Source organism: Nonomuraea sp. B5E05, from assembly GCF_039880665.1.
Classification (GTDB): Bacteria; Actinomycetota; Actinomycetes; order Streptosporangiales; family Streptosporangiaceae; genus Nonomuraea.
Window position 1 is genome coordinate 113,309 of sequence record NZ_JBDPMJ010000011.1, and the last position, 55,683, is coordinate 168,991.

General features: G+C 71.1%; 54 protein-coding genes (1 of these 54 running past the window's edge). 30 read left to right on the top strand and 24 right to left on the bottom strand.

Annotation, left to right across the window (positions count from 1 at the left end):
• On the top strand, positions 1-2,036 hold the 3' portion of the coding sequence (locus ABGB01_RS21765) for a transglycosylase domain-containing protein (RefSeq protein WP_347775373.1). Its footprint begins 25 nt before the window's first position; 2,036 of the gene's 2,061 nt are visible here — the last part of the coding sequence; the start codon falls outside the window, past its left edge; the stop codon is at positions 2,034-2,036.
• 41 nt (positions 2,037-2,077) lie between these two features.
• On the opposite strand, the gene ABGB01_RS21770 is transcribed toward ABGB01_RS21765, so the two are convergent.
• Positions 2,078-4,066 carry a thioredoxin domain-containing protein gene (locus tag ABGB01_RS21770; protein WP_347775374.1) on the bottom strand — a complete coding sequence of 663 codons (1,989 nt, stop codon included), beginning with the start codon at positions 4,064-4,066 and terminating at the stop codon, positions 2,078-2,080.
• 115 nt (positions 4,067-4,181) lie between these two features.
• Here ABGB01_RS21770 and ABGB01_RS21775 point away from each other — a divergent pair, with 115 nt between their 5' ends.
• Positions 4,182-5,339, top strand: a complete 1,158-nt coding sequence (locus tag ABGB01_RS21775) for a hypothetical protein (protein ID WP_347775545.1) — start codon at positions 4,182-4,184, stop codon at positions 5,337-5,339.
• A gap of 3 nt (positions 5,340-5,342) precedes the next feature.
• On the opposite strand, the gene ABGB01_RS21780 is transcribed toward ABGB01_RS21775, so the two are convergent.
• Genes ABGB01_RS21780 through mca form a run of 3 tightly spaced genes read right to left on the bottom strand, consistent with a single transcriptional unit; the run spans position 5,343 to position 6,711 of the window.
• Complete coding sequence (locus ABGB01_RS21780) at positions 5,343-5,627, bottom strand: GNAT family N-acetyltransferase (RefSeq protein ID WP_347775375.1); 285 nt, start codon at positions 5,625-5,627, stop codon at positions 5,343-5,345.
• Positions 5,628-5,792 carry a hypothetical protein gene (locus ABGB01_RS21785; protein ID WP_347775376.1) on the bottom strand — a complete coding sequence of 55 codons (165 nt, stop codon included), beginning with the start codon at positions 5,790-5,792 and terminating at the stop codon, positions 5,628-5,630.
• 34 nt (positions 5,793-5,826) lie between these two features.
• Complete coding sequence (gene mca, locus ABGB01_RS21790; RefSeq protein WP_347775377.1) at positions 5,827-6,711, bottom strand: mycothiol conjugate amidase Mca; 885 nt, start codon at positions 6,709-6,711, stop codon at positions 5,827-5,829.
• Positions 6,712-6,842: 131 nt separating this feature from the next.
• Here mca and ABGB01_RS21795 point away from each other — a divergent pair, with 131 nt between their 5' ends.
• The 12 genes from ABGB01_RS21795 to ABGB01_RS21850 all read left to right on the top strand — a co-directional run bounded on the left by ABGB01_RS21795 (position 6,843) and on the right by ABGB01_RS21850 (position 17,839).
• On the top strand, positions 6,843-7,262 hold the full coding sequence (locus ABGB01_RS21795) for a DUF4307 domain-containing protein (protein WP_347623315.1): 420 nt from the start codon (positions 6,843-6,845) through the stop codon (positions 7,260-7,262).
• Between the two features lie 108 nt (positions 7,263-7,370).
• Positions 7,371-7,871: a transcription elongation factor GreA gene (gene greA, locus ABGB01_RS21800; protein ID WP_132328896.1), complete on the top strand. Its 501-nt coding sequence runs from the start codon at positions 7,371-7,373 to the stop codon at positions 7,869-7,871.
• Positions 7,872-7,993: 122 nt separating this feature from the next.
• Positions 7,994-9,145, top strand: a complete 1,152-nt coding sequence (locus ABGB01_RS21805) for a C40 family peptidase (protein ID WP_347775378.1) — start codon at positions 7,994-7,996, stop codon at positions 9,143-9,145.
• A gap of 71 nt (positions 9,146-9,216) precedes the next feature.
• The gene (locus tag ABGB01_RS21810; RefSeq protein ID WP_347775379.1) at positions 9,217-9,738 is read left to right on the top strand and encodes a hypothetical protein; all 522 of its coding nucleotides are present in this window, start codon (positions 9,217-9,219) and stop codon (positions 9,736-9,738) included.
• Between the two features lie 248 nt (positions 9,739-9,986).
• Positions 9,987-11,786, top strand: coding sequence for a phosphoenolpyruvate carboxykinase (GTP) (locus ABGB01_RS21815; protein WP_347775380.1), 1,800 nt, complete (start codon positions 9,987-9,989; stop codon positions 11,784-11,786).
• A 72-nt stretch (positions 11,787-11,858) separates the two neighbouring features.
• Positions 11,859-12,824 carry a TIGR04222 domain-containing membrane protein gene (locus ABGB01_RS21820; RefSeq protein WP_347775381.1) on the top strand — a complete coding sequence of 322 codons (966 nt, stop codon included), beginning with the start codon at positions 11,859-11,861 and terminating at the stop codon, positions 12,822-12,824.
• Between the two features lie 93 nt (positions 12,825-12,917).
• Positions 12,918-13,523, top strand: coding sequence for a TIGR04222 domain-containing membrane protein (locus ABGB01_RS21825; protein ID WP_347775382.1), 606 nt, complete (start codon positions 12,918-12,920; stop codon positions 13,521-13,523).
• Positions 13,524-13,676: 153 nt separating this feature from the next.
• Positions 13,677-14,492 (top strand): DUF692 domain-containing protein, encoded by an 816-nt coding sequence (locus ABGB01_RS21830; protein ID WP_347775383.1) that lies wholly within the window; start codon positions 13,677-13,679, stop codon positions 14,490-14,492.
• Positions 14,489-14,911 carry a hypothetical protein gene (locus tag ABGB01_RS21835; RefSeq protein ID WP_347775384.1) on the top strand — a complete coding sequence of 141 codons (423 nt, stop codon included), beginning with the start codon at positions 14,489-14,491 and terminating at the stop codon, positions 14,909-14,911. Before ABGB01_RS21830 ends, ABGB01_RS21835 begins: the two co-directional genes overlap by 4 nt.
• A 52-nt stretch (positions 14,912-14,963) precedes the next feature.
• Positions 14,964-15,509 carry a hypothetical protein gene (locus ABGB01_RS21840; RefSeq protein ID WP_347775385.1) on the top strand — a complete coding sequence of 182 codons (546 nt, stop codon included), beginning with the start codon at positions 14,964-14,966 and terminating at the stop codon, positions 15,507-15,509.
• 41 nt (positions 15,510-15,550) lie between these two features.
• Positions 15,551-16,312: an isoprenyl transferase gene (locus ABGB01_RS21845; RefSeq protein ID WP_132512265.1), complete on the top strand. Its 762-nt coding sequence runs from the start codon at positions 15,551-15,553 to the stop codon at positions 16,310-16,312.
• Between the two features lie 207 nt (positions 16,313-16,519).
• A complete protein-coding gene (locus ABGB01_RS21850) occupies positions 16,520-17,839 on the top strand; it encodes a PhoH family protein (protein WP_347623305.1) in 1,320 nt (439 codons plus the stop codon).
• On the opposite strand, the gene ABGB01_RS21855 is transcribed toward ABGB01_RS21850, so the two are convergent.
• The 3 genes from ABGB01_RS21855 to ABGB01_RS21865 are packed head-to-tail and all read right to left on the bottom strand — an operon-like array spanning position 17,840 to position 20,423.
• A complete protein-coding gene (locus ABGB01_RS21855; RefSeq protein WP_347775386.1) occupies positions 17,840-18,343 on the bottom strand; it encodes a hypothetical protein in 504 nt (167 codons plus the stop codon).
• The gene (locus tag ABGB01_RS21860; protein WP_347775387.1) at positions 18,340-19,752 is read right to left on the bottom strand and encodes a HAMP domain-containing sensor histidine kinase; all 1,413 of its coding nucleotides are present in this window, start codon (positions 19,750-19,752) and stop codon (positions 18,340-18,342) included. Before ABGB01_RS21860 ends, ABGB01_RS21855 begins: the two co-directional genes overlap by 4 nt.
• Positions 19,749-20,423 carry a response regulator transcription factor gene (locus ABGB01_RS21865; RefSeq protein ID WP_347775388.1) on the bottom strand — a complete coding sequence of 225 codons (675 nt, stop codon included), beginning with the start codon at positions 20,421-20,423 and terminating at the stop codon, positions 19,749-19,751. Before ABGB01_RS21865 ends, ABGB01_RS21860 begins: the two co-directional genes overlap by 4 nt.
• Positions 20,424-20,667: 244 nt before the next feature.
• Between ABGB01_RS21865 and ABGB01_RS21870 the strand changes: the two genes are divergently transcribed.
• Positions 20,668-21,384, top strand: a complete 717-nt coding sequence (locus ABGB01_RS21870) for a lytic transglycosylase domain-containing protein (protein WP_347775389.1) — start codon at positions 20,668-20,670, stop codon at positions 21,382-21,384.
• Between the two features lie 70 nt (positions 21,385-21,454).
• Positions 21,455-23,452 carry a glycosyltransferase family A protein gene (locus ABGB01_RS21875; RefSeq protein ID WP_347775390.1) on the top strand — a complete coding sequence of 666 codons (1,998 nt, stop codon included), beginning with the start codon at positions 21,455-21,457 and terminating at the stop codon, positions 23,450-23,452.
• Here ABGB01_RS21875 and ABGB01_RS21880 read toward each other — a convergent pair.
• The 3 genes from ABGB01_RS21880 to ABGB01_RS21890 form a co-directional block, all read right to left on the bottom strand.
• Entirely contained in the window at positions 23,442-24,728 is a 1,287-nt protein-coding gene (locus ABGB01_RS21880; protein WP_347775391.1) for an MFS transporter, read from the bottom strand. The two genes, ABGB01_RS21875 and ABGB01_RS21880, sit on opposite strands and share 11 nt — an antisense overlap.
• A gap of 64 nt (positions 24,729-24,792) precedes the next feature.
• Positions 24,793-26,652, bottom strand: a complete 1,860-nt coding sequence (locus ABGB01_RS21885) for a GAF domain-containing protein (RefSeq protein ID WP_347775392.1) — start codon at positions 26,650-26,652, stop codon at positions 24,793-24,795.
• Positions 26,649-27,401, bottom strand: a complete 753-nt coding sequence (locus ABGB01_RS21890; RefSeq protein ID WP_347775393.1) for a 3-hydroxybutyrate dehydrogenase — start codon at positions 27,399-27,401, stop codon at positions 26,649-26,651. Before ABGB01_RS21890 ends, ABGB01_RS21885 begins: the two co-directional genes overlap by 4 nt.
• Before the next feature lie 241 nt (positions 27,402-27,642).
• On the opposite strand from ABGB01_RS21890, the gene trpD reads away from it, so the two are divergent.
• Positions 27,643-28,737: an anthranilate phosphoribosyltransferase gene (gene trpD / locus ABGB01_RS21895; protein ID WP_347775394.1), complete on the top strand. Its 1,095-nt coding sequence runs from the start codon at positions 27,643-27,645 to the stop codon at positions 28,735-28,737.
• Here the strand turns inward: trpD and ABGB01_RS21900 are convergent.
• From ABGB01_RS21900 to ABGB01_RS21910, 3 genes are read right to left on the bottom strand one after another with little or no spacing between them, the layout of a single operon-like run.
• Complete coding sequence (locus ABGB01_RS21900) at positions 28,734-30,119, bottom strand: class II fumarate hydratase (protein ID WP_347775395.1); 1,386 nt, start codon at positions 30,117-30,119, stop codon at positions 28,734-28,736. The genes trpD and ABGB01_RS21900 overlap by 4 nt on opposite strands.
• 49 nt (positions 30,120-30,168) lie before the next feature.
• Entirely contained in the window at positions 30,169-32,496 is a 2,328-nt protein-coding gene (locus ABGB01_RS21905) for a serine/threonine-protein kinase (RefSeq protein ID WP_347775396.1), read from the bottom strand.
• Positions 32,497-32,531: 35 nt separating this feature from the next.
• Entirely contained in the window at positions 32,532-33,641 is a 1,110-nt protein-coding gene (locus tag ABGB01_RS21910) for a serine/threonine-protein kinase (RefSeq protein WP_347775397.1), read from the bottom strand.
• Positions 33,642-34,453: 812 nt separating this feature from the next.
• On the opposite strand from ABGB01_RS21910, the gene ABGB01_RS21915 reads away from it, so the two are divergent.
• Complete coding sequence (locus tag ABGB01_RS21915; protein WP_347775398.1) at positions 34,454-34,642, top strand: DUF5999 family protein; 189 nt, start codon at positions 34,454-34,456, stop codon at positions 34,640-34,642.
• Between the two features lie 140 nt (positions 34,643-34,782).
• Here ABGB01_RS21915 and ABGB01_RS21920 read toward each other — a convergent pair whose 3' ends face one another.
• Together ABGB01_RS21920 and ABGB01_RS21925 are read right to left on the bottom strand one after the other, a co-directional pair.
• Positions 34,783-36,435, bottom strand: coding sequence for a fumarate hydratase (locus ABGB01_RS21920; protein WP_347775399.1), 1,653 nt, complete (start codon positions 36,433-36,435; stop codon positions 34,783-34,785).
• Positions 36,436-36,486: 51 nt separating this feature from the next.
• On the bottom strand, positions 36,487-37,362 hold the full coding sequence (locus ABGB01_RS21925; protein WP_347775400.1) for a DMT family transporter: 876 nt from the start codon (positions 37,360-37,362) through the stop codon (positions 36,487-36,489).
• A gap of 68 nt (positions 37,363-37,430) precedes the next feature.
• Between ABGB01_RS21925 and ABGB01_RS21930 the strand changes: the two genes are divergently transcribed.
• The 3 genes from ABGB01_RS21930 to ABGB01_RS21940 are packed head-to-tail and all read left to right on the top strand — an operon-like array spanning position 37,431 to position 40,635.
• Positions 37,431-38,843 (top strand): PLP-dependent aminotransferase family protein, encoded by a 1,413-nt coding sequence (locus tag ABGB01_RS21930; protein ID WP_347775401.1) that lies wholly within the window; start codon positions 37,431-37,433, stop codon positions 38,841-38,843.
• Positions 38,844-38,893: 50 nt separating this feature from the next.
• A complete protein-coding gene (locus ABGB01_RS21935; RefSeq protein ID WP_347775402.1) occupies positions 38,894-39,832 on the top strand; it encodes a Gfo/Idh/MocA family oxidoreductase in 939 nt (312 codons plus the stop codon).
• On the top strand, positions 39,829-40,635 hold the full coding sequence (locus tag ABGB01_RS21940) for a TIM barrel protein (RefSeq protein ID WP_347775403.1): 807 nt from the start codon (positions 39,829-39,831) through the stop codon (positions 40,633-40,635). The genes ABGB01_RS21935 and ABGB01_RS21940 overlap by 4 nt, the downstream gene beginning before the upstream one ends.
• Here ABGB01_RS21940 and ABGB01_RS21945 read toward each other — a convergent pair.
• Positions 40,605-41,786 (bottom strand): MFS transporter, encoded by a 1,182-nt coding sequence (locus tag ABGB01_RS21945; RefSeq protein WP_347775404.1) that lies wholly within the window; start codon positions 41,784-41,786, stop codon positions 40,605-40,607. The two genes, ABGB01_RS21940 and ABGB01_RS21945, sit on opposite strands and share 31 nt — an antisense overlap.
• 25 nt (positions 41,787-41,811) lie before the next feature.
• The gene (locus ABGB01_RS21950; RefSeq protein WP_347775405.1) at positions 41,812-42,498 is read right to left on the bottom strand and encodes a DUF998 domain-containing protein; all 687 of its coding nucleotides are present in this window, start codon (positions 42,496-42,498) and stop codon (positions 41,812-41,814) included.
• Positions 42,499-42,713: 215 nt separating this feature from the next.
• Here ABGB01_RS21950 and ABGB01_RS21955 point away from each other — a divergent pair, with 215 nt between their 5' ends.
• A complete protein-coding gene (locus ABGB01_RS21955; RefSeq protein WP_347775406.1) occupies positions 42,714-43,364 on the top strand; it encodes a DUF1707 domain-containing protein in 651 nt (216 codons plus the stop codon).
• A gap of 30 nt (positions 43,365-43,394) precedes the next feature.
• On the opposite strand, the gene glpX is transcribed toward ABGB01_RS21955, so the two are convergent.
• Complete coding sequence (gene glpX, locus ABGB01_RS21960; protein WP_347775407.1) at positions 43,395-44,429, bottom strand: class II fructose-bisphosphatase; 1,035 nt, start codon at positions 44,427-44,429, stop codon at positions 43,395-43,397.
• 229 nt (positions 44,430-44,658) lie between these two features.
• Between glpX and ABGB01_RS21965 the strand changes: the two genes are divergently transcribed.
• The 3 genes from ABGB01_RS21965 to ABGB01_RS21975 all read left to right on the top strand — a co-directional run bounded on the left by ABGB01_RS21965 (position 44,659) and on the right by ABGB01_RS21975 (position 46,135).
• Positions 44,659-45,267 carry a TetR/AcrR family transcriptional regulator gene (locus ABGB01_RS21965; protein ID WP_347775408.1) on the top strand — a complete coding sequence of 203 codons (609 nt, stop codon included), beginning with the start codon at positions 44,659-44,661 and terminating at the stop codon, positions 45,265-45,267.
• Positions 45,268-45,278: 11 nt separating this feature from the next.
• Complete coding sequence (locus ABGB01_RS21970) at positions 45,279-45,809, top strand: DUF4245 domain-containing protein (protein WP_347775409.1); 531 nt, start codon at positions 45,279-45,281, stop codon at positions 45,807-45,809.
• Positions 45,810-45,898: 89 nt separating this feature from the next.
• Positions 45,899-46,135, top strand: coding sequence for an exodeoxyribonuclease VII small subunit (locus ABGB01_RS21975; RefSeq protein ID WP_132512172.1), 237 nt, complete (start codon positions 45,899-45,901; stop codon positions 46,133-46,135).
• A gap of 156 nt (positions 46,136-46,291) precedes the next feature.
• Here ABGB01_RS21975 and ABGB01_RS21980 read toward each other — a convergent pair whose 3' ends face one another.
• Positions 46,292-46,702, bottom strand: coding sequence for a nitroreductase family deazaflavin-dependent oxidoreductase (locus ABGB01_RS21980; protein WP_347775410.1), 411 nt, complete (start codon positions 46,700-46,702; stop codon positions 46,292-46,294).
• A gap of 83 nt (positions 46,703-46,785) precedes the next feature.
• Here ABGB01_RS21980 and ABGB01_RS21985 point away from each other — a divergent pair, with 83 nt between their 5' ends.
• Positions 46,786-47,418, top strand: coding sequence for a TetR/AcrR family transcriptional regulator (locus tag ABGB01_RS21985; protein WP_347775411.1), 633 nt, complete (start codon positions 46,786-46,788; stop codon positions 47,416-47,418).
• Here the strand turns inward: ABGB01_RS21985 and ABGB01_RS21990 are convergent.
• The 3 genes from ABGB01_RS21990 to ABGB01_RS22000 are packed head-to-tail and all read right to left on the bottom strand — an operon-like array spanning position 47,385 to position 49,873.
• Entirely contained in the window at positions 47,385-47,642 is a 258-nt protein-coding gene (locus tag ABGB01_RS21990; protein ID WP_347775412.1) for an MBL fold metallo-hydrolase, read from the bottom strand. The genes ABGB01_RS21985 and ABGB01_RS21990 overlap by 34 nt on opposite strands.
• On the bottom strand, positions 47,639-48,865 hold the full coding sequence (gene xseA / locus ABGB01_RS21995) for an exodeoxyribonuclease VII large subunit (RefSeq protein WP_347775413.1): 1,227 nt from the start codon (positions 48,863-48,865) through the stop codon (positions 47,639-47,641). The genes ABGB01_RS21990 and xseA overlap by 4 nt, the downstream gene beginning before the upstream one ends.
• A gap of 48 nt (positions 48,866-48,913) precedes the next feature.
• The gene (locus ABGB01_RS22000) at positions 48,914-49,873 is read right to left on the bottom strand and encodes a hypothetical protein (protein WP_347775414.1); all 960 of its coding nucleotides are present in this window, start codon (positions 49,871-49,873) and stop codon (positions 48,914-48,916) included.
• Between the two features lie 101 nt (positions 49,874-49,974).
• Here ABGB01_RS22000 and ABGB01_RS22005 point away from each other — a divergent pair, with 101 nt between their 5' ends.
• Positions 49,975-50,940 (top strand): 4-hydroxy-3-methylbut-2-enyl diphosphate reductase, encoded by a 966-nt coding sequence (locus ABGB01_RS22005; protein ID WP_347775415.1) that lies wholly within the window; start codon positions 49,975-49,977, stop codon positions 50,938-50,940.
• Positions 50,941-51,055: 115 nt separating this feature from the next.
• Here the strand turns inward: ABGB01_RS22005 and ABGB01_RS22010 are convergent, their stop codons facing one another.
• Together ABGB01_RS22010 and rmuC are read right to left on the bottom strand one after the other, a co-directional pair.
• On the bottom strand, positions 51,056-51,565 hold the full coding sequence (locus tag ABGB01_RS22010; protein WP_347775416.1) for a DUF6542 domain-containing protein: 510 nt from the start codon (positions 51,563-51,565) through the stop codon (positions 51,056-51,058).
• 14 nt (positions 51,566-51,579) lie between these two features.
• Positions 51,580-52,860: a DNA recombination protein RmuC gene (gene rmuC / locus ABGB01_RS22015; RefSeq protein WP_347646462.1), complete on the bottom strand. Its 1,281-nt coding sequence runs from the start codon at positions 52,858-52,860 to the stop codon at positions 51,580-51,582.
• Between the two features lie 87 nt (positions 52,861-52,947).
• On the opposite strand from rmuC, the gene ABGB01_RS22020 reads away from it, so the two are divergent.
• The 3 genes from ABGB01_RS22020 (at position 52,948) to ABGB01_RS22030 (ending at position 55,183) form a co-directional block, all read left to right on the top strand.
• Positions 52,948-53,679 (top strand): hypothetical protein, encoded by a 732-nt coding sequence (locus tag ABGB01_RS22020; protein WP_347775417.1) that lies wholly within the window; start codon positions 52,948-52,950, stop codon positions 53,677-53,679.
• An 11-nt stretch (positions 53,680-53,690) separates the two neighbouring features.
• On the top strand, positions 53,691-54,767 hold the full coding sequence (gene ychF / locus ABGB01_RS22025) for a redox-regulated ATPase YchF (RefSeq protein WP_347775418.1): 1,077 nt from the start codon (positions 53,691-53,693) through the stop codon (positions 54,765-54,767).
• A 116-nt stretch (positions 54,768-54,883) separates the two neighbouring features.
• On the top strand, positions 54,884-55,183 hold the full coding sequence (locus tag ABGB01_RS22030) for a hypothetical protein (RefSeq protein WP_347775419.1): 300 nt from the start codon (positions 54,884-54,886) through the stop codon (positions 55,181-55,183).
• Positions 55,184-55,683: the final 500 nt, after the last annotated feature.

The following is a 55,683-nucleotide window of genomic DNA, read 5'->3' on the forward strand; positions in this document are numbered from 1 at the left end:
AGAAACAGGCCACCGCACAGGGCTCAGTGATCTATTACCGCGACGGCAAGACCGTGCTCGCCCGGCAGGGCGTCGACCGCAAGAAGGTCGAGCTGGCCCAGGTGCCCCGGCACGTGCGCGCCGCGGTCATCGCCGCCGAGAACCGCTCGTTCTACGAAGACGCCGGCGTCTCGGTCAAGGGCACCGCCAGGGCCGTCTGGTCGACCATGACCGGGCAGCAGCTCCAGGGCGGCTCGACGATCACCCAGCAGCTCGTGCGCAACTATTACAGCGGGCTCAGCCAGGAACGTTCCGTCACCCGCAAGTTCAAAGAGATCCTCATCGCGATGAAGGTCGACCAGTCCAAGCCGAAGGACTGGGTGCTGGAGCAATATCTCAACACGATCTACTTCGGCCGGGGCGCGAACGGCGTCCAGTCGGCCGCCCAGGCCTACTTCGGCAAGGACGTCGGCGAGCTGAGCGTGGCCGAGGGCGCCTACCTCGCCTCCGTCATCCAGCAGCCCAGCCGCTTCGCCGCGCCCAAGGGCCCCGACCTCGCCGCCGCCAGGGCCCGCTGGAAGTCGGTGATCGACGCGATGGGGCAGACCGGCGCGCTCACACCCCAGCAGGTCGCCGCCCAGCGCTTCCCCGACCTCACCGCGCCGAAGAAGCCGTTCGAGCTCAAGGGCCAGGCCCAGTACATGCTGGAGCAGGTCACCGCCGAGCTCAACCGGCGCGGCTACAGCGACGAGGACATCAACTCCGGCGGGCTCAAGATCGTCAGCACGTTCGACAAGAAGCTCATGCAGGCGGCCAAGCGGGCGGTCACGAACGCGCTGCCCGACGCCACGCCGGAGAAGGTGCGCACCGGGCTGGCGGCCGTCGACCCCGCGACGGGCGAGGTCGTCGCCTTCTACGGCGGCCGGCCCGCCCAGTCGGCCTACTACGACAGCGCGTTCTCGGCCAAGGTCATGGCCGGCTCGACGTTCAAGCCGTACACCCTGGCGGCCGCCCTGGACAACGGGTTCGACCTGTCCACCCGGGTCGACGGCAACTCGCCGCTGCAGGTCGCCTCGGCGTCCAAACCGATCCCCAACGACAGCGGGCGCTCGTACGGCCAGATCAACCTGATCAGCGCCACCCAGAACTCCGTCAACACCGCGTTCGTCGACCTCGGTCAGAAGGTGGGCCTGGACAAGGTCGCCGAGGTCGCCGAGGCGGCCGGCATCCCCGCCTCCCAGCTCGACCGGCACAAGACCGCCGCGTCGTTCCCGCTCGGCGTGGCCTCGGTCAGCGCCGTCCAGAACGCCTCCGGGTTCTCCACGTTCGCCAACGAGGGCGTGCACATGGAGGCCCACGTGGTCAGGTCCGTCACCGACGCCGAGAGCCGCGAGGAGGTCGTCAAGCCGGCCTCGACCCGGGTGGTCGGCGAGCAGGCCGCCGCCGACACCACGTACGCGATGCAGCAGGTCGTGAAGTACGGCACCGGCGCCGCGGCCAGGCTCTACGACCGTCCGGTGGCCGGCAAGACGGGCACCACGGACAAGTCGAAGTCGGTCTGGTTCAACGGCTTCACCCCGCAGCTCGCGGTGGCGGTCACCATGTTCCGCGACGACAACGCCACCGTCACCATCCCCGGCTACGGCACGCAGTTCGGCGGCCAGTTGCCGGCGCAGATCTGGCGGGCGTTCATGACCGAGGCGATGGAGGGCAAGCCGGTCGAGGAGTTCCCCGAGCCGTCCGACCTCGGCTACGGCTACTCCGCGCCCACCGACGACGGTGACGTGCCCGAGCAGGAGGACACGCCTCCCGTGAGCCCCGACGACGGGGACACGTCCGAGCCGGAGATCACCGCGCCGCCGCTCACCGACGACCCGTCGGCCACGGAGGAGCCCGACGCCGACCGGCAGGAGAGCCGGCCGGACGAGCCGTCCGACGACCCGCCCGCGCTGCTGCCCGAGCAGCCGCTGGGACGGCAGGACGACGCCCCCGCCGACGCGCCCGCCAACAGGGGCGCCCGCTCCGACGACCGCGCCGGCCGCTCACCCGCCAACTAGCCGTCCAGCCGGCCAGCCAGTGTCCGGCCGGTGCGACGGGGTCAGCCGGCGAGCTGGGCCCGGAGGTCCTCGACCGTGGTGACGGGCATCCGGCAGGTGAAGCCCCGGCACACGTAGGCCGCGGGTGCCTCGCCGACCGGCTGCCGTCCCTCCAGCAGCGCGGGGTACGCCTGCCGGGGCACGAGCGGATCGCCGGAGCCGCGGTCGCCGTCGCCGTCGCCGAGCGCGACCACCACGCCCGGCACGTCGGCGAGCAGCGCCGCGCGGTGCAGCGCGGCCGTGCGCGGGTCGTCGGGCGGCCCGACGACGGCCACCTCGACGGGCCCGTCGAGCGCCGCGCGCGCCACCGCGAGCCCCCAGCCGGCGAACCGGGCGTGCTGGTCCGCCAGCACGGACACGGTGCCCAGCGCGGCGTGGGCGGCCTCCCGGTGCCTGGTGGAGCCGGTCAGCGCCCCGTAGGAGAGCAGCGCGCCCGCGGCGGCGTACTGGCCTGAGGGGGTGGCGTTGTCGGTCGGGTCCTGGGGGCGCTGGAACAGCCGCTCCGCGTCGTCGGCCGTGTCGTAGAAGCCTCCCGCGCCGTCGGCGAAGCCGTCGAGCACGGTGTCGAGCAGCGTGCCGGCCAGCCGGAGCCACCTCGCCTCGCCAGTGACGCCGTACAACGTGATCAGCCCTTCCGCCAGGTTGGCGTAGTCGTCGAGCACCCCGTCGTTCGTGCCGGCGCGGCCGTCGCGCGAGGTGCGCAGCAGCCTGCCGTCCACCACGTGGGTGCCGGCGAGCAGACCGGCCGCATCGGTGGCGGCGGCGACGAGCTCGGGCCGCTCGAACACCAGGCCGGTCTCCGCCAGCGCGGCGATGGCCAGGCCGTTCCAGGAGGCCACGACCTTGTCGTCGCGCCCCGGGCGCCCGCGCCGCTCCCTGGCGGCCAGCAGCCGCTCGCGGACGCTCGCGTAGCGGGCGCGGTCGCCGGGGTCGTCCGGCAGCTGCAGCACGGACGTGCCGTGCTCGAACGTGCCGGTCACGTCGAACAGCCCGGCGGCCCACCCGCCGTCGTCGTCGCCGAGCACGGCGCGCAACTCCTCGGGCGTCCAGACGTAGAACCTGCCCTCCACGCCCTCGCTGTCGGCGTCGAGCGCCGAGGCGAAACCGCCCTCGGGCGTGCGCATCTCGCGCAGCAGCCAGCCGGCCGTCTCCAGCGCGACCCGCCTGGCCGGCTCGCCGCCGCCCGCCTTCCACCAGTGGGTGTAGACGCGCAGGAGCAGGGCGTTGTCGTAGAGCATCTTCTCGAAGTGCGGCACGACCCACTCCGCGTCCACGCTGTAGCGGGCGAACCCGCCGCCGAGCTGGTCGTACATGCCGCCGCGGGCCATGGCCTCCAGGGTCTGCCCGCTCATCTCGCGCTCCCCGGAGCGCAGCAGGAACTCCAGCACCATGGACGGCGGGAACTTGGGCGCCCCGCCGAACCCGCCGTTCACGGCGTCGAAGGTCTCGCGCAGGTTGGCGATCGCGCGGTCGAGCGTGTCGGCGTCCGGCAGGGGGCCGCTGGGCAGCGTGGTGTGCGTGTTGAGCGCCTCCACCACCTTCGCGCCCTGCCGCAGCAGGCTCTCCTTGTCGCCCGTCCACACGCGGTGCACCTCGGTGAGCAGGCGCTGGAAGTGCGGCCGCGGGAAATAGGTGCCGCAGTAGAACGGGTGCCCGTCCGGCGTCGCGAACACCGTCATCGGCCAGCCGCCCTGGTGCGTCATGGCCTGCGTGGCGCCCATGTAGACGGCGTCGACGTCGGGCCGCTCCTCGCGGTCGACCTTGATGTTGACGAAGTGCTCGTTCATGAGCCGTGCGGTCTCGGCGTCCTCGAAGCTCTCGTGGGCCATGACGTGACACCAGTGGCACGCCGAATAGCCCACACTGATGAGCAGCGGCACGTCGCGGCGCCTGGCCTCCGCGAACGCCTCCTCGCCCCACGGATGCCAGTCGACGGGGTTGTCCGCGTGCTGGAGCAGATAGGGGCTCGTCGCGTCTTTCAAGCGGTTCATCACGACCTCCAACTCTCCACCCTAGACGCCGTCATGAACGAAGATCGTGACCAGGTCCCTCGGCCGTCCGGGCTGACTGGCGCGGTGATGACGGCGTAGGTTACGGATGGTGGACATGGACGTGGACATGGATTTCGTCTGCCGGCAGGCGGGCCGCCCGGTGACCGCGCTCACGCGCAGGGACGTGGCACGGGCGCTGCTGGCCGTGCCATCGGGGGTGGCGCTGGTGGCGCTGCCCGACCTGCGGCGCGCGATGATGTCGGCGGGCAACCCGCTCTCCCGCCCGTTCTGGGAGTCCGCCAAGGCCACGCTCCGGTCGATCGAGTCAGGCGTGGCCACCGTGGGCGACGTTCAGCGCTGGATCGAGTCCACCGGCACCGAGCCGATCCTCATGACGCCCAGCTACTTCGTCTGGCCGGAGGAGAACGAGCGCGGGCCCGTCGCGGCCGAGATGTTCGCCCGCCTGGTGGCCTTCCTGGAGGAGCGGGTCGTGTCGGGGGAGATCGATCCCGACGCGCTGGCCGAGGGCGCCCCGGAGGCCCGCAGGGCCTATGAGGAGCTGCAGGAACACTGGCTGAGCACGCCGCTGCCCGACGGCAGGGTGCCCGGCTTCGCGGTCAGCGACGAGCAGGACGAAGAGGTGTTCTCCGCCTGGGACGAGGAGGAGGCTTTCGCGCTGTCCGAGCTGCGGCGCATCATCGCGGGCCTGCCCAGGCAGCCCGACCTGCCCGCCGACGAGCTGGAGGCGGCCGCCGTACGCCTGCGCGCGCTGCTCGCCCTGCCCGGCTATCCCGCCAACGTGTTGCGGGCCTGCGCCGGATTCGAGGAGCAGCCGATGCCCGACGACGACCAGGACCTGTGGCTGACCGTGGCGGCGGGCGTCGTGAGCCCCGTCTCCGACCTGCTGGAGAACGGCGACCTGCTGGAGGAGTTCGTCGATCTCGACGGGGAGATCGGCATGGAGGACGCGACGCTGGCCCATCTCCACGCCATCCAGTGCGCCGACTGGCTGGCCGGGGTGGCGGCGCTGGCCAGGCTCGGGCCGGGGGTGCTGGCCTCGCCCGAGCGGATCGCGCGGCTCATCGCGGAGTCGGAGGACATCGACGTCGACGAGCAGGACGGCGACGATCTCGGCGCCACCGAGGGGTTGTTCGCGCCGGTGGTGAGCCTGTGGGGCTATCTCGGCATCGTCGACGAGGACGACGTGCTCACCCCGCTGGGCTGGTGGGGGTTGCCGAAGGCGCTCGAACGCGCCTGGTCGCCCGCCGAGTGAGGCTCAGCGGGCGTCGGTGATGTCCTGGAACTCGGGGTGGCGCTCGATGTATTGGGCGACGTAGGGGCAGAGCGGCACGATGCGCAGGCCGGTGTCGGCGCTCATCTGCAGCGCGTGGCCGGTCAGCTTGCCTGCCAGCCCCTGCCCCTGGAACTCCGGCAGCACCTCGGTGTGCGTGAAAACGATCTTTGTGGGCAGCAGCCGGTAGTCGGCGAACCCGGCGACCTTGCCGTCCACGTGAATCTCGAAGCGGCTCTCCGTCGGGTTGTCGACCACGTCCACCGGCATCTACTCGGCCTTCTTCTCGGTCGTGTCGCCTTCGTGCGGCACCTGGATCTTCGTCATCTGCTTGTTCATCGACTTGATCAGAAAATAGAGCGCCAGCCCGATGAGGGCCACGACGGCGAAGCCGAGCACACCCGGACTCACATCACCAGCTGCTAGTGGGGTCACACCTCCAGTCTGCCACCGGCACCCCATGCTCCGGTCAGTGGCAGGCAGGTGAGACGTCGTCGGCGTGGATGCCGGCGAACAGGTCGTCCTCGGGCAGCCCGGTGTCGACCAGCGAGCGCGCCAGGTGGTAGTCCTCGGTCGGCCAGATCTCCTGCTGCAGCTCGCGCGGGCAGACGAACCAGAAGCCGTCGGGGTCGACCTGGGTGGCGTGCGCCAGCAGGGCCTCGTCGCGGATCTGGAAGTAGTCGCCGCACGGCACCCGCGTGGTGACCGGCCACTTGGCGGGGCGGTCCTCCCAGCGGGAGATCCAGTCGCCGTAGGGGGAGCCGAGGCCGCGCTCGTTCATCGCCTCGTGCAGCGCCTCGAAGCGCTCCTTGGTGAACCCCATGTGGTAGTAGAGCTTCAGCGGCTGCCACGGGTCGCCGGCGCCGGGATAGCGGTCGGGGTCGCCGGCCGCCTCGAACGCCTCGACGGAGACCTTGTTGGTCATGATGTGATCGGGGTGGGGGTAGCCGCCGTCGTCGTCGTACGTGATGATCACGTGCGGCCTGAAGTCGCGTACGGCCGCCACCAGCGGGGCGGCGGCGTCCTCCAGCTTCTGCACGGCGAAGCAGCCCTCGGGCAGTTCCTCCTCTTCGTTCTCCGGCAGGCCGGAGTCGACGAAGCCCATGAAACGCTGCTCGACGCCGAGGATCTCGCGCGCCCGCTCCATCTCGGCTCTGCGGACCTCACCGATGTCGGCAACGATCTCAGGGCGGTCCATCTTGGGGTTGAGCACTGACCCGCGTTCGCCCCCGGTGAGCGTGCACACCAGCACGTCGACACCTTCACGCACATAGCGCGCCATCGTGGCGGCGCCCTTGCTCGACTCGTCATCAGGGTGGGCGTGGACGGCCATCAACCTCAACGGTGCACTCACGGGCGGGATCTCCTCAACGGACCGGTCAGTCACCCAGAGAGGTTAGTTTCTGCTGGGCGGTCGCGAGGGCACTCCCCCCGCGGGCGACAATTGTCTCGGATAACGCTGAGGGAGTGCAGGGAGATTCCGCCATGGCCACCAGAGATGTCGAGAACGGACCCGTTCTCGGCACACCCGACGACTTCCCCGATCGTCCAAGGCGAAGGGGTCGGCTCGTCGTGCACCTCGTGATCGGCGTGCTGGTGGCCATCATCGCAGGTGGATGGGGTTACGTGATGTGGTCGATGACGGCGGGCGGCTCGGGTGCGCCGTCGCAGGTCGTGACGTTCAACGTGGACGGCCCGACCCGCGCTGAGATCACCTTTGAGGTGTACAAGCCAGACGATAGAGTGGCTGTCTGCCGCCTGCGGGCGCTGGATGTCAATCATGGGGAAGTCGGCAGCAAGGAAGTAAGAATCCCGGCTGGTGAGGGTAGTAAGCAGCTCAAGGAGAGCCTCGACACCAGCGGTCAGGCCACTTCCGTCCACATCCAGTACTGCAATCTCGTATAGTGAGACATTTGGGGAAGCGTTGGAGCGACTGACTTGTTAGCCTTTCGCAATTCAACCGTACGTAACCTCAAGTGACCTCAGGGCCCCCTAGGCAAGCAAGGAGAACCCGTGGCCGACTCTCGCGATGAGAACGTCACATGGCTGACGCAGGAGGCGTACGACCGCCTGAAGGCGGAGTACGAGTATCTCTCGGGCCCCGGGCGCGTCGACATCGCCAAGAAGATCGAGGCCGCCCGGGAAGAGGGTGACCTGCGCGAGAACGGCGGCTACCACGCCGCCAAGGACGAGCAGGGCAAGATGGAGGCCCGCATCTTCCATCTCCGTCAGATCCTCGACAATGCCCAGGTCGGAGAGGCTCCCAAGGCCGAGGGTGTGGTGGGCCCCGGCATGACCGTCACCATCAGGTTCGTCGGTGACGACGACGAGGTGACCTTCCTGCTCGCCTCCCGCGAGGAGAGCGGAGCGCCGATCGACGTCTACTCGCCCAAGTCCCCGCTCGGGGCGGCGATCAACGGCAAGAAGATCGGTGAGAAGGCGACCTACGCCCTGCCCAACGGGCGCCAGAACACCGTCGAGATCCTCGAGGCTGTGCCGTACATCGGCAACTGAATCCCATGGACAACGACCGCCGGGCCCACGTTGGCCCGGCGGACTTTTCGCATTCATCCGGGATTCGGCAGGACCTCAGCTTTCTGGTCAAGTCGCGTAAGCGGCGTGACACGTACAAACTGGTGCCGTTCATCGTGGTGGCGCTGGTCGCGGTGCTGACCGCCGACGTGCTGCTGCTCGCACAGTTCCAGGACACGCCCGCCGTCGTGCGGGCCGAGCCCGAGCAGACGCTCATGGCCCAGCAGCGGCCCCAGCCCAGCCGGCCCCAGCAGCAGCCACCGCAGGCGAAGATCGTCCAGCCGGTGGCGCCGCTGAGCAAACTGCACAAGCCCAATCTGTTCGTGCTCTCCCGCAAGCCGTTCACGCGGCAGCAGTTAGAGAAGGTGGCCAAGGTGCGCGGCGTGCGGGCGCTCGAGCTGGCCGACGCGGCGTCCGTCACGCTCGACGGCAAGCGGGTGCAGACGCTCGCGGTCGACCCGTCCACGTTCCGGGCCTTCACTCCCAAGGTGACCGCCGCCTCCGACGCGTTGTGGCAGAACGTCGCGGCCGGAGACGTGGCGGTGTCGTTCGTGCTGGGCAACGACGGCGGGCTCTCGCTGCACCGCCGGGTGGCGGGCCCGGCGGGGCCGCTGCGCATCGGCGCCTACGCCACCACCGGTTTCGGCGCGGTCGACGCGGTCGTGTCCAAGGACGTCGGCCGTACGCTGGGGCTGCCGCACGACAACGCGCTCATCGTCAGCGCGCCCAAGACCAACTCCGCCAAGCTGCGTGACAGGATCCTCGCCAAGCTGCCCAAGGGCACGCAGGCGGTCATGGTCAACCCGGTCCTGCCGCCGCCGCAGAAGGTCAAGCAGAACTGGCCGGCCGGCTCGTTCATGACGGGTGAGCAGCTCACGGCGGCGCTGAAGGCGGCAGTGTCCAAGCTCGGCAGGCCCTACGTGTGGGGCGCCGAGGGGCCCGACACCTTCGACTGCTCCGGCCTGGTCCAGTGGGCCTTCGCCCAGGCGGGGGTGCGGATGCCGCGGGTGACCCACCAGCAGTGGGTGACGGGGCCGCAGGTGCCGCTGTCGCAGGCGCAGCCAGGTGACCTGCTCTTCTGGCGCAACGACCCGACCAACCCCGCCTACATCTCCCACGTGGCGATCTACTGGGGCGACGGGAAGATGTTGCACGCGCCCCGCACGGGCGACGTGGTCAAGATCGTCCCTGTGAGCCGGCGCAATCTCGCCGGAGTCGTCAGGGTCAGCCCCGTCGCCGCCTCCAGGGTCCGCTAGACCTTCCCCGCACGCGCAGTCCTCCGTATCCCTGGATGCGATCTACCGAGCGGCGGTGTAATGATGATTACATGTCTACAGATGACGTGACGGCAGAGATTCACGGCTGGTTCGCCGGGAGGCTTCCCGGCGAGTGGTTCACCGGCGCGCCCGAGATCGTCAGGGATCGCGAGGAGATCGCGGTGCTCGGCCGGCTGCCCGACCCGCCGGGCGACGTTCCCGAGGCCGAGCGCTCCGCCCTGATCGACGGGCTGGCCAGGCGCTTCAGGGAGGAGACGCGCGAGCGCCGCATCGAGATCGCCAGGGAGGCCGAGCACAAGTTCCGCCAGAAGGTCTCCTGGGGTGTCGTCTGCGGTGACCAGACTGTGATGTTCACCACACTCTCCGTGCCCGTGATGACCCGCCTGCGCCAGTCGGAGCGCCGCGTGCTCGACACGCTGGTGGCCGCCGGCGTGGCCAGGAGTCGCAGCGACGCGCTCGCCTGGTGCGTACGCCTGGTCGGCAGGAACGCCGACACGTGGCTGAGCGATCTGCGTGACGCGCTCCAGCACGTCGACCGGGTTCGCTCCGAGGGGCCCGACGTCAATTCCTAGAGCACCCAGCGGAAACGGCCGGCGGAATGGACTAAACCACTTCGGAAATTGGTTTAGACCAGCTGAATTGGACTGGACCACTTCCGGAAATCGCTTCTTTTAAATCCGTTCCCGTTGGGTAGGCTCCCCCAATCGTCAGGGTCGCTGCCTGCGACGACGGCCGTGCCGACAGGTCTATGCCAATTGGCTTTCCGACCGTCTCGTCGTGAATGATGACTGGGCCCTGAGAGAGTGGAGGAGTCACCGTCGTGTCCGTTTCCGTGGAAGTGCCCGCACCGACCAGCAATAGAGAATTGGCCGCGTGGGTAAAGGAGATCGCTGCCCTGACTCAGCCCGACCGCATCGAGTGGTGCGACGGGTCAGAGGAGGAGTGGACGCGCCTCACCAACCTCCTCGTCGAGCAGGGGACGTTCACGCGCCTGGCCGCCAGGCCCAACAGTTTCTACGCCAAGTCCGATCCGAGTGACGTGGCCAGGGTCGAGGACCGCACGTTCATCTGCTCGGAGCGCGAGGAGGACGCCGGGCCCACGAACAACTGGATCGCGCCCGGCGAGATGCGCGAGACGTTCGGCGAGCTGTTCAAGGGCTGCATGCGCGGCCGCACGATGTACGTCGTGCCCTTCTGCATGGGCCCGCTGGGCGGGGAGATCTCCCAGCTCGGCGTCGAGATCACCGACTCCCCGTACGTCGCCGTGTCCATGCGCGTCATGACCCGCATGGGCGACAGGGCGCTGCGGCTCATCGAGGAGCGCGGGCAGGGATCGTTCGTCAAGGCCGTGCACTCCGTGGGCGCACCGCTGGAGCCCGGCCAGGAGGACGTGCCGTGGCCGTGCAGCTCCACCAAGTACATCAGCCACTTCCCCGAGACCCGCGAGATCTGGTCCTACGGCTCCGGCTACGGCGGCAACGCCCTGCTCGGCAAGAAGTGTTACGCGCTGCGCATCGCCAGCGCGATGGCCCGCGACGAGGGCTGGCTGGCCGAGCACATGCTCATTCTCAAGCTGACCCCGCCGTCGGGCGAGGTCCGCTACATCGCCGCCGCCTTCCCGAGCGCCTGCGGCAAGACCAACCTCGCCATGCTCCAGCCCACGATCCCCGGCTGGAAGGTCGAGACGATCGGCGACGACATCGCCTGGATGCGCTTCGGCGAGGACGGCCGCCTCTACGCGATCAACCCGGAGGCGGGCTTCTTCGGCGTAGCGCCCGGCACCGGCGAGGTGACCAACGCCAACGCGGTCAGGACGCTCTGGGGCAACAGCATCTTCACCAACGTCGCTCTCACCGACGACGGCGACGTGTGGTGGGAGGGCCTGACCGAGGAGCCGCCCGCCCACCTGACCGACTGGAAGGGCCGCTCGTGGACGCCTGACAGCGACGAGCCGGCCGCCCACCCGAACGCCCGCTTCACCACTCCGGCCTCCCAGTGCCCGATCATCGCACCCGAGTGGCAGGACCCCAAGGGCGTGCCCATCTCGGCGATCTTGTTCGGCGGCCGCCGCGCCACCGCCGTTCCTCTGGTGACAGAGTCGCTGAGCTGGGAGCACGGCGTCTTTCTCGGAGCCAACGTCGCCTCCGAGAAGACCGCCGCCGCCGAGGGCAAGGTCGGCGAGCTGCGCCACGACCCGTTCGCGATGTTGCCGTTCTGCGGCTACAACATGGGCGACTACTTCGGCCACTGGCTGGACGTCGGCCGCCGCAAGGGTGCCGTGCTGCCCCGGATCTACTACGTCAACTGGTTCCGCAAGAACGCCGACGGAAAGTTCATCTGGCCCGGCTTCGGCGAGAACAGCCGCGTGCTCAAGTGGATCGTCGACCGGCTCAACGGCGAGGCCAAGGCGGTGCCCACTCCCATCGGCCTGCTGCCCGCCGACCTCGACACCGAGGGCCTCGACCTGTCCGAGGAGGACCTCGAGGCGCTGCTGACGGTCGACCGCGAGGTGTGGCGCGAGGAGGCCGCGCTGATCCCGGCCCACTTCGAGAAGTTCGGCGCGCACCTGCCGAAGGGGCTGTGGGAGGAGTACAACGCCCTGCTCGACCGCCTCGGCTGAGCGCCGTCCCCTTGTGCGGTACGGCCGCGCCGTCTAACTTGGCGGCTTGCCGTACCGCACAGGAGGGCCGCAGTGGACCACGTCCTGATCGTTGCCGCGCTCGCCGTGATGGTCCTGGTCAGCGCGGCCGAGAATCGTGTCGAACGCGAGCGCAGGCGCGTCCAGGGGACGGCGTCCGCCGGGGAGGGCCACCGGCTGGACCCGTACGAGCTGGCTTATCTGTCGGGCGGGCCGCGCCGGGCGCTCAACACGGCGCTGGCCTTGCTCGCCTCGGCCGGTGCCATCCGTGTCTCGCGTGGCTCGCGGGTCACCGCCGTGCACGGCGCGCCGCCCTCGCCGGTGCCGCTGGAGCAGGCGGTGCTCGACGCGCTGGCGGCGCGGCCCGGCGGCCACCAGGCGAGCGCGCTGCGCCGCGAGCTGGAGTCGCATCCCGCGCTCACCGGGCTCGCCGCCGGGCTGGAGCGCCGCGGCCTGATCGTGCGGCAGCCGGCGTTCGACACGGCGCGGCGGCACTATGGCCTGCTGCGGCTCGCGGTGGGTGGGGCCGCGGGCTACCTGGTGCTGGTGATCGTGCTGGCCGTCGCCGGCGTGGCGGGCAAGGAGACGGTGTACATCGGGGCGGTGTTCTTCAGCCTGTTCGCCGTCGCCTCCGGTCTCATCGCGCTCTACCGGCAGAAGCGCAGGCTGCGCAACGTCGTCACCGGCCAGGGACGCGAGGTCCTGCGGTCGGCCCGCGCCCACCATCCGAGGGGCGTACGCGACCCGCGCTCGCTCTCCCTGGCCCTGGGGATCCCGGTCGCGCTGTACGGGCTGACGGAGTCGGGCGACCAGCTGCTCTGCGACGAGCTGTCCGTCGGAGCGCCCGGCGCCGACTGCGCCGGTGCCTGCGGCAGCTTCAGCGGCTCCGACGGCATCACCTTCGGCGGCGACTCCTCCGGCGGCCTGGACTTCGGCGGCGGCTCGTCGAGCTGCGGCGGGGGGTCGTCGAGCTGCGGGGGAGGAGGATCGGGCTGCGGTGGCGGTGGCGGCGGCTCGTGATCGCCGCGATTTAAATGCGCAGAACGAAACCTTGACCTTCGCCCTGGCGTCCTTCTGGTAACAGCCTGTTCCGGCTGTGTGGAGGGAGGCGTCATGGACCTGTTCCTGCTGATCCTCTCGGTGGCTCTGCCGGCCGTCGCCGTCGCCACCGCTTTCTCGATGAAGCGCCGGCGCGCCGCCGGCCATGAGGCCCCGGCGGTCTCAGGCGCTCTCGACCTAAACCACTACGATCTCGCCTATCTGGCCGGCGGCCCCGGCCAGGTGGCCGGCACGGCCATCGCGCTGCTGGCCGGCTCGGGGGACCTGCGCGTGTCGCGCGGGGGCCACGTGCACAGCGTGCACGCGCCGTCAGTGTCGCGCGCGCCCATCGAGCAGGAGACGCTCGCCAAGGTGGCGACGGTGTCCGGGCTCCAGGCGTCCGCGCTGAAGCGCAGGGTGGGCGAGAGCCTGGCCATGGACGCGCTCCGGCGGAACCTCACAGAGCTGGGGCTGGTCCTGCCCGGCCACCGTGTCAAGCGCCTGGGCCGGCTGGCGACCCGGCTGCGCGCGGTCTCAGGGCTGGCGTTGACCGCGGCAGTGATGTGCCTCGTGACCACTCCGGCACTGCTACCCCTGCTTCTCCTGACGGGCACGGGCATCGGCGCGGCCGTGGTGGCCGGTGACCACCGCCGCGCCTGCGGACCGAGCTGGGCGTCATGAGGTCGCCGCGCCGGAACTCGCGGCGGGCGACGTACCGTGGCACGGGAGGCGTCGGCTCCTGCGCCGGCGGCGGTCGCGGCGGAGCCTCGCACGGCGGCTCGAGCTGCGGCGGCAGTGCCGGTTGCGGCAGCGGTTGCGGCGGAGGGAGTTGACATGGCCGAGCTTGGAGTGGGCATCGGCTGGCGGAGCGAGCTCGACCTGACGATCGAGCGGATGGACGGCGTCGACTTCCTCGAAGTGGTCGCCGAGAACCTCAGGCCGGATCGGCTGCCCGAGTCGTTACGCGTGCTGCGTGAGCGGGGCCTGCCGGTGGTCCCGCACGGTGTGTCGCTCGGCGTCGGCGACGCGGAGCCGCCCTCGCCCGCCCGGCTCGCCCACCTGGCCGCCTGCGCGCAGGCTCTCGACGCGCCGCTGGTCAGCGAGCATCTGGCGTTCGTACGCGGGGGCGGCGTCGAGGCCGGGCACCTGCTGCCCGTGCCGCGCACCCGCGAGTCGTTGCGGGTGGTCACCGAGAACGTCCGGCGGGCCCAGGACTCCCTGCCCGTGCCGCTGGCCCTGGAGAACGTCGCCGCCATCTTCGGCTGGCCCGACGACGAGCTGACCGAGGCCGAGTTCCTCGCGGAGCTGGTCGCGGCCACCGGCGTAGGGCTGCTGATCGACGTGGCCAACCTCTACACCAACCAGGTCAACCTGGGCCTGCCGGCCGTGGCGGCGCTCGACGCGCTCCCGCTGGAGCACCTCGCCTACGTCCACGTGGCCGGCGGCTACGAGCACGGCGGCATCTGGCACGACACCCACACCAAGATCGCCCCGCAGCCGGTGCTCGACCTGCTGACGGAGTTGTGCGCCCGCGCCACGCCGCCCGGCGTGCTGCTGGAATGGGACGACGACTACCCGAGCGACGCCGTCCTGGCGAGCGAGCTGTCCCGGATCAGGGCGGCCATGTCCCTGGCGGGAGAGCCGCGGTGACCGACACGCAGGGTCCCGGCGGGGGAGCCGCGGCGACGGACGAGGCGCGGCGGCGGCTGGCGCAGGCGCAGGGGCGGGTGGTGGCGGCCCTGGTCACGGGGGCGGAGCCGCCTGAGGGCTTCGACCCGGAACGTATGCGGGTGCAGGCGGCGAGCCTGCTGGCCAAGCGGCGCGGCATCGTGGCCAGGCTCCGCCCCGACGCGGCCGCAGCCGCGGGCCCCGACCTGGCCACCGAGTACGCCGCCTACGCGCGTTCCCGCAGCACGCCGCCGCCCGGCTATCGTGCGGACGCCGACGACTTCGCCGCCTGGTTGCGGGCCCGTGGCCGCATGCCCACACCGCCAGGGAAGGTCCGCTGGTGGTCCCGTCTCCTGCCGGGGAACGCGGGCAGGTCCAGACCGGACGGATGGCCCGAGTGACCGGGGGACATCGCCCGCGTTTAGCCGACTTTCGAGCGGAAACTGGGAGGGGATGGGGGGACTGCGCTGTGTCGATGGTTCGTATCTGAGCGTCACGCCCATCGCGTGCAGGGACAGCGTCGGCAGGCCGTACGAGATCACTCTCGAGTTGCACCGGGACGGCACGCCTTACGGCAGCGTGGGGGAGCGGTGCGGCTGGCTGCTCGCGCGCCTCGCGCGCGGTGTCGACGAGGCCCGCAGGGACGGCGGCGCGGCCGGGCGGTGGGCCGATCCCGACGATCGTTTCCCCGGCGACGCGCCCGACAGCGAGCTGTTCTCCTTCCGCTACCGCACGCGCTCCGGCGCGGGCGGCGGGGAGCTCCGTTGCCAGCTGCGTACGATCCCGAGGTGGCAGCCCGTGACCGGCGAGTGGCGGCTGACCAGGCGAGCCTATGTGGAGGCGTGGGGCGCCACGGGCGTGGGCACGCGGGCGGTGCTGACCTCGGCCGAGTTGGCGGGATTCGTACGCGGGCTGGTGGAGGAGGCAGAAGGGTGTCTGGAAGGCAGAGACTTGGCCAGAAATCCAGTCCAGGGGGCAGGCACGGGCGAATCACGGTGATAATTGCCTGTTAGGGCATAGCACCGCTGGGAGGCACGTCCGTGGGCCTGCGCAACCTGGTCTACCGGCTCTATGAGCACCGGCTGGAGGCCAAGCTGTCCAAGGACAGCGTCCCCCGGCATGTCGGGGTCATCATCGACGGCAACCGCCGCTGGGCGCGGGCCATGGGCATGCGCGACGTGGCCAGCGGTCATCGCAAGGGCGCGGACAAGATCTCGGAGCTGCTCGGCTGGTGCCGCGAGACCGGGGTCGAGGTCGTCACCGTGTGGATGTTGTCCAACGACAACCTCAACCGGCCGCGGGACGAGCTGGAGCCGCTGCTACGCATCATCGAGGACGTGACGCGGGAGCTCGTGGCCGAGGGCTGGCGGATCAGCCCGGTCGGAGCGCTCGACCTGCTGCCGGACCGGACGGCGAATGTCCTCAAAGATGCAAAAGAAGTCTCCTCGCACCGTCCAGGCCTGATTGTGAACGTTGCAGTTGGGTATGGAGGAAGGCGTGAGATTGCCGATGCGGTGCGCTCACTCCTCCAGGAGCATGCGAGCAAGGGGGCGAGCATCGAGGACCTCGTCGAGGTGCTCGATGTGGAGCACATCGCGGAGCATCTTTACACTCGCGGCCAACCCGACCCGGACCTCCTCATCCGGACCTCGGGCGAGCAGCGCTTGTCGGGCTTCATGCTCTGGCAGAGCGCCCATTCGGAGTTCTACTTCCACGAGGCCTACTGGCCGGACTTCCGCAGGGTCGACTTCCTCCGAGCGCTGCGCGATTACGCTGCGAGACACCGGCGTTACGGTTCCTGACGCGACATCTGGGTATTCAGGACGTAACGTTGGAAATGTCCGGCCACAGGACGGACATTTCGGAGAGGGCCCGCCTTTGCACCGTGAACTGCCGAGGGGGGCCGGACCCCGGCGCCGACGGCACGTAGCGGTCGGGGATGCGGGTCCGGTCCGATTCCCGCCTCGTCTGCAGGGTGCCCGCACCTATGGGCGCCCGGGGGAGAACGTGTGGCAGTGTCCTCGAGCAACCCTACGACCAAGCCGGCCAAGCGCACGTACGTGCTCGACACCTCGGTCCTGCTGGCCGACCCGGCGGCAATGACCCGCTTCGCCGAGCACGACGTCGTCCTTCCGATCGTGGTCATCACGGAGCTGGAAGGAAAGCGGCACCATCCCGAGCTCGGCTATTTCGCGAGGAAGGCCCTGCGCTACCTCGACGAGCTGCGCGTCCAGTACGGCAGGCTCGACGAGCCCATGCCGACGGGGGATGGCACGATCAGGGTTGAGCTCAATCACAGCGATCCGTCCATCCTGCCCGTGGGCTTCCGCCTGGGAGACAACGACACCCGCATCCTGACCGTGGCCCGCTCGCTGGCCGCCGAGGGCTGCGACGTCGTCCTGGTGTCCAAGGACCTGCCGCTGCGGGTCAAGGCCGCCTCGATCGGCCTGTCGGCCGAGGAATACCGCGCGGAGCTGGTGCACGAGTCCGGCTGGACGGGGATGGCCGAGCTCCAGGTGACCGCCGAAGACGTCGAGACGCTCTTCGACCAGGGCACCGCCGACGTCGAGGAGGGCAGGGAGCTGCCCACGCACACCGGCCTTCGGCTGCTGTCGGCCAAAGGCTCGGCGCTCGGCAGGGTGCTGCCGGACAAGTCGGTCAAGCTCGTACGCGGCGACCGCGAGGTGTTCGGCCTGCACGGCCGCTCCGCCGAGCAGCGCATCGCGCTCGAGCTGCTGATGGACCCGGAGATCGGCATCGTCTCGCTCGGCGGCCGGGCCGGCACCGGCAAGTCGGCGCTGGCCCTCTGCGCCGGTCTGGAAGCGGTCCTGGAGCGCCGCCAGCACCGCAAGGTGGTCGTCTTCCGCCCTCTCTACGCGGTGGGCGGCCAGGAGCTCGGCTACCTGCCGGGCACCGAGGGCGAGAAGATGGGCCCGTGGGCGCAGGCGGTCTACGACACGCTGGGCGCGATCACCTCGCCCGAGGTGATCGAGGAGGTGCTCGACCGGGGCATGCTGGAGGTGCTCCCGCTGACGCACATCCGCGGCCGCTCGCTGCACGACGCGTTCGTGATCGTGGACGAGGCCCAGTCGCTCGAACGCGGCGTGCTGCTCACGGTGCTGAGCCGGATCGGCGCCAACTCGCGGGTCGTGCTCACCCACGACATCGCCCAGCGCGACAACCTGCGGGTGGGCCGGCACGACGGCGTCGTGGCGGTGGTGGAGAAGCTCAAGGGCCACCCGCTCTTCGCGCACGTCACGCTGACCAGGTCCGAACGTTCCCCGATCGCCGCCCTGGTGACGGAGATGCTGGAGGACATCACGCTCTGATCACTTGAGCTCGCCGCAGGTGTACCGCCCCTCCGTCTTGGAGGGGCGGTTCTCGTTCTCCCGTACGATCCTGACCAGTTCGAACGCCGCGTCCTGCTGGGCGGTGCAGACGATCTGGGCCTTGCCGAGCTTGGTCAGCGTGCCCTCGCCCCTGATGTAGACGGTCAGCGTCGAGGTGCGCGGGAGCTGTACCTCGTCGCGCTGGATCGGGTTGAGCGAGTCCTTGATCCCGATGTAGGTGAAACCGCGCAGCGCCGTGTCCCGGTTGCCGAGCGGCTTGGTCGACGCGTCGAAGAGCGCCCCCAGCAGGCTGCCGACGGTGTCGTTGTCGACGTCGGCGGGCTCCAGGATGAGCTCGCCGTCCTTGAGCAGGTAGATCGTCTTGGACGGCGGGGGGATCCTGGTGGTCGGGGCGTTGCCGCGGTCCTGGACGTCGGTGGGCGAGATGCCGCAGGCCGCGGCGCCGACGAGCGCGGCGACGGTGAGGATGCGTTGGGCTTTCATGCGTGGGGCAACCAGACGGTGAAGAGGGTGCCGGGGTTCTGGGCGCGTACGGAGATCGTGCCGCCGTGCAGGTGCACGTTGGCCTTGGCGATGGCGAGGCCGAGACCGCTGCCCTGGCTGCGCGACCGGCCCGCGCCGGCCTTGAAGAAGCGGTCGAAGACGTGCGGCAGCGCCTCGCGGGGGATGCCCTGGCCGTGGTCGCGCACCTTCACCTCCAAACCGCTCTGCGTGGTTCTGGTGCTGACCAGCACCGGTGGCCGGCCGTGCTTGAGCGCGTTGCCGACGAGGTTGGCCACGATCACGTCGAACCTCGCGGGGTCCAGGTTGACGGCCAGTCCCTGGGGAGCCTTCACGGTCACCTGGTCGCTCCAGCCGCGCACGGCCAGGCAGTCGTCGATGGCCTCGGCCACGTTCACCGGCTCGAGGTTGAGCGTGGCCGTGCCCGCGTCGAAGCGGCTGACTTCGATCAGGTGCTCGACCAGCCCGCGCAGGCGCTCGATCTCCCTGAGCACCAGGCGTACGGCCTCGGCCGGCGCCTCGGGCAGCCGGCCGGCCTCCTCGGAGAGCATGTCGGCGACGGCCGTCATCGAGGTCAGCGGCGTGCGCAGCTCGTGGGAGACGTCCGCCACGAACCTGCGCGACATGGCCTCCAGCGAGCGCAGCTCGGCCACGCTCAGCTCCAGCGCCGCGGCGGCGTCGTTGAACCTGCTGGTGAGCTCGGCCAGCTCGTCCTGACCGTGGACGGGCAGCCGCGTGTCCAGCCGGCCCTGGCCGAGCGCCTGCGCGGCCGCGCTCAGCCGCCGGACCGGCAGCAGCACCTGCCGGGCCGACAGCAGCGCGACGACCAGCGCGATCAGCACGATGACCACGCCGGCCTGGATGAAGGTGATCCTGAGCGTGGCCAGCTGCCGCTCGTCGTCCTTCAGCGGGAAGAAGACGAACGCCCGCAGATCCGTCGCCTCGATCCTGCTGCCGGCCTCCCGGTAGACCTCGGCGCCGACGATGAGCCAGAGCTCGCCCCGGATGATCTTGCGCTGGGTGACGACGCTCTGCTTGGCCCGGCCGTGGAGCTCGTTGGGCACGTCGCTCATGGACATCGGGCCCTCGGAGGCGATCAGGGCGCCGTACTCGATGAGGACGCTGCGGCCCGGCCCGTTGAGCGCGTGGGCGAGGCGCCCGAGCTCCCTCGCCGTGGGGGCGGCCTCGCCCGGTCTCAGCCGGCCGATGGGGAAGGTGATGCTGCCGAGCTCCCTGGTGACCTGGTCGAGCGCCGTGGTCTCGGCCCGGGTGACGAGCGCGGTCTTGGCCAGCTCGAAGCCGATCGTGGCGACCAGCAGCGAGGCGGCCACGGCCACGAGCGTGAACGTGATGACCAGGCGGGCGCGCAGCCCGGTGGGCAGCGGGATCACGGAGGGCTGAACCGGTAGCCGAACCCGCGCACCGTGTGGATGAACACGGGTTCGCCCGGCTTGGGCTCGATCTTCGCGCGTACCCGCTGCACGCAGGCGTCCACCAGCCGCGAGTCGGCGATGTGCGTGTGGTCCCACACCTCGCGCAGCAGGTAGCGGCGGTTGAGCACCTGCCCGGGGTGCCGTACGAGCTCCAGGAGCAGCCGCAGCTCGGTGGGCGTCAGGTGGATCTCCTTGCCGGCGAGCGTGACCTTGAGCGCGCCTCTGTCGATCACGAGGTCGCCGAAGGTGATGCGGTCGGAGGCGGCCGACTCGGCCCGGCGCAGGATGGCGCGGATGCGGGCGTCCAGGACTCTGGGCTCGACGGGCTTGATCACGTAGTCGTCGGCGCCCGCCTCCAGTCCGACGACCACGTCCAGGTCGTCGCCGCGGGCGGTGAGGAGGATGACGGGGAGCTGGTCGAGCTTGCGTATGCGGCGGCACACCTCGATGCCGTCGATCCCGGGGAGCATGACGTCGAGGATCGCGATCTCGGGGCGGCGGGCCCTGATGTGGTCGAGCGCCTCCTCGCCCGTCCCGTAGGACGTGACGGAGTGCCCCTGCCGCGTCAGCGCGAGTTCGAGTGCCGTACGGACGGAGGGGTCGTCTTCTACAAGAAGGATGCCAGCCACGCGCACATTATTGTTCCATGTCTCAAATTTCCGAGTTACGTCACCAAATCGTGACGACCTGTTGATGGAGCTATGAGGTGCCGAGTGTCGGGCCCGTGTTCGCACGTTAGGTGTGCGACGGTGTGATGAACATCACACTGATCGGGAAACTCCACGCCAACCCGACAGTCAGCCAAACTTACGCCAAGCGATTCCCGCGTTTCGGTTGCGGACCACCCCCCAGGACAGGGCAAGCTCGTGGACCGTGAGCCCCGGTCCGCAGTTGCGCGAGCGCCACCCGAAGGATGCCCCTCCCTCGGCGCGGCGGCGTTCGCGTGTCACGCCGAAGCGCGTCATCATCATCGCCGTCACGCTGGTGATCGTCTTCGGCGGCGGTGGCTTCGTCGCCTACCGCGCCGTCCAGAACGCCAACAGGCCCCAGCAGGCCGCGCTCTCCGTCGACGACTTCGCCAAGCTGGCCGGCGGTGACCTGTCGGCGCCCGACCCCGAGACCGACGCGCTGAAGAACGCCGCCGAGCAGGCCTACCGCGCCGACCAGCTGAAGAAGGGCCGCTCGGGCAAGGGCAAGGACAAGGACTTCGACTGGGTCGTCCCCGAGCGGGCCCCCGGCGGTGACGGGTTCCCCGCCGCGAACTTCCCGCCGGGCAGCGACCCCTCACCGGGCAGCAACAAGGCCACCGCCAAGTCCATGCTCGCGGCCAGCGGCTGGGGCAACGACCAGTGGGGCTGCCTGGAGCGGCTCTGGCAGAAGGAGAGCGGCTGGAACGAGCGGGCGATGAACCGCTACTCCGGCGCGTACGGCATCCCGCAGTCGCTGCCGGGCAGCAAGATGGCCAGCGCGGGCGGTGACTGGCAGACCAACGCCGCCACCCAGATCAAGTGGGGCCTCGGCTACATCAAGGGCCGCTACGGCACACCGTGCGGCGCCTGGGCCCATTCACAGTCGGTGGGCTGGTACTAACAGGTCAACTTTCCTCCTCTAATCGGCAAGCCGCCGCGTCCGATCGGGTATATCGGCGCACGCTGGCCGCATGGGTGTGAAGGTCAGTGTGATCGTCGTTGTCTGCAATCCGGGTGACACCGCCGACGCGTGCATCCGCTCCGCGCTGGAGCAGACGATGCCCGCGGACGACTACGAAGTGATCTTCGTCGACGACGGATCATCCGATGGCATCGGGGAACGACTGGACACCATCGCCTCGGCCCGCCCCAACGTGCGTACGCTGCACCTGCCGCACACGGGCACGCCGATGCGCGGCCGCAACGTCGGCCTGGCCGCCGCCACCGGCGACTACGTCTACTTTCTCGACCAGGGTGACCGCCTCGAACGTGACGCGATCGCCCGCATGCACGACCGCGCGATGGAGACCGACGCCGACGTGCTGATCGGCCGGCTGGTCCGCGACTACGGGCCGCCGATGGCCGCCTTCGAGCGCAGCACCGCCCGCGCCGACATCCTGCGCGACAAGCTGCTCACCGTGCTCCTGCCGCAGCAGCTCTACCGGCGCACCTTCCTGGAGCAGCACGAGCTCGGCTTCCCCGTGCCCGGCGGGCTGATGGGAGAGCAGGCGTTCGTGATGCGGGCATACCTGCACGCCAAGTCCATCGCCGTGCTGGCCGAGCACGTGTGCTGCCACCTCGGCCCGCGCCCCGTCGCCGAGGACGAGCCGCGGGCGATCGTGAGGGAGCTGAACGCGCTGCTCGACGACCTCGACACCTACGTCGGCGAGGGCCGCCAGCGCGAGCGCATGTACGCCCACTGGTTCCGCTCCGTCGTCCTGCGCCCGCTGCTGACCAGCAAGTTCGCCGACTCATCCGTCGACCGCGGCATGCACTTCCGGGTGGTCCAGGAGCTGGTGTTCCAGCGCTTCCCCGAGCGGCTCGACACCTACCTGCCCGTTCAGATGCGCGTGGTGGCCGCGTACGTGCGCACGGGACGCCTGGACCAGATCGTGCTCCTGTCCAACTCCACCAGGCGGGCGGGCCTGCGCTCCGACCTGACCGAGGTGCGCTGGGACGCCCACGTCCTGGTGCTCGGGCTGACCGTGGAGGTGCACGGCGGCGACGGAACACCCGACAGGTACCGTGCCGACGGCGACCGCCTGCACTGGATCCCGCCGCGCTCGATCGACACCAGGCGCCTGCCGGAGAGCGTCACCGACGTCACCGAGGCGGTCGAGCGGGCGCGCATCGAGGTCTACGTCCGGCACACCGAAACGGGGCTCGTGCACTTCCTGCCGCTGGCCCAGCACGTGGAGCGCGTCCAGGACGGCCGCCGCCGCTTCCGCGTGCAGATCAAGGGCGAGGCCAGGCTCGACGTCACCAGCGCCGCGCTCGGCGAGCCGCTCACGCCGGGGCAGTGGGAGGTGCACGTACGCATGCTCGGCGGCGCCAACCAGGCCAGGAGCCGCGTCAGCCGCGCCGAAGGGCCGCTCAACTGCCTGGGCGTGCTGGCCCAGCGGCCCAGGATGCGGCTCGTGGTGCCGTGCTGGACCGATCAGGGTGAGCTGGGCCTGGTCATCGAGCCGCGTTCGTTCTCGGAGTCGATCGCGCTCGTGTCCCCTGGCGTGACGGTCAAGCACCTCGACGGCCACCTGTACGTCGTGCTGCCGGTGCCGTACGTGCCGCCCAGCGGAGGGCCGCCGCTGGAGCTGGTGTTGCGCAGCAGCGGGCGGCGTGCCCGCGAGGTGTGCGCTCCCGCGCTGGTCGAAGCCGGCGTGCCGGGCAGGATCGCCGGGCAGCTCGTGGCCAAGGTGCCGGTCAAGCGGATCATGCCGGAAGACGACCACTTCGGCCCCGGCACCTGGTTGTCGTCGCTGCGCTCGTCGGACGGGGAGTTCGGGCTCAGGTTCGCGCTGGAGATGCGCAGGGGCCGGGTCGAGGTGCGCCCGGCCGCCGCGGCCGACCCCGAGCGCCGCTCGCCCATGGGCCGCGACACCCTGCTGCACCGGATCGGCCGGCGGCTGCCCGGCGCGCGCCACATGGTGCGGCTGGCGCGCGCGGGCGGCCACCGGTACCTCAAGGAGTGACCCTGCCCTGCGGCCTGGGCTCGGCCAGGTCGCTGCCCCGGGTCTCGCGCGCGGCGTAGACGGAGACGAGGGTGAGCACCGCCGCCAGGCCGAGGTAGGCCGAGATCGGCACGCTGCTCGCGTACTCTCGCAGCAGCGCGACCGCGATGATCGGCGCCAGCGCGCCGGCCACGATCGCCGACAGCTGCGCCCCGATGGACACGCCGGTGTAGCGCGTCCTCGTGGCGAACAGCTCCGAGAAGAACGCCGCCTGCGGGCCGTACATCATGCCGTGGAAGAGCAGGCCGACGGAGACGGCGAGGGTGATCGCCAGGAAGTTGCCCGTGTCCACGAGCGGGAAGAACGCGAAGATCCACACCCCGATCCCGGCGGCGCCCGCGAGGTAGGTGGGGCGGCGGCCGACGCGGTCGGACAACGCGCCCCACATCGGGATCGTCACGAAGTGGATGGCCGAGGCGACCAGCACCGCGGTCAGCACCGTGGAGTTGTCGATCTGCATCTGCTTGGCGTACGTGATGACGAAGACGGTCAGGAGGTAGAAGGAGATGTTCTCCGCCAGGCGGGCGCCGATGGCGACGATCACGTCCTTCCAGTGGTGGCGGAGCACGCCCACGATCGGCGCGCGTTCCTCCGGCTCGGCCTGCTGGAACACCGGCGACTCGCTGATCGACAGCCGGATCCACAACCCGACCAGCACTAGCGCGCCCGACAGCAGGAACGGCACCCGCCAGCCCCACGACAGGAACGCCTCGTCCGACTGCCAGGCGGCCAGCGCCGCCAGCACGCCGGTGGCCAGCAGGTTGCCGCCGGGGGCGCCGGCCTGCGGCCAGGAGGCCCAGAAGCCGCGCCGCTTGTTGTCACCGTGCTCGGAGACGATCAGCACCGCGCCGCCCCACTCGCCGCCGAGCGCGAAGCCCTGCACCAGGCGCAGCCCCGTCAGCAGCAGCGCCGCGGCCGGGCCGAGGGTCTCGTACGTCGGCAGGCAGCCGATCAGGAACGTCGCCGTGCCCATCATCAGCAGGCTGACGACCAGCAGCGTCTTGCGGCCCAGCCGGTCGCCGAAGTGGCCGAAGACCAGGCCGCCGAGCGGGCGGGCGACGAACCCGACGGCATAGGTGAGGAACGCCAGCAGGGTACCGGTCAGTGGATCGGAGCCGGGGAAGAACAGCTGATTGAACACGAGGGCGGCTGCCGAGCCGTAGAGGAAGAAGTCGTACCACTCGATGGTGGTGCCGACCAGGCTCGCGGCGACGACCTTCTTGATGGAAGTGGCCATGCCGGTCACGGTAGGGAGTGACCGGCGTCACTCATATGGCGTCGGAGCCTACAGTCTGCGTGGCCTATGTGTGGCCGAGCCGGTGCAAGCGGAGCGCGAGCTGGATCTCGAGCGCGCGCTCCGGCGCCATCCAGCCCTCGCCGAGCAGCTTCCCGACCCGGTCGAGGCGCTGCGTGACGGTGTTGACGTGGATGTGCATGGCCTCGGCCGTACGCGACGGTGACCCGCCCGAGCCGAAGTAGGCGGACAACGTGTCGACGAGCGCGGTGCCCCTGCGGGCGTCGTACTCGATCACCGCGCCGAGCGTCGCGTCCACGAAACCGCGCACGTCACGGCCGTCGCCGACGAGCAGGCCGACGAAACCCAGCTCGGCCGCGCTCGCGCCGTCGCCCGCCCGGCCGAGCGCGATGAGCGCCTCCGCGCACCGCCGCGCCTCCTGGTAGGCCCTGGCGACGTGCTGAGCCCGGGGCGGCCGCCCGCCCTCACCCGGCATGCCGGACGCGCCCGCCGTGGCCGGGCTCTGCAGGGAGGCGCTCAGCTCGGCGGCCACCCGTTGCGCGGCGCCGCCCGCGTCGGCGCCCGGCAGCAGCAGCACGACCTCGTCGCCGCGCCCGGCGGCCAGCCCGTGCCACATCGTGGCCTGCGACGACGCCCAGAACGCGGCCCGTTCGCGCTGCCCCGCGTGCCTGGCCACCACGACGACGTGCGGCGCGCTGAGATCGACGCCGAGCCGGTGCGCCCGGTCGGCCAGCCCGGGGGAGCCGGGCCGCGCGATCAGGTCGTCGAGCAACTCGCCCCTGACCCGCCCCTCGGCCTCCGCCACGCTCCGGCGGAACAGCAGCAGCAGCGCGCACACGAGCGCCGCCCGCTCCAGGATGCGCTCGTCGGCGTCGTCGCTGCGCAGGACCAGCGTGCACAGCGGCTCCCCGCCGACGTCGACCGACGCGATCAGCAGGTCGCCCCTGCGCACGGTACGGCCCAGCGCCCTGGACGCCTGCGCCGCCTCGAACACCTCCTGGTCGAGCTCCCCGACGTCGCCCGTGAGCGCCCGGCCCAGGTCGTCCAGCACCGCCAGCGAGCCGCCGAGCACGTCGGTCACCACCGCCGCGACGTCCTCGATCCCGCCGCCGCGCAGCACCAGCGAGGTCATCCTGTCGTGCGCCAGCGCGGCCCGCTCCACGGCCTCGCCGTGCGCCCTCGCCGTCCGGTGGGCGTGGGAGAGCTCCTCCAGCGCGTTCCTCGTCTCCTGCAGCAGCCTGGCGTTGTCGATCGCGACCGCGGCGTGCGCCGCCAGGCTGGCCAGCAGCGACACCTCCTCCTGGTGGAACGGCCGCGCGCTGCGGTTGGCCGCCATCAGCACGCCGATCACCCGCTGCCCCAGCCGCAGCGGCACGCCCAGGATCGCGACCAGGCCCTCCTCCGTGACGGCCTCGTCGATGTCGTCCTTGTGCCGGAACCTCGCGTCGGCGAAATAGTCGGCCGTCGAGTACGGGACCGCCGTCTGCGCCACCAGGCCGCCCAGCCCCGACCCCATGGCCAGCCGCAGCGCACGGAACTTCGCGGAGATCGACCCGTCGGTGACCCGCATGTACGTGTCGCCCCGCTCGGGGTCGTGCAGCGTCATGTACGCGATGTCGGTGGCCAGCAACTGCCTCGCCCGGTGCACGATGGCCTCGAGCACGGCGTCGAGGTCGCGCAGCGCGGCCAGGTCGCCGGCCGTGTCGTACAGCGCCGACAGCTCGGCCTCCCGCCTGGCGCGCCTCTTCAGCAGGTCGCGCACCTTCAGCGCCTCGACCTTGGCCTGTTCCAGCTCCTCGATCGTGGCCGGGTCCGCGCCCGCGGCCCTGGCCGCGATGATCGGACCCTCGAACTCGACCGCCGACGCCTCCCTGGCCAGCAGTTCGAGGAAGGTGGCGCCGGTCACCTGGCCGTCCAGCCGCCGTCCACAGGGAGCGACACGCCGGTGATGAACGCCCCGCCGGGCCCGCACAGGTAGGCGACCAACTCGGCCACCTCCTCCGGCTCGATCAGCCGCTTGATCGCGGCCGGCTGGAGCATGATGTCCGTCACCACCTCGTCCGGCGCGATGCCGTGCACCCTGGCCTGGTCGGCGATCTGCGCCTCGACCAGCCCGGTGCGGACGTAGGCGGGGCAGACGCACGTCGAGGTCACCCCATGGGCAGCCCCTTCGAGCGCGACCACCTTGGAGAAGCCCTCCAGCCCGTGCTTGGCCACGGTGTAGGCCGATTTGTACGGGGAGGCCCGCAGCCCGTGGACCGACGAGATGTTCACGAACCGGCCCCAGCCCCTGGCGTACATGCCGGGCAGCACCTCGCGCGCGATGAGGAACGGCGCCTCGACCATGACCCTGAGCATCGCCGAGAACACCTCGGGCGGGAACTCCTCGACCGGCGCGACGTGCTGGAACCCCGCGTTGTTGACCACGATGTCGATGGGCTCGTCAGGCAGCGCCGCCACGAAGCCGGGCTCGCTCAGATCGGCCACGACGGCCACGCCGCCGATCTCGTCGGCGACCTCCTCGGCGGGCTCGGCCCGCAGATCGACGACCAGCACCCTGGCTCCCGCCGCGGCCAGCCGCCGGGCACAGGCCGCCCCGATGCCGCCGCCCCCACCCGTGACCAGCGCGGTCCGCCCCGTCAGCTCTTTCGCCATATCCCTTGACTTTAGGCGCTCGCCGCGCGCAGGCGCATGGGTGCAGGAGACATAGAACTGCGTCGTCTTATGTGGCCGACGGGGTCTGCTAGATTGGATTGCATGATCGCGTATTCGTTCCTGTGGTGGCCCGCCTCCTAGGCGGACCTTCCAGCGCATACGCACACGGCCGCCTCGACGAGGCGGCCGTAGTCATGTCGCACGAGCCCCCGTCGAGCACTGACGAAAAGGGACGCTCACCATGACCGGCACCACAACGCGGGGCCCCGCCACCACGCAGCCGACGACTGGGACCACCACCTGGCCGCAGCTGCTCACCATGCTGCTCGACGGCGTGTCGCTCACCTCGCGCCAGGCCGCGTGGGCCATGGACCAGATCATGTCGGGCGCGGCCACGGACGCGCAGATCGCCGCGTTCGCCGTGGCGCTGCGGGCCAAGGGCGAGAGCGTGGCGGAGGTGTCAGGGCTGGCCGACGGCATGTTGTCGCGATCGGCCGCCATCAGGGTGTCCGGCGATCCCGTCGACCTCGTCGGCACCGGCGGCGACCGCGCCAACACCGTCAACATCTCCACCATGGCCGCCGTCGTGGCCGCCGCCGCGGGCGCGAAGATGGTCAAGCACGGAGGGCGGGCCGCCTCCTCCATGGCCGGCGCCGCGGACGTCCTGGAAGAGCTCGGCGTGGTCGTCGACCTGCCGCCCGGCGCCGTGGTCGCGATCGCGGAGGAGGTGGGCATCACGTTCTGCTTCGCGCCGGCGTTCAACCCGGCGCTGAAACGCACCTCCGGACCGCGCCGCGAGCTGGGCGTGCCGACGGTCTTCAACTTCCTGGCCCCGCTCACCAACCCCGCGCTGCCCGCCGCGCAGGCGGTCGGCGTCTTCCACCCGGCGATGGCGCCGGTCATCGCGGGCGTCCTGGCCGAACGCGGCGGCTCCTCCCTCGTCTTCCGCGGCGACGACGGGCTCGACGAGCTCACCACGTGCGGCGCCTCGACGATCTGGGTCGTACGGCGCGGCACGGTGACGCGGACCGCCTTCGACCCCGCCGACCTGTCGATCCCGCGGGCTCGCCCTGACGACCTGCGCGGCGGCGACGCCCGGCACAACGCGGCCGTGGCCCGCGCCGTCCTCGCGGGAGAGCCGGGCCCCGTACGAGACGTCGTGCTGCTCAACGCGGCCGCCGCCGTGGTGGCCGCCGACGGGGTGCCGCCGGCCGCCGAGCTCACCGCCGCCCTCGCCGCCGCCCGCAAGCGAGCCGCCGACGCCGTCGACTCCGGCGCCGCCGCGGCCCTGCTCACCCGCTGGGCGCAGGCCACGCAGCAGGCGCGGCCGTCCTAGGGACGGGTCATCGACAGAACGTCGAGCGCGGCGTCCAGCTGCTCCTCCGTCAGGGTGCCGTCGGCCACGTGGCCGCGCTCGATGACGACCTCGCGGATCGTCTTCCGCTCCACCAGCGCCTGCTTGGCGATCTTGGCCGCCTCCTCGTAACCGACGTACCGGTTCAGAGGGGTGACGATCGACGGGGACGACTCGGCGTACTCGCGCAGGCGCTCCACGTTCGCCGTGATGCCGGACACGCAGCGGTCGGCGAGCAGCCGCGAGACGTTGCCCAGCAACCTGACCGACTCCAGCACGTTGCGGGCGATGACCGGCAGCTGCACGTTCAGCTCGAAGTTCCCCGACGCGCCGGCGAACGTGATCGCCGCGTCGTTGCCGATGACCTGCGCCGCCACCATGCCCGCGGCCTCGGGGATGACCGGGTTGACCTTGCCCGGCATGATGGACGAGCCGGGCTGCAGGTCGGGCAGGTTGATCTCGCCGAGCCCGGCGCGCGGGCCGGACCCCATCCAGCGGAGATCGTTGGCGATCTTGTTCAGCGAGACGGCGACCACCTTGAGCTGCCCCGACAGCTCGACGATCGAGTCCTGCGCGCTCTGGGCCTCGAAATGGTCCCGCGCCTCGAGGAAGGGGATGCCGGTCGCCTCGCGCAGCTTCTCGATCGCCGCCTGGGCGAACCCCGGCGGCGTGTTGATGCCCGTGCCCACGGCGGTGCCGCCCAGAGGCAGCTCCAGCACGTGCTCGAGCGCCGCGGTGACGCGTACGACACCGTGCTCGATCTGCGTGGCGTAGCCCCCGAACTCCTGGCCCAGCGTCACCGGGGTCGCGTCCATCAGATGGGTGCGCCCCGACTTCACCACGCCCTCGAACTCGATCGCCTTCGCCCGCAGCGCCTCCGCCAGATGCCGCAGCGAGGGCAGCAGGTGGTAGGTCACCTCGGTCGCCGCCGCCACGTGGATCGACGTGGGGAAGACGTCGTTGGACGACTGGGAGGCGTTCACGTGGTCGTTCGGGTGCACAGGTCGGCCCAGCCGCTCTTCGGCGAGCGTCGCGATCACCTCGTTGGCGTTCATGTTGGACGAGGTGCCCGAGCCGGTCTGGAAGACGTCGATCGGGAAGTGGGCGTCGTGCTCGTTCTCGGCCACGTCGGCGGCGGCCTGCGCGATCGCCTCCGCCATGTCCTTCTCGATCACGCCGAGCTCGCCGTTGACCTCCGCCGCCACGGCCTTGATCAGGGCCAGCGCGGCGATGTGGGACGGCTCGATCGGCCGCCCGGAAACCGGGAAATTCTCCACCGCCCGCTGGGTCTGCGCGCGCCACCGTGCTCCCGCGGGCACGCGAACCTCGCCCATCGAGTCATGTTCGATCCTGAACTCGCTCATGACTTCAGTCTGACCCACGCATCCGGGCCCGCCGGGAAGTGCCCCGCGTTCAGCCCGAGATGAGGGCCACGATCAGGATGGCGATCACCACGGCCGCGGCGGCGGCGACCGCCATGAGCACCAGCATGCCGTTGCGGTTGCCCTCGGGCCGCTGCTCCGGCTGTCCGGCGATGGCGAACAGGTCGGTGCCCAGCCCGCCCTGCCCTCCTCTGGATCCCCCGCCCTGCGGCACCGGTGGCTGCTGCCGCGAGCCGGGCTCCTGGTCCGTCGGCGGGTAGACCTGCTGGCCCGGCGACCCGCCCTTCGGGATGCGCGTGGTCATGAACGCGCCCTCGTCACCCTGCCCCTGTGGCGGCGTGCCCTGCTCGGGACTCGCTGGGAAGGGGCCTTTGGGCCGCGAGATGCTGACCGTACGCTCCGGATCGAACCCCGGCTCGGGGGACGCGGTCCCGGGCGCACCGCCCTGCGGCCCGGCGCCGCCCGCGGTGGTTCCCGGCGCACCGAAGTGCTGCTCGGCCTGTGGCGGGCGCCCGATGCTCTGCGGAACGGTGGGCGCGTTGGAACTCCGCACCGGCCCTCCGGCCCCATACGGCCCAGGCCCCTGCCCACCGGCCCCTTGCCCGCCGGGCCCCTGGTTCCCGGGCCCGTGCCCGCCGGGCCCCTGGTTTCCGGACCCCTGCCCGCCGGGTCCTTGGTTCCCGGGCCCTTGCCCGCCGGGCCCGTTCCCCTGCCCGCCCGGACCCTGGTTCCCGGGCCCGTGACCCCCAGGTCCTTGCCCGCCGGGTCCCTGCGCTCCGGGCCCTTGCCCGCCGTGTCCATGGGCGCCGGGGCCGGGGCCGTTTCCTTGCCCGCCAGGGCCCTGCCTTCCGCCGGGCCCGCCTTGCCCGCCGGGCCCGCCGCCCGCGTCCGGTGCCGGCCTGCCGCCCATCGGGTTTGTGGCACCCGGGCCCTGCCCAGGTGCCCCAGGTCCGCCCGGTCCTTGCCCGGTCCCACCTGGTCCTTGCCCCGACCGGCCCTGCTCGTGTCCTGGGCCGCCGAAGGCGCCCTGTGGGCCCGGCGCGCCTTGCCCCGGACCGGGTGCGCTGAAAGCGTTCGGACCCGGCGTGGACGGGCCGGAGTGGCCCTGCCCCGGTCCGCCGCCCGCACTCGGACCGCTGAACGCCCCCCGCGGCGCCGGACCGCCCGGCCCGTACGCGGGCCCTCCGGGACCCTGCCCGGATCCCCCAAGTCCCTGCCCATGACCTCCAGGACCCTGCGCGGGCCCTCCAGGAGCTTGCCCGGGCCCCGCGGGACGCTGCCCATGACCTCCGGGACCCTGCCCATGACCTCCGGGACCCTGCCCGTGACCTCCAGGATTCTGTCCAGGGCCGCCCTGGCCCTGCGGCGCTCCCGGCCCGCCAGGCGCGGATCCGGGCCCGCGCCCGCCCGGGCCGGCACCCTGGCCGCCAGGTCCGGGCGCCTGGTCGGCGGGGGTCTTCTGGGCAGTGAACGGATCGGGCAAAGCGGCCTCCTGCGCCTTAAGAGCCTCGGCCGTGAGCACCGGCATCTCGCTCGTGGGGGTGTCGGCGACCATGCGCAGCAGGGTCTCCGCCTTGGCAGCGCCGAGACGCTGCCGATAGTCCTTGTGCAGCAGCCCGTTCAGCACGGGACGGAGCCGCCCCGCCTGTGTGGGAGGGTCGGCGCTCTCGGTGAGCAGCGCCGCCAGCGTCTCAGCGACCGTGGACCGTTCGTACGCCGGCCGCCCCTCGACCGCGAAGTAGAGCGTGGCCCCGAGCGCCCAGATGTCGGACTCGGGCCCGGTGTAGTCGCCCCTGGCACGTTCGGGGGCGGTGTAGCCGGGGGAGCCGATCACCATGCCCGTCTTCGTGAGCCGGGAGTCGCCCTCGGCCTTGGCGATGCCGAAGTCGGTCAGCACGACGCGCCCGCTCTCGGTGATGAGCACGTTGGCGGGCTTGACGTCGCGGTGGGTGATGCCCTGGGCGTGCGCGGCGCGCAGTGCGCCGAGCAGATCGACGCCGATCTCGGCCACGAGCCGGGGCGGCAGCGGACCCTCCTCGTCGATCACCTGCTCCAGCGAGCGGGCCTCGATGAGCTCCATGATGATCCACGGGCTGTCGTCGTGGATGATCACGTCGTGGATGGAGGCCACGGACGGGTGGTTGATCCGGGAGGCGATGCGGCCCTCGCGGACCATGCGTTCGCGCAGCTCCGTCCGTTGTTCTTCGGTGAGCACCGGGTCCTGGCGGATCTCCTTGACCGCCACCTCGCGCCCGAGCGCGCGGTCGCGTGCGCGCCACACGGTGCCCATGGTGCCCCGGCCGAGCGGGGTGATGAGCTCGTAGCGCTCCGCGAGCAGGCGTGTCTGCTGTTCCGGCATGAGAAGAAGATATCGATTCTCGCTTGGGAAGTGCTTTACCCTCGCTTGCGAAGTTCTCTTGGCCAGAACCGTCGAGGAAGGCACAACTTTATCACCGTCGCTTTCAAACGGGCATAAGCCGACGGCGACGGCCCCGCTTCAACGCGCTTCCTGTGCACACCCTCGCCGGGTTTGCGTTCCTGCCTCGGCGCGGGCACGGTGACGGTCTGGGTCTCGGCGCGGTGCAGCCCGCGATGCGCGGGCCTGCGTGTGAAAGACGGCGGCGTGAGGGCCTGCACCGGGCGTGCGGATCTGGGCTTGCGCGGGGTCAGCGGCTCCTCCGCCGAGCCTCCCGCGGCCACCCTGGCCAGCATCAGCGAGGCGCGCACGGAGTCGAGCCTGGTCTGCGGGTCGATCCGCAGGAGCGCGTCGAGCACGGGGGCCAGCGGGCCGGCCTTGCTCATCGGGATCGGCTCGCCGCTGGTCAGCGCCGCGAGCGCGGCGGCGGCCGTACGGCGGCCGTGCAGGCCCCTGCCCTCGACGGCGGTGTAGAGGGTCGCCCCGAGCGACCACAGATCGCCCGCGGGGCTGGATTTCGAGCCGAGCACCCGCTCCGGTGCGATGTAACCGGCGGACCCCAGCACGATGCCCGCCTGGGTAATGGAAACGTCACCTTCGAGTGCGGCCAGGCCGAAGTCGGTGAGCACCGCGCGGTCCTCGGTCACGAGCACGTTGCTCGGCTTGACGTCGCGGTGGAGGATGCCTTTCGCGTGCACCGCGCGCAGCGCGCCGAGGATCTGCCGGCCGATCTCGGCGGCCCTGCGCGGGGGGAGCGGCCCGTGCTCCTGGATGAGCTGCTCCAGAGACCTGGCCCGGAGCAGTTCCATCACGATCCATGGCCGGTCGTCCTCGGTGACCACGTCGAACACGGTGATGACCGAGGGGTGGGTGACCATCGCGGTCGCCCTGCCCTCGCGCTCCGTGCGGGCGCACAACTCGGCGCGCAACTCCTCGTCGAGCACGGTGGGCAGGCGTACTTCCTTCACCGCCACGTCGCGGTCGAGCAACTCGTCATGTGCCCGCCAAACGGTGCCCATGCCGCCGCGACCAACCGGCTCCATGAGCCGGTAGCGCGCGGCGAGTAGGTAACCGGAGGGCGCACGCATGCCTGGCAGCTTACCTATTTGTGTAAACCGACCAGTAGAGGCGTGGCCGATAAAATGTTGCGAAGTTAAGTCAAGTCGCCTGACTCGTCACGTCGGCAAACCTCGTGGCCACGCCGTTGATGAGGCCCACAGTTTCTCGACGTGCACGTTCCGATAGTCGGTCCGCCGTGAGTGAACGACCGAGCTTGCAGTTCCTCGCCGTCGATGGCGTCGAAGCCCGGTCCGCGTCGGGCAGCGTGACTCTCCGCCGAGTCCGCTTCCGCACCGTTACGAACCGGCAGCGCCGGCTGCCGGGCCGAGCCGGTGAACATGATGCCGCGCAGTCGCCCTGCGGTCGTCGCCTGCTCGGAGCGTCGGCGAGCGGTGCTCACCGACGAGATCGTGCGCCGTCGGAAGCGCGTTTTCGCAGCTCGCCGGGCAAGTGTGCCCATCGGCACACTCTCGTCGCCGATATCGGCGGATGATGTCTTGGAGGGAATGTCGGTCGCTCGACTCGCTCGCTTACGGGCGTCTAGGGGGCGCCGTCAGCGGGTTGTAAGGGTGCCGAAAGCGGTCGGGGGCATGGTAAAGCCATGAGGGAGGGCTAAGTCCTGGGCCACCGGAAATGTCGGTGCCGAGCGTCACACTGGGGGCATGGGCCGAAGTCCTCCCACCGATGCCAGATCGTTGAAGGACGTGATGAAGATGCGCCGGACGCTGGTTCGCCGCCGGCCGAAGAAGCCGGCCAGAGCCGGCCTGGACCTTCGCACGCCGTCCGGGCGCCTGCTGCCCTATTGAAACCACGACCAGGAGCGCTATCTGAGAGGTGCGCGATGTGCAGTCACCACCCCGTTTGCCCCAGTGCCGACTCGCCCGACCGTGAGGCGTCGCACGTGATCGCTTCCCACCCTGACCAGGGGTGGAGCCTGCTCTGCAACGGCGTCGTGCTGTTCGACGACACCGGCCTGCTGCTGCCCGACGGCTCCGTCGTGGCACCGCACCGGTCACCGGTGGCCGCGTGACCGCCCACCTCCGGCCGGAGCCGCCGCGCCAAGCACCCGCCGGCGCCTGACCGCGGCTCCTCAACCCCCCGGCGGCCGGCGCGCCGCGGTCGCCGGCATCCGCCCGCCGGCGACCTCCCTCGCGGGACCCCTCGCCGCCGTCAGCGGCGGCCGATCGACAGGACCGGGCCCGTCCTGTCGGTGAAGAAGTCGTCGCCCTTGTCGTCCACGACGATGAACGCGGGGAAGTCGACCACCTCGATCTTCCACACGGCCTCCATCCCGAGCTCGGGATATTCGAGCAGTTCGACCTTCTTGATGCAGTCCTGCGCCAGCCTGGCCGCGGGGCCGCCGATGGAGCCGAGATAGAAGCCGCCGTGCTGCTCGCACGCCTCGGTGACCTGCTTGGACCGGTTGCCCTTGGCCAGCATCACCATCGACCCGCCGGCCGCCTGGAAACGCCCGACGTACGAGTCCATGCGCCCGGCCGTCGTCGGCCCGAACGAGCCGGAGGCGTAACCGTCGGGGGTCTTGGCCGGCCCGGCGTAGTAGACGGCGTGGTTCTTGAGGTATTCCGGCATCTCGCCGCCGTTGTCGAGCAGTTCGGCGATCTTGGCGTGGGCGATGTCGCGGGCGACCACGAGCGGTCCGGTGAGGGAAAGCCGCGTCTTGACCGGAAATTTCGTCAGCTGGGCGAGAATCTCGGGCATGGGCCGGTTGAGGTCGACCTGGACCACGTCGTCCGAGAGGTGCTCGTCGGTCGTCTCCGGCAGGAACCGTGCCGGGTCGGTCTCCAACTGCTCCAGGAAGACGCCCTCCGGCGTGATCTTGGCCAGCGCCTGCCGGTCGGCGGAGCAGGACACGGCGATGGCCACCGGGCAGGAGGCGCCGTGTCTCGGCAGGCGGATGACGCGCACGTCGTGGCAGAAGTATTTGCCGCCGAACTGCGCCCCGATGCCCAGCTTCTGGGTGAGCTCGAAGACCTTGGCCTCCATCTCGAGGTCCCGGAAACCGTGCCCGGACGGCGAACCCTCGGTGGGGATCGAGTCGAGGTAGCGGGCGCTGGCGTATTTGGCGGTCTTGAGCGCGTATTCGGCGGACGTGCCGCCGACGACGATCGCCAGATGGTACGGAGGGCAGGCGGCCGTGCCCAGCGAGCGGATCTTCTCCTCGAGGAAGGCCAGCATGCGCTTCTCGTTGAGCACGGCCTTGGTCTCCTGGTACAGGAACGACTTGTTGGCCGAGCCGCCGCCCTTGGCCATGAACAGCAGTTTGTACTCGTCGGGGTGGCCGTGGGGGTCCTCGGCGTACAGCTCGATCTGGGCGGGCAGGTTGTCGCCGGTGTTCTTCTCCTCCCACATGCTCAGCGGAGCCATCTGGGAGTAACGCAGGTTGAGCCGGGTGTAGGCGTCGTAGACGCCCCGCGAGACGTGCTCGGCGTCGCGCCCGTCGGTCAGCACGTGGCGGCCGCGCTTGCCCATGACGATCGCGGTGCCGGTGTCCTGGCACATGGGGAGCACGCCGCCGGCCGAGATGGAGGCGTTCTTCAGCAGGTCGAGCGCGACGAAGCGGTCGTTGCCGCTGGACTCGGGGTCATCGACGATCTTGCGCAGCTGGGCGAGGTGGGAGGCTCGCAGGAAATGGGAGATGTCGTGGATCGCCGTCTCGGTCAGCAGCCGCAGCGCCTCCGGCTCGACCTCGAGGAACGTACGTCCGGCCGCCTCGACCTTCCGCACCCCCTCCGTGGTGATCAGCCGATATCCGGTCTCATCGGCTCCCAGCGGCAGCAGGTCGGTGTAGTCGAACTCGCCCATGTCCATCCTTTCGGTCACCAAGAGGTTAACGGGTGACCGAGCCGCCGGAGGTCACGCCTCGGAGACGGCTGCCCGCGCTCGCGTCCGCGACCGCACCGCGGTGAGGCCGAGCGTGATGCCCGCGATCACCAGGCCGGCGCCGAGCAGGTCGTACGCCGTCGGCATCGCGATCCCGAGCACCGCCCCCGTGACGATCGCGCCCACCGGGATGAGCCCGGCGAACAGCCCGGCCAGCCCGGGGCCCAGCCGGGACAGCGCGGAATACCAGAGGAAGAAGGCTCCGACGGTCACCACGAGCGCCAGGTAGGCCAATCCCAGCCCTTCGGCCACGGTCGGCGTCCGCACCATGCCGGGCCCTTCGTACGCCAGCCCGACCAGGGCCAGCATGGGCACCGCGAGCGCCGTCGAGTAGGCCGACACCCTGATCGCCCCCAGCTTCGGCAGCAGGGGGATGGCCAGCAGGGAGAAGCACACCTCGCCCACGAGCGCGCCCAGTGCCCAGAGCAGGCCGGGCAGGTTGCCGCTGCCGAGGCCGGTGGCCAGGGTCGCCCCTGCCACCACCACGCATGCTCCGATGAGCACCCGTGGCGCGGGCCGCCCGCCGGCCAGCGCGAGCCAGAGCGGCACGGTGCCGAGGATGGTGCCGACCAGCGCGGGCCCTGACGCGTTGGTGGACTCGATCACGCAGACGTTGAAGATGACCAGGCCGAACAGGGTGAGCCCGGCGAGGCACAGGGCCTCGCGCAGCGTCAGGCGGACGAAGCGCAGGCCGAGCACCCGTGTGATGGCGAGCAAGATGACGGCGGCCACGAGGTAGCGCACGGCCTGTCCGCCGTAGATGGGGTAGCCGCCGATGAGCCCGGAGACGCCCGCCAGCGTCCCGAGCAGGAACATGGCCGAGGCCGCGCGGACGATTCCCTGTCTCATGTGCGGGATGCTAGGAGCACGATGGTTCGGGAAAACAGTCCAATGTCCCGCCGGATGACAGGACCAATATGGCCGACCTCCACATCCAGATAAATCGCGACAAAGGTGGGATCGCTGGTCAGATCGCCTCCGAGCTGCGCGACGCCGTCAGGAGCGGCCGGCTCGCCCCCGGCACCCGCCTGCCCGCGACCCGCGAGCTCGCCACCGACCTCCAGGTCTCCAGGGGCGTGGTGGTGGAGGCGTACGAGCAACTCGTCGCCGAGGGTTTCCTGGTCTCCAGGGTGGGTGTCGGCACCCGGGTCACCCCCGTGCCCCCCGCCAGGGCCGCGCCGAGGCAGCGCGCCGCGGCGCGGGAGCGGCCCACGCCGGTGCGGCCCGCCTCGGACACCCCCGGGTGCGCGCCGTACTACGGTCACCGTCCCACCTCTCCCGACCTCGGCCACTTCCCCCGTGAAGGCTGGCTCGCGGCCGTCAGGCACGTCCTGGCCACCGTACCCTCGGACGCCCTCGACTACGGGGACCCTGGCGGCGTTCCTGAGCTGCGGGAAGAGCTGGCCGGCTACCTCAGGAGGGTCAGGGCGGCGGACGCGCGCCCGGAGAACCTCATCATCGTCGGCGGCGTGGCGCAGGGGCTGAGTCTCGTGCTCCACGTGCTGTCCCGGCGGCGCGCGCTCCGGCTCGCCGTGGAGGACCCGACGAGCCACCGCCAGGCGCCCCTGCTCAGGAGAGCGGGAGCGCACCTCGTCCCGGTGCCCGTGGACGAGGAGGGCCTCGACGTGCACAGATTGAGCGGCGACGCGGTGCTGGTGACGCCGGCCCACCAGTTCCCGACCGGCGTGGTGCTCTCCCCGTCCCGCAGGGCCGCGCTGATGGAGTGGGTCCACGTGGGCGACCGGGTGATCCTTGAGGACGACTACGACGCCGAGTTCCGCTTCGACCGCGACCCCGTCGGCTGCCTGCAGGGCCTGGCGCCCGACCGCGTGGTCCTGTCGGGCAGCGTCAGCAAGGCGCTCGCGCCCGGCCTGCGCCTGGGCTGGGTGGCCGCGCCGCCCGGCCTGGCCGAGGACGTGCGCCGGGCCAGGGGCGAGCTCGACCTGGGCTCGCCGGTCATCGAGCAGTACGCGCTGGCGCACTTCCTGCGCACCGGCGGCTACGACAAGCACCTGCGCCGCATGCGCAGGGAATACCGCCGCCGCAGGGACGCCCTGGTCAGGGCGCTGGCCCGCGAGCTTCCCGAGATCAGCGTCAAGGGCATCGACGCGGGCCTGCACGTCTACCTGGAGCTGCCGGACGGCTGGGACGAGCCGCGGACGGCGCGGGTGGCGCGGGAGCTGGGGTTGTTCGCCGAGCCTGTGGGGCCGATGCGCCGGACGCCCGGGAGACCGGCGGTGGTGGTGGGGTTCGCGCGGCTGCCCGGTCACAAGGCCGCCGAGGCCGTCCAAGGCTTAAAAGTAAGAATGTCAGGACATGCTATGGATTAAAGGTTTCATATCCGCCTGGGCGAAGGCTCCGGCGGGGATGGGAGACGTTCATGCGTGTGGGACTGTTCGGGCTGGGTCGGATCGGGGCCTTCCACGCCGCGACCATGGCCGCCCATCCGCTGGTGGACGAGCTGATCGTGGCCGATCCCGTGCGGACGTCCCCGTACGGCAGGCCGGGAGACCCCTTCGAGTCGGACGCCGTGGTCATCGCCACCCCGACCAGCACCCACGCCGAGCTGATCGTCCGAGCCTGCGCACTCGGCATCCCGGTGCTCTGCGAGAAACCGGTCGCGGGCACGGTGGGCGAAACCGTCAAGGTGCTGGAGGCCCGCGCGGGCAACCGGGTGCACGTCGGGTTCCAGCGCCGGTTCGACCCCGGGTACGCGGCCGCCGCGCGGGCCGTGCGCGACGGCGAGCTGGGCGACCTGCACCGAATCCACCTGGTCACGGCCGACCCCGCGCCGCCGCCCGCCGCGTACGTCCCGCTGTCCGGGGGCATCTTCCGCGACTGCCACGTCCACGACTTCGACGCCCTGCGCTGGGTGACCGGCCGCGAGGTGGTGTCCGTCTACGCGCGAGGCGCCAACCGGGGCGCCGCGTTCTTCGCCGAGGCGGGCGACGTGGACACCAGCGCCGCGCTGCTCACGCTGGACGACGGCACGCTGGCCACCCTGCAGGGCTCGCGCTACAACGGCGGCGGGTACGACGTGCGCATGGAACTCGCGGGCACCCGCCGCACCCAGGCGATCGGGCTCGGCCCGCGCGCCCCGCTCCACACGACCGAGGACAAGCGGGAACCGGACGATCCCTGGCCCGACTTCGTGACCCGCTTCGCGACCGCGTACCGCGACGAGATCGACTGCTTCCTCCGCGGCGGCCAGGGCCTCTGCTCGATCGAGGACGCGCTGGAGGCCCTGTACGTCGCCGAGGCCGCCGACCTGTCGCTGCGCGAAGGCCGTCCCGTCGACGTGGCGGAGGCGCGGCGATGAAGCTCGCGGGAGCCCCCATCTCGTGGGGCGTGTGCGAGGTCCCCGGCTGGGGCCACCAACTTCCGCCCGACCGGGTGTTGTCCGAGATGCGCGAGCTCGGCCTCACCGCGACCGAGCTGGGCCCTCAGGGTTTCCTGACACCCGGTCTCATCGAGCGGTACGGCCTGCGCCTGGCCGGCGCCTTCGTGCCCGTCGTGCTCCACGACCCGGGCCACGACCCCCTTCCGGGTCTGCCGGAGGACGGGCTGCTCGTGCTGGCCGCCGCCACGGGCGACGACGGCTACGACACGCGCCCCGAGCTCGACGCCGCCGGCTGGGCCACGCTGCTGGGCAACCTCGACCGGATCGTCGCCGCGCTCGGCCCTCGATCGGTCCTGCACCCGCACGTGGGCACCATGGTCGAGACCCGGGCCGAGGTCGAGCGGGTGCTCGAGGGCAGCTCGGTGCCGCTCTGCCTGGACACCGGCCACCTGCTGGTCGGCGGCACCGACCCGGCCGCCCTGGTCGAGGCGGCCGCGTCGCGGATCGCGCACGTGCATCTCAAGGACGTCGACGCCCGCCTCGCCGCCCAGGTCGCCGCCGGGACGCTGCCCTACACGCGGGCGGTGCGCGAGGGCGTCTACCGCCCGCTCGGCCAGGGCGACGTGGACATCGAGGCCATCATCACCGGCCTGACCAGGAGCGGCTACGACGGCTGGTACGTCATGGAGCAGGACGTCATCCTGTCCGGCCCTGACGACCGGCCGATCGAGGACGTGCGGCGGAGCCTCGCCTACCTCAACGGGGTGATGGGCGCGGGCTGACCGGTGCGGCTCCTTGGCTCGAATCCGGGCGCGAGCACGATGATCGCGGCGGCCAGCACCAGCGGCGCGGCGAACGCCACCCGCATGTCCGCGGCGTCCGCGATGCCGCCCACCAGGGCCGCGCCCACGATGAAGCCGACGTAGTTGAAGAGGTTCACCCTGGCGATGGCGACCCCGGTGCCCGACGGGTCGAGCCGGCCGGCCGCCGAGAACGACTGCGGCGCCACCACCGACAACCCCACCCCGGTCAACCCGAACGCCGCGATGCCGAGCGGCTGGTTCGGGGCCAGGACGACGCCGAGGAAGCCGGCAGTGGCGATCACGCCGCCGATCCTGACGATGGCGGCGGGGCCGTACCTGCGGACGGCGAGGTCGCCGCCGAGCCTGACGGCCAGCGTGGTCGCCTGGTAGGCCACGTAGGCCAGCGGGATCACGCGCGGGCCCGCCGCCAGCACGTCCTTCATGAACACGGTGTTGAAGTTGGACACGGCGGCGTCGCCGACGTACAGGAAGCCCATGGCCAGGCAGAGGGGGACGATCGGCCGCCAGGGGAAACGGCCGGGGATGGTCCCTGGGGCGGCCGCGACCTTCTCCTCGTCCGGCGCGTACAGGCCGCGGCCCGCGTAGAGGGAGCCGGCCAGCGCGAACACCATCGGGATCGCCATGATGAGCGGCAGCGGGAGATCGGCGGCCACCGACGCCCATAACGCTCCGGCCATGCCGAACGCGCTCCACACGCAGTGGAAGCCGTTGAGCACCTGGACGCCGTACCTGCGCTCGACCGCCACGCCCTGCATGTTGATCCCCGCGTCGACCGCGCCCACGGCCACGCCGAACACCAGCAGCACCGGCACCAGCAGCGGCACGCTCGGCGCGAGCCCGGCCAGCACCACGGCGGCGGCCACCACCGGCTGGGCGACCCGCAGCAGGACCCTGCTGCCGTGGCGGGCGGCGAACGCGCCCGCCGCCACGCTGCCGACCCCCGCGAAGACGGGAACGATCAGCAGGAGGAGCGTCAGCGTGCCCTCGTCGAGCTCGTGCTTGTCCTGCAGGGCGGCGACCTGGATGAGGAGCGAGGCGAACGACAGGCCCTGCACGGCGTAGACGACGTACGTGGCGAGCCGGGCCTGGCGATCACGCGAGGACGGCACGGCGGCCTCCTGATCGGGGGGTGGATCAAACGTGAGGCGGAGTCAGGTTAGCCGCAGAACCAGCCGTTCCGCCAGCACGCAGACCGGGTTTCAGCGACGGGTTCCCCGGCGTGGCCGCCCACACGCCGAGCGCCAGCAGCGCCGCCACCTCCGTGACGGCCAGGCCGCGCTCCACCAGCCCGAGAGGCATGACCCGATACCACGGCAGGCCGCTGCGCGTGCCGATGAACACCATCGTGGCGATGCCCGCCACCCACAACACCGAGCACACCCCGAGCCCGAACGCCACCAGCGTGGCCCGCGACCGCACGCGGCGCCACGGCCCGGTGATGAGCACGACCGCCAGCGGCAGGCACAGGAAGGCCAAGAAACTGCCCACCCGGTGGATGCTCCCGCTCACGCTCGGCCCCACCGACCAGTCGTGTTTCTCGAACCAGGCCGTCATGAACAGGCCGACGCTCCACCCCATGAGCGCCACGGTGCCGAGAACACCCGCCAGTTTCCTGCGCGCCAGCGACACCCCGATGCCCACGGACCCCGCCGCCAGCAGACCCACGGCGAACCCGAAGATCCAGCCGCCGGGGCCCAGGCCGTGCTCGCTGATGGTCCGCCTGATCGGGTTCATCTCGTCGAGGCTGGACAGCTCCAGGCCGAGGATGACCGCAATGCCCGCGCCTGCCGCGCCGAGACCCCACCGCGCCGGTTGATGCACGCGCACACACCTCCTACGCCGGATCAACGGTCGGGGACGCGCACGGATTCCGCACGGGGTGTACTTCTCGCGGCTCCTCCCGGGAGGCTGCCTTCCGCCACGCCGAGACGAACGAGGACCTGGCCGAGGAGATCGTCGCCTCCCCGGCGCGAATCGGCTGACGCGGACCGGTTCGGGACGAGCGCATCCGGCGAGGGCCAGATATCGTCAGAAGTGTGAACGAACGCGCTGGATCGTGGTTGCCCAAGCTGCAGGAAGTGGGAGAGCGGCTGGCCGAGGAGTGGGTGTCGGCACGCCACCCGCCGGCGTCCGGCGACGCACCGCAGCCGCACGAGCTACGCGCGTCCGACGCCGACCGGGAGCGCATCGCCCAGGTCCTCCAGGACGCCCACGCCGACGGCCGGCTCTCCCTGGAGGAGCTGGAGGAACGGCTCGGCGTGCTCTACTCCTCGCGCACGCTCGGCGAGCTGGCCTCGCTCACCGCCGACCTGCTGCCCGCCGAGGAGCAGCCGCTCAACCTCGACGGCCGTCCGGTGTCGGCCATCTTCAAGAAGGAGCAGCGCGGCGGGCGCTGGGTGGTGCCCGCCGAGGTCGCCGTGACGGCCATGTTCGGCACGACCAAGCTCGACTTCCGTGACGCGATCCTGCAGAACCGGCGGATCATCATTAACGCGACCCTCGTCTTCGGCGGGCTGGAGATCCACGTCCCCGAAGGGCTCGAGGTGATCAGGGTCGCCAGGGACAAGACCGTGCGGCTGACCAAGCAGCCGACCGAGCCGGGCGGGCCCGTCGTCGAGGTGCGCACGACCAACTTCGCCGGCGAGGTCAAGGTCAAGGAGCCACCCCGCCGCAAGCGCCGCCGCTGACCGCGCCCCGTCGGCGCCGGGCCCGCCGCCTCAGCCCGCGGTGTCGAAGTTGATCGCGCTGTACGCCCGCAGCTTCCAGAGCTGGTGCTCGCTCTCGATCTTGCGGATCGTCCCCGACCGGCCGCGCATGACCAGCGATTCCGTCACCGCCGAGCCGGCCCTGAACCGCACACCCTGCATGAGCTCGCCGTGCGTGATGCCGGTCGCCGCGAAGAACACGTCGTCCGACCTGACCAGATCGTTGGTGGTGAGCACCTGCCCGAGATCGTGCCCGGCGTCGACCGCCTTGCTCCGCTCGGCGTCGTCGCGGGGCCAGAGCCGGCCCTGGATCACGCCGCCCAGGCACTTGAGCGCGCACGCCGCCACGATGCCCTCGGGTGTGCCGCCGATGCCCAGCATCAGGTCGATGTTCGTACCGGAACGGGCCGCCATGATCGCGCCGGCCACGTCGCCGTCGGTGATGAACTTGATCCGCGCGCCCGTCTCCCTGATCTCCTTGACCAGCCGCTCGTGCCTGGGCCGGTCGAGCACCACCACGGTCACGTCGGACGGCGAGCAGTGCTTGGCCTTGGCCACCGCGTTGATGTTCGCGGACACGGGGGCCTCGATGTCGACCACGCCGGCCGCCTCCGGCCCGGTGACCAGCTTCTCCATGTAGAACACCGCCGACGGGTCGTACATCGAGCCGCGCTCGCTCACCGCGATCACCGACACCGCGTCGGGCATGCCCAGCGCCGTCAGCCTGGTGCCGTCGATGGGGTCGACGGCCACGTCGCAGGCGGGGCCGCTGCCGGCGCCGACCTGCTCGCCGTTGAACAACATCGGGGCGTGGTCCTTCTCGCCCTCGCCGATGACCACCACGCCGTTCATCGACACCGTGTTGATCAGCTGGCGCATGGCGTTCACCGCCGCGCCGTCGGCGCCGTTCTTGTCTCCCCGGCCCACCCAGCGGGCCGCCGCCATCGCGGCGGCCTCCGTGACCCGGACGAGCTCCATCGCCAGGTTGCGATCGGGGGCGTGCTCGCCCGTGGCGAGCTGGGCCGGTACGGACGTCTCGTCGGACATGATGCGTGGCCTCCTCGTGGAACCTGTATGTCGATCGTAGTTGCCGCCATATTCCCGCTCAGGGCGGGATAATCTGCCCTGTCGACATTGCTTCTCTGCCCAGAAGCGGCGAGAAGGCGACCTCGGTAAGCTTCGACTGGTCGCCCTGCCTGTCGGAGAACGGGTCCCGCGCTGGAGATCCCGCCTCCGCCGTGGAGCAGGATGGCGCCTCGCCGTGGAGGAGATCCGAATGAGCGATGTGGAAAACGTGATGGCCCAGTCGCGCACGTCCGAGCGGGGCGCGGCCACACGCAGCTCACTGCTGGCCGCAGCCAGGGAGGTCTTCGTCTCCAAGGGCTTCGCGGAGGCGGGCGTGACCGACGTGGTGGCCAAGGCGGAGGCCAGCGTGGGCAGCCTCTACCACCACTTCTCCGGCAAGGCCGACCTCTACCTCACGTTGTGGGAGGAGTTCCAGGCCGGGCTGTCGCAGCGCACCAAGCTGGCCGCCCGCGCGGCCCGCGCCGACGGCGAGACCGACCCGATGCGCGTGTTCGTCAGCGCCGCCCGCGCCTATCTGGAGGGCTGCCTGGAGGAGCGCGAGCTGGCCGCGCTCTTCCTGCGCGGCGACGGCCCGCCCGGCTTCGACGTCATCATGCGCGACCGGCTCCGCAAGTGGGCCCAGCTCAACGCCACCCTGTTCGAGGACGAAGGCGCGCTGGTCGTGGTGATCACGGGGGCGCTGGCCGCGGCCGTGTCGGAGGTCGTACGGTCAGGCGACCGCGGCCTGGCCGAGGAAGCCCTCGCCATCATCGGCCAGATCCGCCCGGCCACTTCGGCGACCGCCTCGTCCAGCGGGTAATCTCGCAAGGTGTGCGACGGTTCACCGAAGGTTTCTACGGCTACGCGGTAGCCCTGCTGGTCTGCGTGGTGGGAGCCGGGGTGTTCCTGCTGGTCACCCCGCAGAGCCGCGATGAGCACATCCCGCGGGTCGACTACTCCATCACCGTCGCCAACTTCGGCCATGAGGTGCCCTACGGCGTGTGGGCGCCGCGGAACGACCCGGCCGGATGGGTGCCCAACAGCAACCGGATCGCCGCGGGCACGGGCGGCGCCAAGGTCCTCTACCTCGGTTACGCCACCGCCGAGCGGGAGCACGCGATGTTCGCGCAGAGCGACGAGAAGCCGCCCGCCGGGTTCGCGAGCCGCATGGCCAACAGCGACAAGGCCGTGGGCACGCAGCAGATCGGCGGGGTCACGTGGGAGCGCCGCTTCCGCGAGGACAAGAACCAGCGCACCCTGGTGCGGATCCTGCCCGACGTGACCCTGGTGATCACCGGCACCGCCGGCTGGCCCGAGCTGGCCGAGCTGGCCGCCCTCCTCCAGCAGCGCCCCCAGGGCTGACCTCGCGCCCCGCCCGGGCATGCCCTGCCGCTCGCGTACGGGTACGCGCCTGCGCCCGGCCACGCGCCGTCGCGTCTAGGGTGGGTGCCGTGGCAGACGAGAAGGCACCCTCATATGAGCAGGCCCGCGAGGAGCTGACCGAGGTGGTGCGCCGCCTGGAGACCGGCGGGCTCACCCTGGAGCAGTCGATCGAGCTCTGGGAGCGGGGCGAGAAGCTGGCCGCCGTCTGCGAGGAGTGGCTGCAGGGGGCACGGGTCAAGCTCGCCGCGGCCATGGCCCGCCGCTCCGATCCCACGTCGGACGACGCGGGCGACGCCCCGTTCTGACCCGCGCGCGTCGAGCGACGCGAGCGACGCCCCCCTTGTGCCCGACCGCCGTAAGGCTCGTGCGGCCGGGCCGGCGCTTTCCGCCTGCGGCGGGGTCCGTAGCCGTTCCTGCCGCGGCCGGTCCCGGGCCTGGTGGCCGGTCGCGGTTCAGGAGCGTCAGGAGCCGGCGGTTTCGAGGACGACCACCGGGATGCGGCGGGTGGTCTTGGCTTCGTATTCGGCGAACTGGGGTGCCTGCGCCACCATCCGAGCGTAGAGCCGGTCGCGTTCCTCGCCCTCCACGGCGACGGCCCTGGCCTCGAACGTGTCCACGCCGACCTCGATGGTGGCCTTGGGGGTGGCGCGCAGGTTGTGGTACCACGCCGGGTGCTTGTCGGCGCCGCCGGCGGACGCGATGACGACGTGGCGGTCACCGTCCGGCAGGTACATCAACGGGGTGGTGCTCTGCTTGCCGCTCCTGGCTCCCGTGGTGGTGAGCAGCAGCAGCGGCGCCCCCTCGAACATGCCCCCGACCCGCCCCTCGTTGGCGCGGAACTCGTCTATGACCTGCTGGTTGAAATCCTGCATCACGGCTCCTCAGGGAATCGGAGAAATCTCCGGTTCGAAGATTAATCGGAGAGTTCTCCGTTTACAAGCTGTATGCTCCCCCCGTGTGCGGACGCCGAACCTTGCCCGTGATCGGGCAACCCCAGCCGGAACGGGCCGACGCCGCCCGTAACCGACGGAAGATCATCGAGGTGGCCGCCAGGATGATCGCCGAGCACGGCGCGGACGACATCTCTCTCGACGAGGTGGCCCGCGTCGCCGGCGTCGGGGTCGGCACGGTCTACCGGCGCTTCGGCGACCGCGCCGGGCTGGTCCTGGCCCTGATCGACGACCAGGAGCGGCAGTTCCAGGAGGCCTTCCTCGCCGGCCCGCCGCCGCTCGGGCCCGGCGCCCCCGCCGCCGAACGGATCACCGCGTTCCTGGGCGCTCTGGTCGACCGGGTCGTGGCCCAGCAAGGGCTGTTCGTGCAGCTGGACAAGTGCGGCAAGACCCTCCGGTACGGCGGGCCGTACCGGGTGTACCACGTCCACCTGGCCACGCTGCTCGTCCAGGCCTGCCCGAAGGCCGACCCGGCGTTCCTGGCCGACGCGCTCCTCGCGCCCGTCAACGCCCGCCTGATCGCCTTCCAGCAGGAGGAGCGCGGCATGACGATCGAGGAGATCAAGGCCGGCCTGGCCCGGCTGGCCACCGTGGTCACCTGCGGCTACAACGTCCCGCCCGGAGGCAGCCGGCGGTAGCCGGCCGGCCTCCCGGGCCGGTTGGCACAGTCGGGCGCGTACACCCGCACACCCGCCCCCAGCAGCCGCAGCACGTCAGCGTGGGCGCCGTGCTCGTGCGTGACCAGGACCGCGTCCGCGCCGTCCAGAGCGGAGGGCTCGCTCCACGTCCCCGGGTCGATGACCAGCCTGCGCCCTTCATGCTCCACGCGTACGCAGGCGTGCGTGAACTTCGTGACCTTCATTCGCCGGACCTGAGATCATCGGGCTCCTCGGTGCGCACGGTCAGGCGGTCGTCCGTGAGGCGGATCGTCAGCACGGTGCCCGGGGAGACGTCCTTCGCCCGGCGTACCACGTCACCGGACGGGTGCTGCACGATGGCGTAGCCGCGCTCCAAGGTGGCGGCCGGCGACAGGGCGATCAGCCGGGCACGCAGGTGGGTGAGGTCGTCGGACGCCCGGTCGAGCGAACCGGTCAACGACCGTCTGGCGCGCTCGCGCAGCGCGTCCACCTGCTCGGCCCTGCGTTCGAGCTCGCGTACGGGATCGGCCAGCGACGGCCGCGACCGTACGGACGTCAGCCATGACATCTCGCGGTCGAGCCAGCCGCTCAGCACCCGCCGGCCCCGGTCGCGCAGCTGGCGCACCAGCGTGAGCTGCTCGCCGACGTCGGGCACGACCTTCTTGGCCGCGTCGGTGGGGGTGGACGCGCGTACGTCGGCCACCAGGTCGAGCAGCGGGCTGTCCTGCTCGTGGCCGATCGCGCTCACCACAGGGGTGCGGCAGGAGGCCACGGAGCGCACGAGCGTCTCGTCGGAGAACGGCAGCAGGTCCTCCAGCGAGCCGCCGCCCCGGGCGATGACGATCACGTCGACCGAGGAGTCGGCGTCGAGCCTGCCCAGCGCCTCGGTCACCTCGCCCACCGCGTACGGCCCCTGGACGGCCACCTCCTCGACCTTGAACCGCACGGCCGGCCAGCGCCTGCGGGAGTTCTCCAGCACGTCGCGCTCGGCCGCCGAGTCGCGGCCGCAGATGAGCCCGATCGTGCCGGGCAGGAAGGGCAGCCGCCGCTTCCTGTCGGCGTTGAACAGCCCTTCGGCGGCCAGCAACTGCCTGAGGCGTTCGAGCCTGGCGAGCAGCTCGCCCACGCCGACCGGGCGGATCTCCATCGCGGTGAAGGCGAACGATCCTCTGTTGACCCAGAAGTCGGGCTTGACGTGCACGACCACCCTGGCGCCGTCGGCCGGTCTCGGCATGGCCGCCTCATAGACCCCCCGGGGGGCGGTGACCCTGGCCGACACGTTGGCGACCGGGTCGCGCAGGGTCATGAACACCGTGCCGCCGCGGGCGCTCAGGTCGGTGATCTGGCCCTCGACCCAGACGGTGCCGAGCCTGCCGATCCAGCCGCCCACCATCTGCAGGACAGTGCGGATCGGCAAGGGTGACTCGGGCGAGGTCTTCGAGGTCATGTCGGAAGACTACGCGGGCTTCCCCACGGGCCGGAGGCTTCTTCCCCGCTACTCGCCGGCCTGCAGCTTGGCGAGGCGGTTCTCGAACATGCGGATGACCTCGGCCCTGGCCGTCGTCGCCCGCTCGTAGGCCAGGAAGGCGCTGATCTGCTCGGCGGTCTTTCCGCGCATCCTCGCGCGCAGGGAGGCGACGGTCAGCTCCGCGTAGCCGGGCAGCGGCTCGGCCAGGTCGGTCGGCACGGCCGTCACGGGCTCGGGAGCCGCGGCCGGCTCCGTGGACGCCGCCGGCTCCGGCGCTGCGGCGGGCTCCTTGGCGGCGGACTTCCTGGCGGCGGGCTTCCTCGCGGCCTTGGGCTTGGCCTGCGTCGCCTTCGGCTTCGCGGCAGGCTTGGCGGGCTCCGCGGCGACGGCCCCCTCCGCGACGGCGGGCTCCTCCGTGACCGCCGGCTTGTCCGCGACGGCGGGCTCCGCGGCCTCGGGCGTGGCGGGCGCTGCCGCTGCCTCCGCGGTCTTGGCTTCGGCGGACTTGACCTCCGGAGCCTTCGCCTCCGCGGTCTTGGCTTCGGCGAGCTTCGCCTCCGCAGGCTTCGCCTCCGCGGGCTTGGTCTCCGCGGCCTTACCTGTGGGCGCGGCGGGCTCGGCGGTGGCGGGCTCCGTCTTGCCGGCCGGGGCGAAGATGACCGGGTCGGGCCTGCTCTTGCCGCTGCCGTTCGGCTCGGCGGCCCCCGGGCGAGGGGCGAAGATGACCGGCTCCTTGCGGGCGGGCTTCTCCTCGTCCTCCGCGGCGGGCGCGGCGAGCTGGTCGGCGGCGGGGCGGGAGTCCTGCTCCTCCTTGTCGCCCGACCCCCTGATGGAGTTTTTCACCCGGTCGACGAGCAGCATCGCCTGCCCGGCGGCGCTGAGCGCGGTCTGGGCGACGAGAAGCGGCAGATCCTTGGCCTTCTCCTTGAGCTCGTCCTTGTTGGTAACAGTTTTGGCGATGTTGCGTATCACGTCGCTGAGGGACATGTACGTCTCCCTGGGAGGTCAGTATTGAACGGCCAGTGTGGCAAACCGCGGGCGGCCACGCACGCGCGGGCCTACTGGCCGCTCCACGTAGCATAAGAAGTATGGAGCCCCAGACCCCCACTTCCCGCCGAGTCCTCGTAGCGAAACCACGTGGCTACTGCGCCGGAGTCGATCGAGCCGTGGTAGCGGTCGAGAAGGCTTTGGAGCAATATGGTGCGCCGATCTACGTGCGCAAGCAGATCGTCCACAACACCCACGTCGTCAAGACGCTCGAGGCCAGGGGCGCCATCTTCGTCGAGGAGACCGAGGAGGTGCCGGAGGGCGAGATCGTCGTGTTCTCCGCCCACGGCGTCGCGCCCGTCGTGCACGAGGAGGCCAGAGCCCGCCGGCTGCGCACCATCGACGCCACCTGCCCGCTGGTCACCAAGGTGCACAACGAGGCGAAGCGGTTCGCGGGTCAGGACTACGACATTCTGCTGATCGGGCACGAGGGCCACGAGGAGGTCGAGGGCACCTCCGGCGAGGCGCCCGACAACATCCAGCTGGTCGACGGGCTCGACGCGGTCGACAAGGTGCAGGTGAAAGACCCGAGCAAGCTCGTGTGGCTGTCGCAGACCACGCTGTCGGTCGACGAGACCACCGAGACGGTCGCCCGGCTCAAGGAGCGTTTTCCCACGCTGATCGACCCGCCGAGCGACGACATCTGCTACGCCACCCAGAACCGGCAGGTCGCGGTCAAGGAGATCGCCGCCGACTCGCAGCTGGTCATCGTGGTCGGCTCGGAGAACTCCTCCAACTCCAAGCGGCTGGTCGAGGTGGCGAAAGACTACGGCGCCGAGGCCGCCTACCTCGTCGACGACGCCACGTTCATCCGCGACGAGTGGCTCGACGGCGTCACCACGGTCGGTGTGACCAGCGGCGCGTCCGTTCCAGAAGAGCTCGTGGAAGGGGTGCTGGCGCGGCTGGCCGAGCACGGGTTCGGCGACGTGACGGAGGTGGAGCCGGTCGACGAGCGCATGCGCTTCGCCCTGCCCCACGAGCTGCGCAAGGACCTGCGGGCCTCCTGACGCGGGCGGTCGATGATCGTCCGCCCCGAACCGGGCGGTCGTCTCGTGACGTCCGGGGCGTCATCGCGCGTTCTGCTCGTGCCATGGCGCCCGGAGCACCCGGTGGCGGCCGGTCTCAGTCGTCGCCGCGCGGCGTGCCGTACACCTTCGGCTCGAAGTAGCCCTCCGGCTCGGGCACGAACGGCTGGCGCGGCCGCGGCACCTCCGCGCCGGCCTTCAGCTCCTCGCGCAGGTCGCGTACGTTGTCCCGCAGCCCGCGCCGCCACGCGACGCCCAGCACGGCGGCCGAGCCGGCGAACAACCACGGCGCCCCCTGCGTCAGCGACGTGTAGAGCCCGAGCGCCAGCGACTGCACGATCGACACCGAGCCGAACGCCCGCCCGAGCTCGACGAAGAGCGTGGCGCAGAAGAACACCAGCGGTGGCGTCACCACCAGCGACAGCAGCTCGCGCCGGTTGACCAGCAGCACGCCCAGCAGGCTGGCCAGGACGAACGCACCGCCCACCAGGTGGGGGACGTCGAGCAGGGCGGTCAGCACGTAGCCCGCGAGGGTGGCGACCAGGGAGAGCGCGATGGCGCCGCGCGCGGTCAGCTTGACCGCCGAACGCCTGCCTTTCCCGGCCACTGGCCCACCCCCGTCTACTGCGACCCGTTGGCCAACTTACCGTTCGGGTGCGAAATCAGTGACGAGGTTGGCTGAGAAGCGGTTTCGAGCAGCTCGGGTGAGGCGAGGGGCCTGGGCAGCCCTTCGAGCATCTCGGGGGAGTCGAGGTCGCCGTCGACGACGCCCAGATCGTGCAGCTTGCGCGCGGTGACCAGCACGCGGCTTTCGAGCGATCCGACCGACTTGTTGTACGCCTCCACGGCCCGCGTCAGCGCCCTGCCGAGCGAGTCGACGTTCCTGCCCAGGGTCGAGAGCCGTTCGTACAGTTCCTTGCCCAGCTCGAACACCGCCCGTGCGTTCTCGCTGAGCGCCGCCTGCTGCCAGGCGTAGTGCGCGGTGCGCAACATCGTGATCAGGGTCGTCGGCGTGGCGATGTGCACCCGCCGCGTCATGGCGTATTCCAGCAGCCCGGGGTCGCGTTCGAGAGCGGGCGCCAGGAACGCCTCGCCGGGGATGAACAGCACGACGAACTCCGGCGACGGGTTGAACCCCTGCCAGTAGGACTTGGCGGCCAGCCGGTCGATGTGCTCGCGCACGTGCCTGGCGTGCGCGTCGAGCCGGACCGTGGCGAGCGACTCGTCGGACGCCTCCGCGGCCTCCAGGTAGGCCGCCAGCGACACCTTGGAGTCGACCACGATGTTCTTGCCGCCGGCGAGCCTGACGACCATGTCGGGCCGCATGGAGCCCTCGGCGACCTGTTCGTCGAAGTCGCAGTAGCGCTGCATCCCGGCGATCTCGGCGACCCTGCGCAGCTGGAGCTCACCCCACCGGCCGCGTGCCTCGGGCCGCTGCAGGGCCCTGACCAGGGCGGTGGTCTGGGAGCGCAGCTGCTCGTGGCTCTGGCGTACGAACTCCATCTGCTTGGCCAGCTCCGCACGCGCGGCGCGCTGGCCCGACTCGGTGTCGCGCAGCTGCGACTCGACCCGGGACAGCGCGTCCTTCAGCGGCTCGACCAGGTGCTCGACGGCCTGCCTGCGCTGCTCCAGGTCGCCGGTGGCCTCGGCGCGGCTGGCGGCGAGCCTGGTCTCGGCCAGCTCCAGGAAGCGCACGTTGTTGACGTCGAGCGCGCGCGTGGACAGGGCCTGGAAACGTTCGGCGAGCTGCTCCTCGACGTAGACCAGCTTCTCCGCGGCGGACCTCGCCCGCGCGTCGGCCTCGGCCACCCGCACCGCCGCTCGTGTCCTGGCGACGAGGAAACCGATGAGCAGCCCGACGGCGAGACCTGTGAGAAGCGAGATGACATCCACTTCATCGATGATTGCAGGACTCCCGGGCGCGGATCTCCCCGACACGCTTGGGCGTTCCGCTTGTGCGCCGAGACTCTCGTCGCCGAGAGTAGTGGAATGGACACGCTCGCGAAGCAGGTGGTGGTGGGCGTCTCGGTGGCGGTGGCGCTGGTCGCGCTGGCCGGGGCCGTCATCGCCGGCGCGGGGAAGAGCTCCCGGCCCGAGCGGACGCCCGGGCCTGCCGCGCTGCGCTGGTCGCCGGGCGCGTGCGTCACCGGCGACTTCGCGCTGACCCCGTGCAACGGCGGTGTCTCCGAGGTGGTGGCCATCGCTCCCGACCCGCCGGGTCCTGGTGACTGCCCTGAGGACACCGACGACGTCCTGCGCGTCGGGCCGGGCCGTACGGCGTGCGTACGCAACTTCCTCGACCCGCACCCCGGAGCCCCCGGCGGTGGCGGCGGACTGCTCAGGGCGGGCGACTGCGTGGCGCACGACGGTCGCGAGCGGCCGTGCGCCCGGCCCGGCTGGTACGGCAGAGCCGTCGCGGTCACGCCGGACGCCGCCGCCTGCCCCGAGGACACCCTGGACACCCTCGGCAGCGGCTCCAGGACGATCTGCCTGGGCCCTGGCGGACAGGTGCTCGACCGGGGCGCGTGCGTGGCGCGGCCGCCGAGCCGGGTGGCCGACCGCTCGGACGTCACCCGGGTGGCCTGCGGCTCGGCCCGGGCGTGGGCCAGGGTGCTGTCGTCCGAGACGGCCGCGCGGAACTGCCCGGCGCGCTCCGAGCGTTACCTGCGCTCGGCCTCCGCCCCGCGCCCGGTGACCTGTCTCGATGTGCTGAGCAAGTAAACTCGACGTCCGTGAGTCTCTCCATCGGCATCGTCGGCCTGCCCAACGTCGGCAAGTCCACGCTCTTCAACGCGCTGACCAAGTCCGGCAACGCGCTCGCCGCGAACTATCCGTTCGCCACGATCGAGCCCAACGTGGGCATCGTGGGCGTGCCCGACGACCGCCTGCCCAAGCTGGCCGAGATCTTCGGCTCGGCCCGCATCCTGCCCGCCAAGGTCGAGTTCGTCGACATCGCTGGGCTGGTCAAGGGGGCTTCCGAGGGGCAGGGAAGGGGCAACCAGTTCCTCGCCAACATCCGCGACACCGACGCGATCTGCCAGGTCATCCGGGTCTTCAACGACCCCGACGTCACCCACGTCGACGGCGAGATCTCTCCCAAGCGCGACATCGAGACCATCAACACCGAGTTGATCATGGCCGACCTGCAGACGGTCGAGAAGGCCGTCCCGCGCCTGCAGAAGGAGGCGCGCAACAACAAGGACAAGAAGGTCGCGCTCGAGGCCGCGGAGGGCGCCCTGAGGGTGCTGGAGACCGGCAAGACCATCTTCGAGAGCGGTCTCGACCGCGACGAGCTGCGCGAGCTGCACCTGCTGACGGCCAAGCCCTTCCTGTACGTGTTCAACCTCGACTCCGACGAGCTGACCGACGCGGCGCTCAGGGAGCAGCTGTCCACGCTGGTCGCGCCGGCCGAGGCCGTCTTCCTCGACGCCAAGATCGAGTCCGAGCTGGTCGAGCTCGACGAGGAGGAGGCACTCGAGCTGCTGCAGTCGGTCGGTCAGGAGGAGTCGGGCCTGCGCCAGCTGGCCAGGGTCGGCTTCGAGACGCTCGGCCTGCAGACCTATCTGACGGCGGGCCCGAAGGAGACCAGGGCCTGGACGATCAGCAAGGGCGCCACGGCGCCGGAGGCGGCCGGCGTGATCCACACCGACTTCCAGCGCGGCTTCATCAAGGCCGAGATCGTCTCCTTCGACGAGCTGGTCGAGGCGGGCTCCATCGCCAACGCCAGGGCCGCGGGCAAGGCCCGCATCGAGGGCAAGGACTACGTCATGCGCGACGGTGACGTGGTGGAGTTCCGCTTCAACGTCTGACCGGACGGTCCCGGGAAAGGAATGGACGTCTGATCCCGGGACGACTGATGCGTCAACCTCCGCGGGCGTCCGCGCGTCGAATCGTCACGGCGTTCACGCTGACTCGGGAGACCCTCATGATCCGTCGCATCATCCGGAAACGACGCCCCGCACCGACGCTCACGGGCATCAGCCTCGAGGAGGAACTGGCCCTGATCAGGGTCGAGCTCATGTACGGCCTGCGTGTCAACCGCGAGGCGTACCTCCGCAGGAAGGTCGACGAGCGCAACGAGATGGTGACCCGCATGCGCGAGCAGGGCCCCGCGGGCATGCTGGCCGATCTCCGGGGCTCCCTGGAGCGGGCGGTGCAGCCGACGGTCGTCGACCTGGAGAGCAGGCGCCGGTCGCACTCGTCTCAGGACCCTGAGCCCGCCTGACGCTCCGCCTCCGTTCGTGACCTATGCCGAATCCGCAGGTCGCGAGAGTCCTTGCGCGATTTGGACAGGAATCCGTGGCCGCCACGCTATGCGTTTTTAGGCGTTTGGCCTGGTCAAAAGCCGTTTACACCGGGAACTCACTGGAATCGGGTCTGGGGCCTGTCATGAGGGCCCGGTTTGCCGTGAGGACGGTCATGCCGCAGCATGGGCGTGGCTTTCCTGGAACAATGGCGGAGACCGGATAGGGTGACTACTTCACCGCGGATGATGGGGATCGGCAACGGACGACACCGCGCCAGCCGGGGGGATCGGCGCGAGCGGAGGCGTGATGGCTCGTAGGTCTACCGTCCAGCACGATCCTCGGATCGCTGGCGAGCCCGAGCTTTCCGCGCGCCTCGACACGGACGACTTCGACGCGCCGCCGCCCCGCCGGCCCCGGCGCGGCGGCTGGTCGGGCGGCGGCGGACGGTGGCTGGTGTGGACCGGCCGCATCATTCTCT

What these genes read in the sequence shown, in the direction of transcription:
- ABGB01_RS21770 (WP_347775374.1), bottom strand. Translation starts at nt 4,066, where the DNA reads ATGAACCGCTTGAAAGACGCGACGAGCCCCTATCTGCTCCAGCACGCG.
- ABGB01_RS21775 (WP_347775545.1), top strand. Translation starts at nt 4,182, where the DNA reads ATGGACGTGGACATGGATTTCGTCTGCCGGCAGGCGGGCCGCCCGGTG.
- ABGB01_RS21780 (WP_347775375.1), bottom strand. Translation starts at nt 5,627, where the DNA reads ATGCCGGTGGACGTGGTCGACAACCCGACGGAGAGCCGCTTCGAGATT.
- ABGB01_RS21795 (WP_347623315.1), top strand. Translation starts at nt 6,843, where the DNA reads ATGGCCACCAGAGATGTCGAGAACGGACCCGTTCTCGGCACACCCGAC.
- ABGB01_RS21810 (WP_347775379.1), top strand. Translation starts at nt 9,217, where the DNA reads ATGTCTACAGATGACGTGACGGCAGAGATTCACGGCTGGTTCGCCGGG.
- ABGB01_RS21825 (WP_347775382.1), top strand. Translation starts at nt 12,918, where the DNA reads ATGGACCTGTTCCTGCTGATCCTCTCGGTGGCTCTGCCGGCCGTCGCC.
- ABGB01_RS21830 (WP_347775383.1), top strand. Translation starts at nt 13,677, where the DNA reads ATGGCCGAGCTTGGAGTGGGCATCGGCTGGCGGAGCGAGCTCGACCTG.
- ABGB01_RS21840 (WP_347775385.1), top strand. Translation starts at nt 14,964, where the DNA reads ATGGGGGGACTGCGCTGTGTCGATGGTTCGTATCTGAGCGTCACGCCC.
- ABGB01_RS21855 (WP_347775386.1), bottom strand. Translation starts at nt 18,343, where the DNA reads ATGAAAGCCCAACGCATCCTCACCGTCGCCGCGCTCGTCGGCGCCGCG.
- ABGB01_RS21875 (WP_347775390.1), top strand. Translation starts at nt 21,455, where the DNA reads ATGGGTGTGAAGGTCAGTGTGATCGTCGTTGTCTGCAATCCGGGTGAC.
- ABGB01_RS21880 (WP_347775391.1), bottom strand. Translation starts at nt 24,728, where the DNA reads ATGGCCACTTCCATCAAGAAGGTCGTCGCCGCGAGCCTGGTCGGCACC.
- ABGB01_RS21890 (WP_347775393.1), bottom strand. Translation starts at nt 27,401, where the DNA reads ATGGCGAAAGAGCTGACGGGGCGGACCGCGCTGGTCACGGGTGGGGGC.
- trpD (WP_347775394.1), top strand. Translation starts at nt 27,643, where the DNA reads ATGACCGGCACCACAACGCGGGGCCCCGCCACCACGCAGCCGACGACT.
- ABGB01_RS21900 (WP_347775395.1), bottom strand. Translation starts at nt 30,119, where the DNA reads ATGAGCGAGTTCAGGATCGAACATGACTCGATGGGCGAGGTTCGCGTG.
- ABGB01_RS21905 (WP_347775396.1), bottom strand. Translation starts at nt 32,496, where the DNA reads ATGCCGGAACAGCAGACACGCCTGCTCGCGGAGCGCTACGAGCTCATC.
- ABGB01_RS21910 (WP_347775397.1), bottom strand. Translation starts at nt 33,641, where the DNA reads ATGCGTGCGCCCTCCGGTTACCTACTCGCCGCGCGCTACCGGCTCATG.
- ABGB01_RS21915 (WP_347775398.1), top strand. Translation starts at nt 34,454, where the DNA reads ATGTGCAGTCACCACCCCGTTTGCCCCAGTGCCGACTCGCCCGACCGT.
- ABGB01_RS21920 (WP_347775399.1), bottom strand. Translation starts at nt 36,435, where the DNA reads ATGGGCGAGTTCGACTACACCGACCTGCTGCCGCTGGGAGCCGATGAG.
- ABGB01_RS21925 (WP_347775400.1), bottom strand. Translation starts at nt 37,362, where the DNA reads ATGAGACAGGGAATCGTCCGCGCGGCCTCGGCCATGTTCCTGCTCGGG.
- ABGB01_RS21930 (WP_347775401.1), top strand. Translation starts at nt 37,431, where the DNA reads ATGGCCGACCTCCACATCCAGATAAATCGCGACAAAGGTGGGATCGCT.
- ABGB01_RS21935 (WP_347775402.1), top strand. Translation starts at nt 38,894, where the DNA reads ATGCGTGTGGGACTGTTCGGGCTGGGTCGGATCGGGGCCTTCCACGCC.
- ABGB01_RS21940 (WP_347775403.1), top strand. Translation starts at nt 39,829, where the DNA reads ATGAAGCTCGCGGGAGCCCCCATCTCGTGGGGCGTGTGCGAGGTCCCC.
- glpX (WP_347775407.1), bottom strand. Translation starts at nt 44,429, where the DNA reads ATGTCCGACGAGACGTCCGTACCGGCCCAGCTCGCCACGGGCGAGCAC.
- ABGB01_RS21965 (WP_347775408.1), top strand. Translation starts at nt 44,659, where the DNA reads ATGAGCGATGTGGAAAACGTGATGGCCCAGTCGCGCACGTCCGAGCGG.
- ABGB01_RS21980 (WP_347775410.1), bottom strand. Translation starts at nt 46,702, where the DNA reads ATGCAGGATTTCAACCAGCAGGTCATAGACGAGTTCCGCGCCAACGAG.
- ABGB01_RS21990 (WP_347775412.1), bottom strand. Translation starts at nt 47,642, where the DNA reads ATGAAGGTCACGAAGTTCACGCACGCCTGCGTACGCGTGGAGCATGAA.
- xseA (WP_347775413.1), bottom strand. Translation starts at nt 48,865, where the DNA reads ATGACCTCGAAGACCTCGCCCGAGTCACCCTTGCCGATCCGCACTGTC.
- ABGB01_RS22000 (WP_347775414.1), bottom strand. Translation starts at nt 49,873, where the DNA reads ATGTCCCTCAGCGACGTGATACGCAACATCGCCAAAACTGTTACCAAC.
- ABGB01_RS22005 (WP_347775415.1), top strand. Translation starts at nt 49,975, where the DNA reads ATGGAGCCCCAGACCCCCACTTCCCGCCGAGTCCTCGTAGCGAAACCA.
- ABGB01_RS22020 (WP_347775417.1), top strand. Translation starts at nt 52,948, where the DNA reads ATGGACACGCTCGCGAAGCAGGTGGTGGTGGGCGTCTCGGTGGCGGTG.
- ABGB01_RS22030 (WP_347775419.1), top strand. Translation starts at nt 54,884, where the DNA reads ATGATCCGTCGCATCATCCGGAAACGACGCCCCGCACCGACGCTCACG.